Here is a 57,671-nt window from a genome sequence, read left to right as displayed (position 1 = left end):
TTAGCGGCACAAATTCTTGGAACACAATATCCTGAAATTGATGAACGCTTAGTAAATAGACGTGAAAAAACACGTGATGCTGTATTGGAAAGTAGTGATGTACTTGGCTAAGCAACGGATATTACCAGGGCAAACGATTGGAATTATCGGTGGTGGGCAATTAGGACGAATGATGGCCATCGCTGCAAAAGAGATGGGTTACCGAGTAGCTGTATTAGAGCCGACAAGAGATTCCCCTTGTGCCCAAGTATGCGATATCGAAATCGTGGCTCCTTACGATGATTTAGAAGCTGCTAAAAAGCTAGTAGAGGTAAGCGATGTGATTACGTATGAATTTGAAAATGTTGATCATGCTGTCCTAGGCTGGCTTGAAGAGAATGCAAATTTGCCGCAAGGCAGTGAACTTATTAAAATAACACAAGACCGTTCCAATGAAAAGAAAGCAATTGTCGAAAGTGGTGCAGAGGTTGCTCCATACTTTCTTGTTAATAATAAAGCTGATTTAGATGCTGGATTAAAAGAGCTTGGGATGCCAGCTGTATTAAAAACATGCCGTGGTGGTTATGACGGAAAAGGCCAAGCTGTCATTAGAAATTTGAGCGATACCACTGAAGCTGAACAACTTTTATCACGCGGTGCATGTGTGCTGGAAAAATGGCTTTCCTTCGAGAAGGAAATTTCCGTCATTGTAACAAGAAGTGTGTCAGGGGAAGTCAGTACATTTCCTGTTGCAGAAAATATTCATGTCGATAATATTCTTTCGCAAACAATTGTTCCAGCAAGAATAACGGATGATATTGCGAAAAAGGCAACTGAAAAAGCTGTTAATCTTGCAAAATCGATCAATATGGTTGGGACACTAGCGGTTGAAATGTTTTTAACCAAATCAGATGATATTTTTATTAACGAACTAGCACCAAGGCCGCACAACTCAGGACATTACACTCTTAATGCTTGTGAGACATCGCAATTTGAGCAGCATATTCGTGCTGTTTGTGGTTGGCCACTTGGAAAACCCGATTTATTAAAGCCAGTCGTTATGGCAAACATATTAGGGGAACATGTACAGCTAGTCTTAGATAAAATTGATCAATTTACCGATTGCAAACTTCATTTATATGGAAAGTCGGAAATTAAAGAAAAACGAAAAATGGGACATCTTAACATTTTAGCGAATACGGTTGAGGAGGCTTTGCAAAAATATGATGCGCTGATGATATGGAATCAGTCCTGTGAGGATAAGGTAGTGCGCAGATAGCAAGTGGATAGTATATCGATAGCAACTAGATAGCAAAGTAGACACCGTACTAATAAATGGAGGACATCGCAAAATGATTGAACGTTATACCCGCCCTGAAATGGGAGCGATTTGGACTGAGGAAAATAAGTATAAAGCATGGCTGGAAGTTGAAATATTAGCCTGTGAGGCATGGGCTGAGCTTGGTGAAATTCCGAAAGAGGATGTTAAAAAACTTCGCGAGAATGCATCATTTAACATCGAGCGCATTAATGAAATTGAACAAGAAACACGCCATGATGTTGTTGCCTTTACACGGGCTGTTTCCGAAACACTTGGGGAAGAAAGAAAATGGGTGCACTATGGCCTAACATCTACAGATGTAGTTGATACAGCATTATCATACTTAGTAAAACAGGCAAACGAAATTCTTGAAAAGGATATTGAGAATTTTATTGCTGTTTTGAAGGAAAAAGCCCAAGAACATAAAAAAACAGTGATGATGGGGCGTACACATGGTGTTCATGCGGAGCCAACAACATTTGGTTTAAAACTGGCATTATGGTATGAAGAAATGAAACGAAACCTTGAGCGCTTCAAACATGCTGCAAATGGGATTCGTGTAGGAAAGATTTCCGGCGCTGTCGGTACATACGCCAATATTGATCCATTTGTAGAACAATATGTATGTGAAAACCTAGGCTTAAAAGCATCACCTATTTCAACACAAACATTACAGCGTGATCGTCATGCTGACTACATGTCAACATTAGCACTAATCGCTACTTCGATTGAAAAATTCGCTGTTGAAATACGCGGCTTGCAAAAGAGTGAAACGAGAGAGGTTGAAGAGTTTTTTGCTAAAGGCCAAAAAGGTTCTTCAGCAATGCCACATAAACGCAACCCAATCGGTTCAGAGAATATGGCTGGTTTAGCACGTCTAATCCGCGGCTATATGGTAACTTCATATGAAAATGTACCATTATGGCATGAACGCGATATTTCACATTCATCAGCAGAGCGCGTTATTTTACCAGATGCAACGATTGCTTTGAATTATATGTTAAATCGTTTTGCAAATATCGTGAAAAACTTAACCGTCTTCCCAGAGAACATGAAGCGCAATATGGAAAGAACATTCGGCTTAATTTATTCACAACGTGTTTTATTGGCGCTAATTGATAAAGGCCTATCAAGAGAAGAAGCTTACGATACAGTGCAGCCCAAAGCAATGGAAGCATGGGAAAAACAAGTCCAATTTAAATCACTTATTGAAGCAGATGAAAAAATTACGAGCAAGTTAATCCCTGCTGAAATTGATGATTGTTTTGACTATAACTACCATCTTAAGCATGTTGATATGATTTTTGAACGCTTAGGATTGTAATCAAAAAATTTAATTAATTAGGGGGACCACCAATATGTTAAAGGTAAAAGTGTATGTAACGTTAAGAGAAAGTGTAATTGATCCGCAAGGAGCTGCCGTGAAAAACGCATTGCAAAGCATGTCTTATAACGAGGTAGCTGACGCGAAAGTCGGAAAATATATAGAGTTAACGCTTGATAAAGGAACAACAAATGTTGACGAAAAGGTAAAAGAAATGTGTGAACGTTTGTTGGTAAATGCAAATATTGAAAACTACCGTTACGACATTGAGGAGGTCGTTGCTCAGTGAGATTCGCTGTCATAGTATTTCCGGGTACGAGTTGTGAACTCGACATGTATCATGCGATTAAGGATGAATTAGGAGCGGAAGTAGAATACGTTCAGCACACAGAAACAGATTTAAGTCGTTTCGATGCGATTATGTTGCCCGGAGGAGCCTCTTATGGTAACTATCTACGTCCAGGCGCAATTGCGGCGAAGGCTACAAATATAATAAAAGCTATTATCGAAGCTGCTGAAGCAGGGAAACCAGTTGTTGGTGTTAGTAATGGATTTCAAATTTTGTTAGAGGCTGGTCTTTTACCTGGAGCGATGAAGAAAAATGAAAGTTTAAAATTCATCTGTCGTCAAGTGAAGGTAGAGGTTGTTAACAATAACACGATGTTTACAGATGGCTATACACAAGGTGAGATTATTACGATTCCTATCGCCCATGAAGATGGTAACTATGAGTGTGATGAGGCAACATTGAAGGAACTCGAAGAAAACAACCAAATTGTTCTACGTTACCATGGCGAAAATCCGAACGGATCAAAGGCTAATATTGCAGGAATAATGAATAAAAAAGGAAATGTACTAGGCTTAATGCCACATCCAGAGCGAGCTGTGGATGAGTTATTAGGCAGTGCAGATGGATTAAAGTTATTGCAATCAATGTTAAAAAATTGGAGGGAAACACATGTCGTTACTCCTTGAGCCAACAAGCGAGCAAATCAAACAAGAACGTATTTATCGAGAAATGGGTTTAAGTGATGAAGAATTTGCAATGATTGAAGAAAAACTTGGGCGTCTACCAAACTATACTGAAACTGGTTTGTTTTCAGTCATGTGGTCAGAACATTGTAGCTATAAAAACTCTAAACCTGTTTTAAGAAAATTCCCGACTAAAGGTGAACAAGTGCTGCAAGGACCAGGCGAAGGTGCTGGGGTCGTTGATATAGGTGATAACCAAGCCATCGTTTTTAAAATCGAAAGTCATAACCATCCATCAGCAGTTGAGCCTTATGAAGGAGCGGCAACAGGCGTAGGTGGTATTCTTCGTGATGTATTCTCAATGGGGGCACGTCCAATTGCGGTATTAAATTCACTTCGTTTTGGTGAATTAACATCACCTGAAGTTAAACATTTATTTGAAGAAGCTGTTCGCGGTATTGCAGGATATGGCAATACAATTGGCGTTCCAACAGTTGGTGGGGAGATTCAATTTGACCCTTCATATGATGGGAATCCACTTGTAAATGCAATGTGCGTTGGTTTGCTTAATCATGAAGATATTAAAAAAGGTCAAGCAAAAGGTGTCGGCAATACGGTTATGTATGTTGGAGCGCCAACAGGACGTGATGGTATTCATGGTGCTACCTTCGCTTCTGAGGAGTTTTCAGAAGGATCAGAAGTAAAGCCTCCTGATGTTCAAGCTGGTGACCCATTTTTAGAAAAACTTCTAATGGAGGCATGTCTAGAGATTGTAAAATCAGATGCCCTCGTTGGAATTCAAGATATGGGTGCAGCTGGTTTAACATCTTCATCTTGTGAAATGGCTAGTAAAGCTGGGTCAGGAATAGAAATGAATTTAGATTTAGTTCCGCAACGTGGGGAAGGATTGTCAGCATATGAAATGATGTTGTCTGAATCACAAGAGCGGATGCTTCTCGTCATCAAAAAAGGACGAGAGCAAGAGATTATAGATATTTGTAATAAATATGGGGTTGATGCGAAGATTATCGGTAAAGTTACAGATGATAAAATGCTACGCCTTTATCATAAAGGAGAAATCGTTGCAGAGGTGCTAGCAGATGCACTTGCTGAAGATGCACCAGTTTATTATAAGCCTTCGAAAGAACCAGCATATTATCAGGAGTTTCAAAATCAGCCTACTTATATGCCGGAAGTAACAGATTATAAGGATATGCTAGTAAAGTTATTAAGTCAGCCATCTATTGCAAGTAAAGAATATGCCTATAACCAGTATGATTCCATGGTTCGGACTGATACGGTAGTACCACCAGGATCGGATGCAGGTGTAGTTAGAGTCCGTGGAACACGAAAAGCACTTGCAATGACAACTGATTGTAATGCACGCTATATTTATCTTGATCCGGAAGTTGGTGGAAAAATTGCTGTAAGTGAAGCAGCACGAAACATCGTTTGTTCCGGGGGTGCACCACTTGCTGCTACAGATGGGTTGAATTTCGGAAGCCCTGAAAAGCCAGAGATTTTCTGGCAAATTGAAAAGTCGGCAGACGGAATTAGCGCCGCTTGTGAGGCGTTAGGCACTCCAATTATCGGTGGTAATGTTTCACTTTATAACGAGTCAAATGGCGAAGCTATTTATCCAACACCAATCATTGGGATGGTTGGAGTAATTGAAGATTTTGATCATATAACAACACAATATTTTAAACAAGCAGACGATTTCATTTATGTGATTGGTGAAGCTAGACAAGAGTTTGGCGGTAGTGAATTGCAACAACTGTTAGAAGGAAAAATTTTCGGAAAAGCACCTGAACTAGACCTTGAAGTTGAGGCTCTGCGTCAGCAACAATTGTTGGCAGCCATTAAGTCTGGTCTTGTTCAATCTGCCCATGATATTTCAGAAGGTGGCTTTGCTGTTGCGGTTGCTGAAAGCTTAATGAATAGTGATGAGTTAGGCGCTAATGTGCAAATTAAAGGCGATGTAGTGGCGGCCTTATTTAGTGAAACACAATCACGGTTTATTGTGACTGTAAAAAAAGAAAATCAAATGCAATTTGAAGCGATTGTTAAAGATGCACAGTTAATTGGCGAAGTTAACGTGTCAGGCAAATTAACAATCGTTGATGAAAAAGAAGATGTGTTGTTATCTGTACCAACAGAGCAACTACAAGAGGCTTGGAAGGGAGCTATACCATGCTTGCTGAAATCAAAGGCTTAAGGAGGAATGTAGTGTGTTTGGAGTTTGGGGACACCCTGATGCAGCGCGTTTAACTTATTACGGACTACACAGTCTTCAGCATCGTGGTCAAGAAGGTGCAGGGATTGTTGTGACAGATGGTGAAACCTTAAAAATATCCAAAAATGTAGGCTTAGTGACAGAAGTTTTTGGTATGGGCGAAATTGAAAGTTTAACAGGAAAGGCTGCCATCGGTCATGTGCGCTATTCGATGGGAGAAGATGGGGGCTGTGAAAATGTCCAGCCTCTTCTTTTTAACTCACAAACCGGCAGCTTAGCATTAGCTCATAATGGTAATTTGACAAATGCAAAAGCTTTAAAGCATCAATTAGAATGTCAAGGTTCTATTTTTCAAACGACATCAGATACCGAAGTGCTAGCCCATTTAATTAGACGTAGTGGTTTCCTAAACGTGGAGGAACAAGTAAAGAATGCCTTGCAAATGGTAAAAGGCGCTTATGCTTATTTAATCATGACAGAAACTAAATTAATGGCAGCCCTTGACCCAAATGGTTTTCGTCCGCTATCAATCGGACGTCTTGATGGTGCTTATGTTTTAGCATCTGAGACATGTGCGTTTGATGTTATTGGGGCAACATATGAGCGTGAAGTAATGCCAGGTGAGCTCATTATCATTGATGATACTGGCTTGCGTTCTGAACGATTTACAATGAATGTAAATCGTGCAGTTTGCAGCATGGAATATATTTATTTTGCTCGTCCAGACAGCGACTTTGACAACATTAATGTTCACAGTGCTCGCAAACGTTTAGGTAAACAAATGGTAGCGGAAGCACCAGTAGAAGCAGATGTTGTAACAGGTGTACCTGATTCTAGTATTTCAGCAGCGATTGGCTATGCGGAAGCTTCTGGTATTCCATATGAATTAGGACTCATAAAAAATCGTTATGTTGGCCGGACGTTCATTCAACCTACACAAGAAATGCGTGAACGTGGCGTGAAAATGAAACTTTCACCAGTACGTGGTGTTGTTGAAGGGAAACGCGTTGTTATGGTGGATGATTCGATTGTGCGCGGGACAACGAGTAGAAGAATCGTTCAACTGCTTCGTGATGCAGGTGCAACCGAAGTTCATGTAAGAATCAGCTCACCACCAATTGAGTTTCCATGTTTTTATGGTGTCGATACAACTTCAAAAGAAGAGTTAATTGCTGCATCGATGTCAATAGAAGAAATTCGTCAGGAAATTGGCGCGGATTCACTTGCATTTCTTTCCCAAGAAGGCCTGCTTACGGCAATCGGCAGAAGTGATGCCGAGGAAAACTGTGGACAATGTCTAGCGTGTTTTACAGGAAAATATCCGACTGAGATTTATCCTGAGCAAACTAGCGACAAAGCTACTACTTCTATTAGTGGTAGCTAATCGCTGTCAAGGCCCCCAATTGCTCACCTAACAAAAAGTGGGAATTAGGGGCCGTAACTATGTTATTTGAAGTTAGTGAAGAATTGAAGAAGAGGAGATTAAGAGACATGTCAAATGCTTACAAAAATGCCGGTGTTGATATTGAAGCAGGCTATGAAGCTGTTAATCGCATGAAAGCACATGTTCAAAGAACCGTCCGTCCTGAAGTGCTTGGTGGTTTAGGTGGTTTTGGCGGAATGTTTGATCTTTCAAAAATGAATGTGAAAGAGCCGGTGTTAATATCTGGAACTGACGGCGTTGGTACGAAGCTAATGCTCGCCTTTATGATGGACAAGCATGATACAATCGGCATTGACTGTGTGGCCATGTGTGTGAACGATATTGTCGTTCAAGGAGCAGAGCCGCTTTATTTCTTAGATTACATTGCTTGTGGCAAAGCCCTTCCTGAACGAATTGAAATGATTGTAAAAGGTGTTGCCGAAGGCTGTGTGCAAGCGGGCTGTGCCTTAATTGGTGGGGAAACGGCAGAGATGCCCGGTATGTATGATGTTGAGGAATATGATCTTGCCGGCTTTGCAGTAGGTGTTGCGGAAAAGTCAAAGCTCATTACTGGCGAAAGCATTGAAGCCGGGGATGTTCTAGTTGGCATTGCCTCAAGCGGCATTCATAGCAATGGTTATTCATTAGTACGGAAGGTACTTTTACAAGATGGTGGCCTTGACCTTCAAGCTACATATGAAGGGTTAAATCGCCCTTTAGGTGAGGAATTGTTGCAGCCAACAAAAATTTATGTGAAGCCTGTTTTAGAATTAATCAAAAAATATAACATCAAAGGCCTTTCACACATTACTGGCGGTGGCTTTATTGAAAATATTCCAAGAATGCTACCAGAAGGAATTGGTGCTGAAATCGATTATGGCACATGGCCAATTCTTCCGATTTTTGCATTGCTTGAAAAGACTGGAAACCTAAAACAAATCGAAATGTTTAATGTCTTTAACATGGGCATCGGTATGGTGGCTGTTGTCAAAGAAAGCGAAGCAGATGATGTGATTGCAACACTTGCGTCACTTGGGGAAAAAGCATATAAAATTGGCCGCGTTGAAAATGGCGAGGGCGTTTCCTTCAATGGAGGAAATTTAGAATGAAGAAAATAGCAGTTTTTGCATCAGGTAGCGGCACTAATTTTCAAGCAATTGTTGATGCAGTCAAGGCTGGTCAGCTTTCTTGTGAAATTGTCCTGCTTGTCTGTGATAAACCAGGCGCTTTTTGCATTGAACGGGCAGAAAAAGCGGGCGTACCTACAGCGGTTCTTTCACCAAAGGAATTTGCTTCAAAAGTAGAATATGAGCAAGAAATTTTACGAGAGTTATCAGCAAACAATGTGGAGTTAATCGTACTTGCAGGTTATATGCGCTTAATCGGTGAACCGTTGTTATCAGCTTATGAAGGGCGAATTATTAATATTCATCCGTCACTTTTGCCGTCTTTTCCTGGAAAAGATGCGATTGGACAAGCTTTTGATGCGAAAGTGAAAATTACTGGCGTGACGGTTCATTATGTTGATGAAGGAATGGATACGGGACCGATTATTTCTCAAGAAGCGGTAAAGATGGATGATAACGAGACTAGGGAAAGTCTTGAAGCAAAAATCCATCAAGTTGAGCACATTTTATATCCAAAAGTAATTCAAAAATTATGTTCGGGGGAGAAAAGGTAATGGCAATTAAACGTGCACTTGTTAGTGTTTCTGATAAAGAAGGGATTGTTCCTTTCGTAAAAGCACTAGTTGAAAACGGGGTTGAGGTTATTTCAACAGGTGGTACTAGTAAAACGCTTGAAGAAAATGGCGTAAATGTAATCGGAATTTCAGAAGTAACAGGATTCCCAGAAATTATGGATGGCCGTGTGAAAACGTTGCACCCAAATATTCACGGTGCATTGCTTGCGATTCGTGGCAATGAAGAACATCAAAAGGCTTTAAGTGAGCATAATATTACGCCAATCGATTTAGTTGTCGTGAACTTATATCCTTTTCAAGCAACGATTGCAAAGCCGAATGTTGAGTTCCAAGATGCGATTGAAAATATTGATATCGGTGGCCCAACAATGCTTCGTTCTGCCGCTAAAAACCATGCTGATGTTACAGTTGTTGTTGACCCAAGAGACTACGACCGTGTGTTGGCGGAAATTAAAGAAACAGGCGATGTAACGGCTGAAACAAAACGCAAGCTTGCTGCAAAAGTTTTCCGTCACACTGCTGCTTATGATGCGGTAATTTCTGAATACTTAACAAAACAAGCTGGCGAGGAAGATCCAGAATCATTAACAGTTACATTCGAAAAACGCCAAGATTTACGTTATGGGGAAAATCCACACCAAAAAGCAACATTCTATAAAAAACCATTAGGCTCTGAATCTTCGATTGCAGCAGCGAATCAGCTTCACGGTAAAGAGCTTTCATACAACAATATTAACGATGCTGACGCTGCTTTAGGTATTGTAAAAGAATTTACAGAGCCAGCCGCAGTTGCAGTAAAGCATATGAATCCATGCGGAGTTGGTGTTGGCGCAACGGTTGAAGAAGCGTTTGACAAAGCTTATGCAGCTGACCCAGTATCCATTTTTGGCGGCATCGTCGCAACTAATCGCGAGGTTGATGCGGCAACCGCTTTGAAAATGAAAGAAATTTTCTTGGAAATCATTATTGCCCCTTCCTTTAGTGAAGAAGCATTAGCAATTTTAACTGAAAAGAAAAACTTGCGTTTATTAACGCTTTCTTTTGCAGAAGATAAAAAAGCTGAGAAAAAATTGACATCGATTCATGGCGGTCTTCTTGTTCAGGACGAAGATACATTTGGATTAGATGAAGCAACGATTACAATCCCAACAAAACGCGAGCCTACTGAGCAAGAGTGGAAAGATCTTAAACTTGCTTGGAAGGTCGTTAAGCATGTGAAATCTAATGCAATTGTGCTAGCGAAAGATGATATGACCATCGGTGTTGGTGCAGGCCAAATGAATCGCGTTGGCTCAGCAAAGATTGCAATTGAACAAGCTGGTGACAATGCAAAAGGTTCAGCATTAGGCTCAGATGCGTTCTTCCCAATGCCTGATACTGTTGAAGAAGCAGCAAAAGCTGGCATCACAGCCATTATTCAACCAGGCGGCTCTATTCGTGATGAAGATTCAATTAAAAAATGTGATGAATACGGAATTGCAATGGTGTTTACAGGAGTGCGTCATTTTAAACACTAAAAAGGAGTTGTTATCTAAATGAAAATACTAGTAGTCGGGCGCGGTGGTCGTGAACATGCCCTTGCATGGAAATTTGCACAAAGTCCGAACGTTGAGAAAGTATTTGTAGCACCTGGTAATGATGGCATGACAGATGTTGCTGAACTTGTTGCCGTCGATGAGTCGAATCATGATGCCCTTGTGAAGTTTGCAAAAGATGAGGGGATCACTTTAACGTTTGTCGGACCTGAGGCACCTTTATCTGAGGGTATTGTCAACCGTTTCGAAGAAGCAGGGCTGCGTGCATTTGGGCCGCGCAAAGAAGCAGCGATTATTGAAGGTAGCAAGTCGTTTGCAAAAGATTTAATGAAAAAATACAATATTCCTACAGCTAAATATGAAACTTTTCATTCTTATGAAGAGGCTAAAGCCTATATCGAAGCTGAGGGTGCACCGATTGTAATAAAAGCAGATGGATTAGCAGCGGGAAAAGGTGTAGTCGTCGCAATGACACTAGAAGAAGCACTTGCCGCAATTGATGAAATGATGAATCAAGCGAAATTTGGGGAAGCAAGCAGCAAAGTTGTTATTGAAGAATTCCTTGAAGGTGAAGAGTTTTCATTCATGGCATTTGTTAAGGGCGATAAAGTTTATCCGATGGTTATTTCACAAGACCATAAGCGTGCCTATGACGGTGATCAAGGTCCGAATACAGGAGGCATGGGTGCTTACTCGCCTGTTCCACAAATTCCAAACGAAGTGCTAGAAGAAGCATTTGCAACAATTTTACAACCAACCGCAAACGCAATGATATCAGAAAATCGCTCATTCACTGGTATTTTGTATGCCGGCTTAATTTTAACAGCAGCTGGTCCAAAAGTAATCGAATTTAACGCACGCTTTGGTGACCCAGAAACACAGGTTATCTTGCCGCGCCTTGAAAATGACCTAGCTCAGCTTATTAATGATATTTTAGATGGTAAGCCTGTTGAATTAAATTGGTCAAACGATGCTGTCATCGGTGTTGTTCTTGCAGCGAAAGGCTATCCAAATGATTACGAAAAAGGACATGTAATTAATGGCCTTGGAGATATGTCGGACGATATTTTTGTATTCCATGCCGGTACGAAAAAAACTGAAGCTGGATTCACTACAAATGGTGGGCGGGTACTTTTAGCAGCAACAAGAGGAAGCGACCTTGCTCAAGCACAAAGCCGCCTTTATCAACAATTAGAAAAAGTCCATTCCGACGGTCTATTCTACCGCAAGGACATTGGATACCGTGCGATTGCACATTCGATTTCAAAATAGAGTTACTTACTTACGGGGCAAGGATTATCTTGCCCCTTTTCTTTTTACATAGACAAAGGATGCATCTAAATGGAAGTTGTGAACTAAATCATGTTGGATTAATAATATTTTCTACTAAAGCTAACGGTGTTTCTGGAGTTTGGCTTTTGTCGTCATCTTGCTGATTTTCCTTGTACTGTTCAAAAAGGGCGGTCACTGGACAAAATTTTGTAATTCCTTCTGCTATTTTCATTCCCGCCATCAATGCCACCCAGAAAAATGAATCTCGCCAAGGCTGTTTCACCATTTTGGCAGTTGCCCAAGCAAGCGTAGCAAAGCCGAAGGTCATCCGGATAAGCGCATTAACAGTTCCGATATTTGGTTTCATTATTTTTTTACCTCCTAAGATTACAAGTATTTTTAAAATAAAATTATAAAACGTCTTTAGTGCGTTAAATTAAGAAATATGGTACGATTAGAGTACGAATGTGTTAGCAGAATGGAGGATCACTATGCTTGATCGCTATCGATGGAGGACAAAGCTTATCCGCGAACAAATTGCTGTAATAAACGGGAAAAAGTCGCCATCAATACTTCTAAAAAATGCAACCTATTTAAACCAAGCGCTGCGTAAATGGCTGAAAGCTAATATTTGGATTTACGAAGATCGCATCGTTTATGTTGGAAGCAATCTTCCTGAAAAAATGAATAACACTGAAATTGTTGATTGTGAAGACTTCTATATTGTGCCTGGCTATATAGAACCACATGTCCATCCTTTTCAGTTATATAATCCCCATACATTTGCTGAGTATGCATCGCAATGTGGGACGACAACACTTATTAATGATAATTTAATGATTGCTTTGCATTTGCCAAAAAAGAAAGCGTTTTCTTTAATAGAGGAGCTTAATTCATTGCCAAGTTCGATGTATTGGTGGTGCAGGTATGATTCACAAACAGAAATCCCGAGCGAGGCCCAAATTTTTTCCCCTGAAAATATTCAAGATTGGCTTGAACATGATTTAGTCATGCAAGGTGGAGAACTGACTTCATGGCCAAGAGCTCTAGACGGCGATGATCTGCTACTGCACTGGATACAGGAAACGAAGCGCTTAAGAAAACCCATTGAAGGCCATTTTCCTGGTGCCTCTGAAAAAACATTGACAAAAATGCTCTTATTAGGTGTTGATTGTGACCATGAGGCGATGACTGGTGAAGACGTGTTACTAAGGCTTACGCAAGGATATACAACGTCTTTAAGGTATTCCTCGATTCGCCCTGACTTACCAAAGCTGTTAGATGAAATTCTTGGGCTAGGTGTCGACAATTTTGACCGCTTAATGTTTACAACCGATGGTTCACCACCTGCATTTTATAAAGATGGGGTCATCGATAAAACGATAAAAATTGCCCTTGAAAAAGGTATACCCGAAATTGATGCTTATAATATGGGCTCTTATAATGTGGCAAAGTATTATAATATTGACCATTTTCACGGTATGATTGGTCCAGGTAGAATTGCTCATTTAAATATTTTAGAAGATATACGGAATCCAAAGCCAGTTTCTGTCCTTGCGAAAGGCAAATGGGTGCGAAAAGATGGAATTCCGATTACTAAAGCAGAAACATTTTCATGGGAAGAGTTCGGGATTAAACCGCAAGCTTTTGATTGGGAATTAACGATGGATGATATGCAATTCTCAATGCCCTTCGGGGTGGAAATGATTAACTCTGTTATTATGCAGCCTTATTCGATTGGGTTTGATGTATCTGTTGATGAATTGCCAACAGACCATGATGAAAGCTTCTTAATGCTTGTTGATAAAAATGGAAAATGGAGAATCAATACGATTATTAAAGGGTTTTCAAGTAAAGTGACGGGCTTTGTAAGCTCTTATTCAAACACCGGTGACATCATTCTGATTGGAAAGAATAAAAAAGACATGTTAACAGCTTTTCAGAGGATGAAAGAGATTGGCGGCGGTATCGTTTTAGCAGAAAATGACAAAATTATTTATGAAATCGAATTGAAGTTAAATGGAATTATGTCAACGAAAAAACTTGAAGAATTAATGATTGAAGAAGTAGAGTTATTTCATTTATTGCAGGAAAGAGGCTATAAATTTATTGACCCGGTTTATACATTATTATTTTTATCATCAACACATTTGCCGTATATTCGCGTAACACCGCAAGGAATTTTTGATGTGATGAAAAAAACAGTACTTTTTCCTTCAATTATGCGTTAAACTAATAAAGTGTGAAAAGAACGTAGGGACTAGACTTCACAAAACTATATGGAGTCCTAGCCCCTTTTAAAAAGGATTGTGGGTTAGATGAAAAATCCGATAAAAACGTTATGCACTATAGGAATTTTAGCAACAATTCTAGTAACTGGATGTAATAAGAATGAGGAAGCATCCAGCACACCTAATGGACAACCTGCAATAAACGATGTTGACTTAGAGCTAAGAGGTGAAAATGGAAGGAAATCAAATATTCCGTTTTCTAACTTTTATCCTTTAACAGGTGTGGGAACGTATAAAGAGGCCAATCAGCGTATTTTTGCAGTGATGATTAATAATCATCCTAAGGCACGCCCACAATCGGGGCTTGAAAAAGCAGATCTTGTTTATGAAATATTAGCGGAAGGCTCGATAACGAGATTTCTAGCTGTTTATCAAAGTGAACTTCCTGATATAATCGGTCCTGTTCGTAGTGCAAGGGATTATTATATTTATTTAAGTAAAGGTTTAGGAGCTATTTATGTTGCCTATGGGGGAAGTCCTGAGTCCTTTCATTTGCTGCAAAATAGGGAGATTACTGACTATATTGGCGGGATTATCCGCAAGGGGTATGCAGATGATCAATTTTTTTATCGCGAAAAGTCTCGCACCGCCCCTCATAATGTCTATACAACGAATGAAAATTTAATCAAAGGTGCTGAAAAACGAAAATTCTCATTAACACAAAATGTTAAGCCGTTTACTTTTTTAACGGGAGAAGAAATCAAATCTATCAGCGGTGAAGAAGCGAAAGAAATAGTAGTCACGTATTCAAGTTCCTATAAGACAAGCTTTATATATAATGAGGATTTATTAAAATACGAACGCTATGTTAATGGAGTTAAGGATAAGAATCGTGAAACAAAAACACCAATTGCTGTCGATAATCTTTTAATTATCGAAGCTCCGCATAAAGTGATTGATGATGCGGGTCGTCTTAAAATCGACTTAAATGGCGGCGGAAATGGTTATTTAGTCCAAAGAGGGGTTGTCCGAGAAATTGAATGGAAAAATCATGATGGTCGGATTGTTCCATATGTAGATGGGAAGGACGCGGGATTCGTACCAGGCCATACATGGGTCAATGTCATTCCAACTCGTCCAGGTTTAGAAAAAATGATTTCTTTTCAGATAGAAGATAAGGAGTGATGGTAGATATGCAAATAGAAAAACTGAGAGGGAAATCACTAGATCAGCTTTTTGAAGCCATTCTTTCCTTGGAAAATATCGAAGAATGCTACCGCTTTTTTGATGATTTATGTACGGTGAATGAAATTCAGTCGTTAGCCCAAAGGTTAGAGGTTGCGAGGATGTTAAGAGAAGGATTTACATACCATCGCATTGAAACTGAAACAGGGGCAAGCACCGCTACTATTTCTAGAGTAAAACGCTGTTTGAATTTTGGAAATGATGCCTATATCATGGCTTTAGACCGCATTCAAAAGGAAACAAGCGATGCTGAAGTGGAAAAATAAATATTGAACGAAACTACTAAAGTCGATTTCTGCAATGAGTCGGCTTTTTCTATTGTAAGTAATCGGCAGCAAAGTTTTCTTGAAAAAAATTTGATATAATACGTTTTAGTTGAGTATAGCAGGAGGAACCCATTCATGTATGATATAAAACAATGGAAGCACATTTTTAAATTAGACCCGAATAAGGAAATTTCCGATAAAGAGTTAGAATTAATTTGTGAATCTGGTACAGATGCCGTCATGATTGGCGGAACAGATGGCATTACGCTTGATAATACTATTCATATGCTTTCAAGAGTGCGTAGATACACTGTTCCATGTGTTCTTGAAGTGTCCAATATTGATGCCATTACACCTGGATTTGATTTTTATTTTATTCCTACAGTATTAAATAGCGCAAATATAAAGTGGATCGTAGGTTTGCACCACAAGGCTATAAAAGAATATGGTGCGGTTATGAATTGGGATGAAATTGTTGTCGAAGGGTATTGCATCTTAAATGCTGAGGCAAAAGCTGCTGTACAAACAGAAGCAAACACGAATCTGGAAGTGGATGATGTTGTTGCTTATGCGAGAATGGCTGAGCGGATTTACCATCTTCCTGTGTTTTACTTAGAATATAGTGGTACATATGGTGATCCTGCAGTTGTCAAAAAGGTGAAAGCGGCATTACAGAGCACACAGCTTTTTTATGGCGGCGGGATTACAGACGAAGATAAGGCAGTAGAAATGGCACGATATGCTGATACCATTATCGTTGGAAACAGCATTTATGACGATTTGCCAAACGCTTTAAAAACCGTTAGTGCAGTGAAAACTTTAAGTTAGGAGTGTTCAGTTTGCAAACAAGTGAAACGCTTTTAAGCGGGTTAAACCCAGAACAGCAGGCGGCGGTGCGTGCTACAGAAGGGCCATTGCTCATCATGGCTGGAGCGGGCAGTGGAAAAACGAGAGTGTTGACGCATCGGATTGCTTATTTATTAAGTGAAAAGGATGTAGCCCCTTGGAATATTCTCGCGATTACATTTACAAATAAAGCCGCACGTGAAATGAAGGATCGCGTTGCAAGCATTGTTGGACCAACTGCAGAAGAAATTTGGATTTCAACTTTCCACTCGATGTGTGTAAGGATTTTACGGCGAGATATTGAACGGATTGGTTTTAATCGTAATTTCTCAATTCTTGATACAACAGACCAATTGTCAGTCATAAAGAAAATTTTGAAGGAAAAAAATATCGATCCAAAAAAATTTGACCCAAAATCGATACTAGGGTCAATTAGCAGTGCCAAAAATGAACTTATTACTCCCGAAGAGTATGCCAAAAGTGCCAGTGACTATTATAGGAAAATCGTTAGTGAAGTGTATGAAGTATACCAAGACAGGCTGAAAAAAAATCAATCATTGGATTTTGATGATCTCATCATGATGACAATCCAGCTCTTTGACCGTGTTCCGGAAGTACTTGAATTTTATCAGCGAAAGTTTCAATACATTCATGTTGATGAATACCAAGATACAAACAGAGCGCAATATATGCTTGTTAAAGCCTTAGCTACTCGCTTTAAAAATTTATGCGTTGTCGGCGACTCCGATCAATCAATTTATCGTTGGCGTGGCGCGGATATTGCCAACATTTTATCATTTGAAAAAGATTATCCAAATGCTAAAGTGATTTTCCTTGAACAAAACTACCGTTCTACAAAACGGATTCTTGAAGCAGCCAATATGGTGATTGAGAACAATACTAATCGAAAGCCGAAAAAGCTTTGGACGGAAAACGATGAAGGGAAACGATTAGTTTATTATCGCGGCGATTCTGAGAGAGATGAGGCTCATTTTGTCGCGGGAAAAATAAAAGAATTAGTGGACAGCGGTAAATTAAGCTATCAAGACGTTGCGATATTATACCGGACAAATGCCCAGTCACGGGTGATGGAGGAAGTTTTACTAAAATCAAATATCCATTACAATATTGTCGGTGGGATGAAGTTCTATGATCGCAAAGAAATTAAGGACTTACTAGCTTATTTGCGTCTAATTGCTAATCCTGATGATGACATAAGCCTTATGCGCATTATTAATATGCCAAAAAGAGGAATCGGTGCTTCAACAGTAGACAAGGTTGCTGAATATGCGGTGCAGAGTGGTATGTCAATCATTGACGCATTAAATGAAGTTGACTTTATCGGCCTTTCTTCAAGGTTTACAAATATACTACTGGATTTCCGCGACCAAATTCGGAATTGGAATCAAATGCAGGAATATTTATCAGTTACTGAATTAGTAGAAGAAGTGCTTGAAAAAACAGGCTACCGTGACATGCTAAAAGCTGAAAAAACATTAGAAGCTGAGGGCAGACTTGAAAATATTGAAGAGTTTTTATCGGTTACAAAAAACTTTGAAAAAACAAATGAAGATAAAAGCTTAGTGTCATTTTTAACTGACTTAGCGCTCATCTCTGATATTGACCAAGCTGATAAAGACACGGAAAATAGTCAAGATGCAGTTGTTTTAATGACGCTCCATTCCGCAAAAGGGTTGGAATTCCCGGTTGTTTTTTTAATGGGGGTAGAAGAAGGCATATTCCCGCACAGCCGTTCTTTAATGGATGATGAGGAAATGGAAGAGGAACGCCGTCTTGCCTATGTTGGCATCACAAGAGCTGAAAATCAATTATATATAACAAATGCGCGAATGAGAACATTATATGGGCGCATGCAAATGAATCCTGTTTCACGCTTTATCAATGAAATACCTGATGAGCTAATTGAAAATCTTGCAGAAGAAGCTACTAAAGAGGCTGCGAAAAAACAACTATCAGCAGTATCGCCGTTCGGTGGGATGCCAAGACCAACAATTCAGCAGTCAGTCGTTCGCCCAGTTGCTACGAAAACAGGTGGCGAGTTAGTAGGCTGGCGTGTCGGTGATAAGGTGGAACACAAAAAATGGGGAGTTGGTACGGTTGTAAGTGTGAAAGGCGAAGGCACGAATCAAGAACTTGATATTGCTTTTCCACAACCAACTGGTATAAAGAGACTTTTAGCACAATTTGCACCTATTACAAAGATTTAAGGGAAGGTATTACTATATGACTCTACAAGACGATAGAAAGCGAATCGATGAATTGAAAGATTTGTTAAATCAATATAGCTACGAGTATTATACGCTCGACAAACCGACAGTCCCTGATGCTGAATATGACAAGCTTATGCAGGAATTAATCATGCTTGAAGAAGAACACCCAGAGCTTGTAACACCTGATTCACCGACGCAACGTGTCGGTGGCAAACCATTAGAGTCTTTTGAAAAGGTTGAACACCGTGTGCCGATGCTTAGCCTCGGGAACGCCTTTAATGAAGGAGATTTGCGCGATTTTGACCGCCGCATTCGACAAGATGTTGGCGGAGAGTTTTCGTATGTATGTGAATTGAAAATAGATGGACTGGCAATCTCACTACGCTATGAAAATGGCTTGTTTGTCCAAGGAGCAACACGTGGGGATGGTTCGGTTGGTGAGGATATCACGACCAATCTCAGAACGATTAAAACGATTCCTTTGAGATTAAAGGAAAATATCGATATTGAGGTACGCGGGGAGGCGTACATGCCAAAGCGCTCTTTTGGAGCATTAAATAACGAGCGTGAGGCGAAGGGCGAGGAACTTTTTGCTAATCCGCGAAATGCAGCCGCAGGCTCCCTACGGCAGCTTGACCCGAAAATTGCCGCCAAAAGAAATTTAAATATTTTCGTCTATGGAATTGGATCAACTGAGGAACTACCAGTGGAATCCCATAGTGATGGTCTAGATTTTTTAGAACGTCTCGGCTTTAAAACGAATCCTGAACGAAGAAGATGTGCCAACATTGATGAGGTGATTCAGTTCATTGAAGGCTGGACCGAAAAGCGACCAGCTTTACCTTATGAAATTGATGGCATTGTGATTAAAGTGGACTCTTTCGACCAGCAACGCCGTCTTGGCAATACGGCAAAAAGTCCACGCTGGTCTGTGGCTTATAAATTTCCAGCAGAAGAAGTGATGACAAGGCTAATTGATATTGAGCTAAGCGTCGGCAGGACGGGTGTGATTACACCAACAGCAATTTTAGAGCCTGTCCGTGTTGCCGGAACAACGGTTAGAAGGGCATCTCTTCATAATGAGGACTTGATTCGTGAAAAAGACATTAAAATTGGCGATTACGTTATTATTAAAAAAGCTGGCGATATTATCCCTGAGGTAGTTACTGTTGTGGAAGAAAAGAGAACAGGGGAAGAACGGGATTTTAGCATGCCATCAGGCTGTCCAGAATGTGGCAGTGAGCTTGTCCGCTTTGATGATGAGGTTGCGCTCCGTTGTATTAATCCGAAATGCCATGCGCAAATTCGTGAGGGCCTTATTCACTTTGTTTCCCGCAATGCTATGAATATTGATGGTTTAGGGGAAAAAGTCATCACCCAATTATTTGCGGCGAATTTAATCGAGGATGTCGCTGATCTTTATAAATTGGAGCGGGATGAACTGTTAAAGCTTGAAAGAATGGGAGAAAAGTCAGTTGATAATTTGCTACATGCGATTGAAGCTTCAAAGCATAATTCATTGGAAAAATTATTGTTTGGTTTAGGGATTCGTCATGTTGGAGCAAAAGCAGCGAAAACATTGGCGCAACAGTTTGAAACGATGGATGCTCTCCAAAATGCAACAATGGAAACTTTAATTAATATTAATGAAATTGGCGATAAAATGGCTGATTCGATTGTCACTTATTTTAGTAAATCTGAAGTTAGTCAATTGCTTAACGAGCTTATATCATATGGCGTAAATATGACTTATAAAGGACCGAAAGCGGTAAATATCGATGAAATTGACTCGATTTTTGCCGGAAAAACAATTGTGTTGACTGGGAAGCTAGAGCAGATGGGTCGAAACGAAGCGAAAAAAGAGCTTGAAGCACTTGGGGCAAAGGTTACCGGAAGTGTCAGTAAAAACACTGATATTGTCATTGCTGGGGAAGATGCGGGCTCCAAGTTAGCAAAAGCACTTGAACTAGGAATTGAAGTATGGGATGAGGCGAGAATGCTTCAAGAATTAAAGAAATAAGGGGGCCTCAATAATGAAGAAAAGTGTATTACTAATGCTAGTTTTTTTACTAGTTTTAACGGCATGCACCCCTAAATTTGGGAAAGATGAGGAGATTGTTCAAGAAACAAAAGAAGCAACGGAGCAAGCGATTATTCCAAAATACAAAATCTCAGATGAATATTATCGCACCATTTTACCATTCAAGCAGGGGAAGGCAAGAGGTCTAGCTAATTATACGGTATACAATCGGTTAGATATTGATGAGATGGAAATAGGCTTGATGAGAATCGCGCAAGAGCATTTCGATCCGAATAATTTTTATTTTCAAGAAGGTCAATATGTCACAGCTAAAATGGCGGAAAGCTGGGTCGGGAGACAAAGCGAAAAAAATGCAGAGGGTATGAATCCACCGTTAAATGAAAAAACAGCAACAGCAGAAGAGTTTCGCAAAAACCCAAAATACTTGTCACATATAATGGAACAAAATTATTTGAAAAAAAATAATGAAAATAAAGTCGAGCTTGCTGGTGTCGTCATTGGGCTTGCTTTGAAATCAGTTTATAATTTTAATGAGCCGACAAATGGCTATCCAAGAGATGAACCTATAGATGCTGCGGAAATAGAGAAACAAGGAAAGGCACTTGCGGTCCAAGTTCTACAAAAACTGCAAAGCATAAAGGAGTTGGAAGGAGTTCCGATTGTTATTGCATTATTCCAGGAAAAGCCAAGGGACGCTGTTGTGCCAGGTAATTTTTTTACGAAAACATATATAGGTGGCAATAGCAATTCGATTTCCAAATGGGAAAAGATTAATGAAAAACACGTTTTATTCCCATCCCAGGAAGGCAAAGATTCATATTATGATGATTATATGCGAATGATGAACTTTAAAAGCGATATTGAACAATATTTTCCTAATTATGTTGGTGTAGTCGGCCGCGGCTACTACGTTAATGATCAGCTTCAGGAAATGACCATTGATATTCCGATTCAGTTCTATGGTAAAGCAGAAATAATCGGCTTTACAGAATATATTACGGGCTTGATGCTTGATCATTTCCCACCGTATATTTCTGTCCAAGTTTATATTACATCAATTGGTGGCCAAGAGGCTCTCATAAGCAGGAATGGTGGCGAGGAAAAACCGTTTGTCCATATTTTTAGATAAGGGCGCCAATATATGGCAATCGGACAATAAACAGCCTTGTCCGGACAATATATGACCCTATGCGGACAATAAGTTGCCCCGCTCGGACAATAACTAGTTTTTCTCGGACAATAAAAAGATTCTACAGGAAAAAAGGCAGGGGATTCGAAAAAATAGCAAGAGAACCATTTCCGTGTTTCCGATAAATGTCGACATATCTTGAACAATCGTATTCATTTTTGGTATTATCATTGTATTGTGTTAATTAATGAGCAAATTCCATGGCTTGAAGGCTCAGCTATAATCTAGGCATAAACAAGCCAGGGTGCATTTGACGATTATATATACAAAAAGATTGGGGGGAAACGGAATGTCACGAATTTCAATCGAACAAGTGAAGCATGTTGCGCATTTAGCACGTTTAGCGGTAACTGAAGAAGAAGCTGAACAATTCACAAGCCATTTAGATGCGATTATTGAATACGCTGAGCTTTTAAATGAACTTGATACGGAAAATGTTGAGGCAACAACTCATGTATTAGACATTAAAAATATTTTAAGAGAAGATACTGTACGCAATTGGCTATCACAAGAGGAAGCATTGAAAAATGCACCTGAGCAAAGAGATGGTCAATTTAGAGTACCATCGATTATTGAATAAGGAGAGGAGGGCACAGTATGTCATTATTTGAACATAAAATTTCTGATTTACATGGGATGCTCCATAAAAAGGAAATAACTGTTACTGAGCTTGTTAATGAATCTTACAAGCGCATTGGCAAGGTAGAAGATAAAGTAAAAGCATTTCTTACATTAAATGAAGAAGCGGCGAGAGAACAAGCTGCAAAGCTTGATCAAGAAATTAGCTCCAAAGATCAATTCGGCCTTCTTTTTGGGATGCCGATTGGTGTAAAGGATAATATCGTAACGAAAGGACTTCGGACAACTTGTGCTAGCAAAATTCTAGCAAACTTTGATCCTGTTTACGATGCAACTGTTACGGAAAAGTTACATAATGCAGAAGCAATCATTATCGGAAAATGTAATATGGATGAATTTGCGATGGGTTCATCAAATGAAAACTCAGGTTTTTACCCTACGAAAAATCCTTGGAATCTAGACTATGTACCAGGCGGTTCTAGCGGCGGTTCGGCGGCGGCAGTTGCAGCTGGTGAAGTGCCATTTGCTTTAGGCTCTGATACAGGTGGCTCCATCCGTCAGCCAGCTGCTTTTTGTGGTGTCGTTGGCTTGAAACCGACATACGGATTAGTATCACGTTTTGGCTTAGTTGCTTATGCATCGTCATTAGACCAAATTGGCCCAATCACTAGAAGTGTTGAAGATAATGCTTACATATTACAAGCAATTGCTGGACATGACAAAATGGACTCAACTTCTGCTAATGTCGAAGTTCCTGATTATTTATCTGCCTTAACAGGTGATGTTAAAGGGTTAAAAATCGCTGTACCAAAAGAATATATCGGTGAAGGTGTACGTGAAGATGTTAAAGCAGCTGTAATGAGTGCCCTGAAAGTGTTGGAATCTCAGGGTGCGGTTTGGGAAGAAGTATCACTTCCGCATTCAAAATATGCAGTGGCAACGTATTATTTACTTTCTTCATCGGAAGCATCTGCCAACCTTTCTCGTTTTGACGGTGTCCGCTATGGCGTCCGTTCAGACAATGCGAAAAATATTATCGATTTATTTAAAATGTCCCGCAGCGAAGGCTTTGGCGACGAAGTAAAACGCCGCATTATGCTCGGAACATTTGCTTTAAGTTCAGGTTATTATGATGCTTATTATAAGAAAGCGCAAAAAGTACGAACATTAATTAAAAATGATTTTGATGAAGTGTTTGAAAAATATGATGTCATTCTTGGGCCAACAAACCCAACACCAGCATTCAAAATTGGTGAAAAAGCAAATGACCCATTAACAATGTATGTCGAAGATATTTTAACAATTCCTGTTAACCTTGCTGGTGTTCCAGGTATTTCAGTTCCATGCGGATTTTCAAGTGATGGCCTGCCAATCGGCTTGCAAATCATTGGAAAGTATTTTGATGAAAGTACGGTCTATCGTGTAGCACATGCTTATGAGCAAGCAACAGATTTTACACGACAAAGACCGAATCTGTAAGGGGGAACGAGAAATGGCTTTTGAAACAGTCATCGGACTTGAAGTCCATGTTGAGCTAAAAACAAATACAAAAATCTTTTGTGATTGTTCAAATGAATTTGGAGTAGCCCCTAACAGCAATACTTGTCCGATTTGCCAAGGGCATCCAGGCGTATTGCCAGTTGTCAACCGCCAAGCTGTTGAATTTGCAATGAAGGCAGCAATGGCATTAAACTGTGAAATTGCGCCAATCACAACGTTTGACCGCAAAAACTATTTTTATCCAGATAATCCGAAAGCATACCAAATTTCGCAATTTGATAAGCCAATTGGGAAACGTGGCTGGATTGATATTGAAGTGGACGGTAAAAAGAAACGTATCGGAATTACGCAAATTCATATGGAAGAAGATGCTGGGAAACTGACGCATACAGGTGACGGTCATTCATTAGTGGATTTAAACCGTCAAGGTACACCGCTGATTGAAATCGTTTCTGAACCAGATATGCGTTCACCTGAAGAAGCGTATGCTTACTTGGAAAAATTAAAGTCAATCATTCAATATACAGGTGTTTCTGACTGTAAAATGGAAGAAGGCTCCTTGCGCTGTGATGCCAATATTTCCTTGCGTCCTGTGGGCCAAGAGAAATTCGGTACAAAAACAGAATTAAAGAATTTAAACTCATTTGCATTCGTGCGTGCCGGCTTAGAATATGAAGAAAGACGCCAAGAGCAAGTGCTTATAGCTGGCGGTGTCATTCAGCAGGAAACGCGCCGTTATGATGATGCGAAAAAGAAAACAATTTTAATGCGTGTCAAGGAAGGCTCTGACGATTATCGTTATTTCCCAGAGCCGGACTTAGTTGATATTGTGATTGATGAAGCATGGATGAGCCGTGTTCGAGCGGAAATTCCTGAGTTGCCGGATGCACGCCGTGAGCGCTATATTGGTGAACTTGGTTTACCAGCTTATGATGCAGCGGTTTTAACAGTTTCAAAGGAGACTTCCGATTTTTTCGAAGCTTCCGTTGCGGTAGGTGCAGACGCTAAACAAGCATCAAACTGGATTATGGGTGAACTTTCAGCTTATCTTAACGCTAATAACGTTGAGTTAGCTGAAGTGAAGCTTACTCCTGAGGCATTGGGAAAAATGATTGAACTTATTCAAAAAGGTACAATTTCTTCTAAAATTGCTAAAGATGTTTTCAAAGAATTAGTTGAGAATGGCGGCGACCCAGAGAGAGTTGTCGAAGAAAAAGGTCTAGTACAAATTTCCGATGAAGGCGAACTTCGTGCGATTGTAGCGGAAGTTGTTAGCAGTAATCCGAAGGTAATCGAAGACTATAAGAGCGGTAACAAAAAAGCAGCTGGCTTCTTCGTCGGCCAAATTATGAAAGCAACAAAAGGAAAAGCAAATCCACAAATGGTGAACCAGTTAATCGTGGAAGAGCTTGATAAGCTTTAATAAATATAAGTACCAAAACCAATGCTTTATGTTGCATTGGTTTTGGTACTTTATTTGTGTGGCAATCAGTCAAATGTGGAAAAACGCTTTAGTTTCGTGGATATAACAGCGAGTTTCGTGGATAAAACAAAAATTTCGTGGATATAGCAATAAAATTCGTCGAATTTATGTGGACAATCCCCGAAATTCGCACCAATCCTTGTCTGAATTCCGGGGCAATGATAAAAAATGCTTTATTAATCGTTCATAAACAGTTTTTTTGCCCTAAAGATAAAAATAAGCGCTGCAACTCCAAACAATGCGATGATTAATTCAGTAGTCCAAATAGATTTCAGTACACCAGCTTGATACATCGCGGGTGCAACATCCATTAATGCGTGCAACCCAATCGCATATAAAAAGTATACAAATTTACTTTCTCGAACAGCTAATAACACAACAAGCGAAAGGGCAATATGAATCAAAATAGCTGGAACTCTCTCTAATCCACCAACTACATATATGCCAAAGCCTGTATTCAAGTATTGATTTTTAATTAAAGCAAGCTGGTCAGCAGGCATTGCAGCACCAATCGTCTGGTCAAACATTCCTGTGTTAATGAGATTTGCAAAAATAAGTGCAGTAACCCCGCCGATGACCCCAATCAATATTGCCTCAATGCCGCCGTGCCCTAACCCAAATGACAACCCATCATTATATGAACGATTTTTCTTAAGCAAAAATTTAAAGCCAACATATCGCCCAATCTCTTCAAAAACACCTGCCGCCAATGCTCCATAAGCAACGAATGCAACCGTACTATCAGTCCATTTTAGCGAAGGCCCAGCGGGATCAATTACAGCAATATGGAGAATCTTCTCTAATACTTGCGAAAAGACAATAAAAATTAGAACTCCAATCAAGAGTGATTTCCACGACAAAGACTTTTTCCGAATAAGAAAAATAAGAATGATAATTGGAAATAATAATGAAATTAGAAGCTGTGTAACCATACCAGCCATTTGTATTTGCGTTATCATATGAAAAGGCCTCCTTAAAAATATATTATTATCAAAAATGATAGTAATTACCCAGACAAAGGAATTTCATGGCAGAATCATGACGAAGTTCCTATTAAATTAAGACCTTTTTTCACTTATTTATTAATCCAACTTCATTCATAATGAGGAAGGTTACAATAAAGGTGGTTTGTCTATTACTTAAAGCTCCACCACCTTTTTATAAGATGGAGGAGTAAAAATGCGTTTATATATAAGCAAAATTATAACAAAAATGGCTTTAAACATAGTAGCTTTACTCAAGTGGTAGTTACATCTGCTAGTTTTTCCATTTTTATTATTTTTCATTATAATTTCAGGCCTGTCTGCAATTGTTATGCCCATTTTCGGAGTAGCAGCAAATGCTGTAGCAAACTTGCAAGTATTTACAACTTTAAATCCTCTAGTGGCCATCTTCCTTGTCATTCTCTTCGCGGTACTCACATGGATAAGCGTTCGCCTTCTTTTGAAATATTTTGAATTTGTTTTTGGGGGGGAGGTAAGAAATATTTGAGGTTTTTCTTTTATCGCAAAATAAATTGTTTTTTGCTTAATCGACTCCAGAAACAGTTACTAAATAGCATTAGAGTCATTGTTCACTAAAGTTATTAGTCGTGATGGTTTTACTGGGTATTGCCAAACAATTTCTGAAGTCAATCAAGCTATCCTTTAGTTTCCATGGATATTTCATTCAACATGCTAAAAATAGAAAGCAGTGTGTCGAGCTCCTCCGTATATTTAATACGAGCGACGCTATTGTTCATACATATAATGGTATAGATGTTTTCAATATGCAATTTTCGAAAGTACCCTTATTAATAGATTTTATCATGATTTCCTGCTCGCCTTTGAGTCTAGTGTCTTTCATTTTCAAAAGAGTTCTATGGATTTGAGGGTCTAGCTTCATTTTAAGTAGTTGATCTACTTTTTGAATATCAAGAGGAGCCATCTTTTTATGAACAGGAAGACTTTCGAAGTCGTTTTCAAGAAAACCATACAAGAATATTCTTAGATTAGAATACGGAGCAAATTTATCTGCGATATTTTTTGCAATTTCAAACCCATAAGGGTCTAGGTCTGGCCAAATAAAAATATTTCTGAGTTGGTATTTGCTAGCCCTTGCTATCATCATTTCCTCGCCAGATGACAGAAAACCATAGCTAAGTAATACACCCCAATCGTTTCGATTTAACAATTGTTCTTTTACTATATTATAAAATAGCTCTTGATTTTCGACGATTAATAAATGGGGTGCATTCCATGAGAGTAATGCAATGTCGTAAATCATTTCTCTTGGTATGGGAATATACTCTTTGAAGGCATTGCTATTTCCGATGTTTCCGCAAAATTCCCACAAAAAATTTGCAGAAACGAGTATTTCTTCAAAATTACTTCTTAATATAGAGGAAACAATAGTATCACCAAGAAGGTTTTTCAACTTTTTAATATCGTTTTTTGTTAGAACTTTTGTATCTGAAAAGATTTGTTGGGAAAATGTTTTTACACTTTCTGTTTTGCTTTTTTCAATTAAATCAATGAGGCCATATAGGCACTTAATTAATCTGAAGTAAGCGAGACCTGAATCAATTGAACTAACTATTTTTTGTCCGGCATCATTTTCTAATACAGCAATATTATCAGATTCATATAAATGTTTCTGTGTAGTAAGAATTTTATATATTTGGATACTTTCGGGTTTTGTTGGGACCATTTTAATTTTTGGAAATGGGTCTTTTGCCCAAAATGGCAATACAGGTTCAGCAACATTAATAAAGGTTTTAATTTCTCTTGTGTATTCCTCGTTATAATAAAGGTGTATTATATCATGGTGCTCAATCCGTGTATTATTTTTTCGATAGCGAATGATTAATATTCCTAGTTCATTTAGTGTAGTTATTGTATGGTAAATGGATTCATAATTAAATGTTTTCAATAAACTAGTTTTCCAGCTACTCCACCTTTTATTATTATTAGATTTAAGTAAGTCCACTAGTATTTTTTTTGCTATTTTTTCGTGCTTATCCTTGAAGAAATCGGATAAAGAATTGTTGAAGGACTTTAGACCAAATGTTTCCCAATCACCAGTAAATAATCTTTTTTCATAGTTACACTCATTACAACGTTTAACATTAAATTTTTCACGAATATAGGAACCATCTCTTTTTAGAAATGGCCCCCATATGATTGTATATGAATAGCTATGTTTATGGTTTGAAATATGCATTTTGCTTGATATATTCATCATTAATCACTCCGTAGGTAATAGAAGGTGCAACCTCTTCATTCGGTTCTTTCGGTTTTAGCTGTATTGACATGTTAACAAATGGATAGGCGACCTTTAAATTTTCGGAATATGGCATTGCTATAATGTATTGGGCATTTGTGTTTTTCAGGAAGGTTCCAACTAGTTCCATATTTTGTTGGTCAAGATGTGCAAATGGTTCATCTAGTATCATAAAACTTAGAATACCGTCTGCTTTTATTGTCGCTAACGTTAGTAATAACGAAGCTACTACCTTTTGTCCGCCACTTAGTTTGGAATTTGAGCGGTAACTCATAGGTTTCTTACCATGGAAGCCAATTTTGTAATCAGCTCGCCATCTTTCTTCACCGTAAGGGAAAAAATTAATACTTGCCTGAATGTTTCCTTCTTTAGCCATATTTTCAAGTGACAATTTTACATTTTTAAAAGCCTCTTGTACCATCAACATATATTCTTCTCGTGCTTCAGAATGTTTTATTTGAAGTTTTTCGAGCTGCACTTCGCTGTTAGTGATTTCGTTTAAGTTGTTTTGGAGCAAAACTGCACGAGCTCTGTATTCTTCTTCTAATATAAGAATATTTTCAATCTCAGGCTCAATTGGCTCTCCTAATGAAAATAATTGTTGTATTAAAGAATTAATTTTTTCTAATTCGATTTTGTAATATTCATATGGAAATAATGCTCTACAATAGTCTTCATCGTGCAACATTTCTTGTTGCTCCTTTGTTAACTGTTGTTGGTTTTGGTTTATAACCTTTATTTTGTTTTCCTTTTTGGTATTTAGTTCATCTTTTTTATCCGACATGTCTGCTAAATTATTTTTATTTTGTACCAACTGTTCTTTTAGTTTTGCTATTGCCGCAAATATTTCTTGTGAATCAATAATTAAGGTTTGTTGGTGTTCTTTTTTCTGTGAAGCCTTTTGATTCAATTCCAATAATTCCCGTTTATGTTTTTCCTTATTTGTTAATAGCTCTAGGAAGGTTGCTTGTTTTTCGGGAAGAAGTAAGCGATTTTCTTGATCATTAATTTGCATGTTTATTTCTTGCATGTTGTTTTCGAGAGTTTCTTCCTCTTTTTTTAAGCTCACAAAAGTAGTATCAAGTTTGGTAAGCTGGGCGTAAAGTTCATGTAGTTGTGCTTCATAAGCTTTTTTTCCACAGTATAAATTATTTGCTTTAATTGATTTACCGCCTCTATTAGTAACGAGATATGGATATGGTTTATTTAAGATGCTGCTGTGACCATCATTTGACCATTTCCAAGCTTCATCTATAGTTGCTGCCATTTTATATTTAGAATATTTATTTAAATAGCCAGAAATGCGATCGTCTAGTACCGTTATTTTTGATAAGATAGACTGCTTATCAATATGTAGTACAGACTGAAAATGAGGTGAAATCCAAAATGGATATTCAATTTGCTGGGCCATTTTCATTACTTTGACTATCTGTTTTGGATCAACTACAATGGTAAATCGTTCATTGCCTAATAATGCTTCTACAGTGCCTCTCCACTCGTGATCAGATATCTCTATATATTCTGCCAATAATAAAAATTGGATTTTTTGAGATTCTAATAATTTGGTGATTTTTTGAACGGCTGGTGGATAGATTACATTTTTATTCTTTTCAATTTGTGAGATGCTAGTTTTGATTATTTCAAGTTCATTTGCAACATTTGTTACTGCAGTAATTTGTTTTCTGTGTTGAATATTAATTTGGTCTCTCTTTTCTTTTAACAGGAAAAGATCTTTAACTTCAATTTTTTCGTATTTTGAAATAAATTCTTCCATTTCTCCAATGCTATTATTTATTTCATTAAGATTGATGTGAATAGGCGTAATTTCAGCTTGAAGCTGTTCAATTTCCATATTGATATTTTGTAATTGTATTAGGATATCTTTCTTGCTCTGTTCTATTTCATCGTATTGTTGCTGTTTTCGAAATATTTTTTGTTCCAAAGATGCTATGTTTTTCTCTAGTTGTTCTAGTTGATCATTGATTACATTCAGCTCTTCATTTAGCGTTTTAAGTAAGCTCAATGGTTGATTAAATGATAGTATATTTTTTGTTTCTTCATGCTGTTTGATTTCTTTTAATCGTGAAATTTTTTTCAAGAGGGTATTCATGGTCATTTCTTCTTGTTGTTTTTGAAGACATAGTCTATGAAACTGTTCTTTTTGTTCCTTTAAGTCAATTTTTATTTTATTAAATTGCTCGATTCTTTCTTGTTCACCGCAAATTTGTAGAATGTATTGAGCAAGTTCTTCTTCTGATGACTCAAGTATTTTTTCAGTTTTTCCTTGTGACAAGCTAAATGCATTGGAAAGAGACCGCGGCATACCAACCTCACTCATTTGGTGTAAGTATTGTCCTATGTCAAGCCAATTCAGCTTTTCGTTTAGATGTGTCTCCAAATCAAAAACACCGTCAAAGATTAAATATTCTCTGATGAATGGTTTTTCATTAACGAGATGACAAACGATTGTTACATCGTCCTCCCATTTACCGATTTCTTGAAAAGGACGACGCCCATGATTGACAGTATTAGAAAACTTGCCCACTATATAAATTTCATGAATACTATCACGCTCAAAAAATGTTTTTAGAGTGTGTCCATTATCAAATTTTCTAGCTCCAAAAAGGACACGAAACATGTTTAATAATGTCGTTTTTCCTGCGCCATTTTCTCCGTTTAACATCGTAATCATATCGTGTATTAATATTTCCTGACGTGGAAAATACGAAAAACCTTCTGTTTCAATGCTTTTCAATTTTAATGGCAAGTATTTTTTAGGCATTTTTATACTGCTCATTTGCTTCATCCTCCTTAAGCGCTAGGGCATAATTTTGGAAGCTTGTGTTTAATGCAGTTCGCTGTTTTTCTTGTTCAGTTACTAAAAAGTGAATCATATGAGTTTTGACCCGTTCATACATAATGTTTGAATCAATAGCTGTAAATAACCTTGGACCAGCTATATAAGCTTTCATTTTTGAAGAATATTCAAGAAATTGTTGCTTGCGGAGTATTGTTATAATCCTTTTAAGATTTTTCTTTGCACCGATATGTTGTTTGAAATTTTCATATAATTGATCTTCGGCAACCGTCAAAGGCTTCCTTAATTCTTTCCGAATCATAGGGTCAATACGTGGTAAAACTAAAAGACACCATAAAATTACAATAACTGCTTTATGGCTGACATTAAGTTGGTTACCGCTCAATTTTTGATCCATGATAGGCCTTGTTGAACGAATTTCTTTTTTCAATCTAGCATCATAGTAACCTGCCAGAGAATCATCAATAAATTCATAGCCTGTTTCACTAAGTGAATGAATCACTTTTTGTCTCAAAAGGTCGTCATAATCAAGTTGTGGTAAAATATGTTTCGGTACGGGTTGGATTGTTAATACAGCGCACACTTCTTCTGGTGTTATATCATAAAAATTATTCACTTGAATCTCTCCTCCTAATTGATGCAATAGAGACTGTTGTAAGTAGTCTATTCTCAACTGTTTTTGCTTTTTTTGTTGTTTGCAGTTGATATATTGATAATTTTTTTGAATCTAAAAAACATAAAGCTGCAAAATGCATAAATATATCAACTTTGTTATCGAATTGGAGTAAATACTGCTCTAATGAAATTTCCTCTTGACCTAGGAATATCTTCTGCAAAACTATGTTTGTTTTATCCAAATAAGATTGAGAAAACATTTTTGGCTCCTCATGAGAACCAAATACTCGCTTGCTAATTCTTCTTTTTGAATTTAATGGTTTTAGGTTGGATAAAAATTGGTCTAAGGAATCCATAAGCTCATCTTCATCAATCCATTGTGTTTGCGATGGCATATATATTATGTCATTTAAAAATATAGATAAATCTTTAAAAGAAGATTGATAAATAAAGCGGTCGATATCTTTTTTAGTGAAAATTCCATTGCCAATGGATATCGAATTAAGTAATGATTGGCGACGGTAATCAAGTAACTCATTAATTTTTAATTCAAGTGAGAGTAAGAATTCTATTGGTTTTTTGTCACTCTCTGTGATAGTCATATTATTTAGCCGTTTGAAATCATTAATTTGCTTAAATCTTTTTAAGAAATCATCAATATTTTCAAGGAATGTATCAAGCTTCTGTCTAGCTTCATAGATTTTTTCCTCGTTTTTTGAAATTAAAGCTCCTTTTATTTCTTCAATATTTCTCTGTACGGAATGAATGGCTTGGTCTCTCATGAATTCAAGTGATGTAAGACTTAAGTTCATTTTTTCAGCGGCATTCATCATTTCTTTCAAAGCTGATTGAAAGGCTTGATCATCCAATTGATCTCCTTGATATAAAAATGGCAGAAAACGTGTAATCAATAGCCCAGGTTTAGTAAATTGGTAGCTTACTGTTCCTTCTTCCCGCTTAAGCCAGCCGCCATCAATCATGCTTTGAACAATAGATTCAAGGTCTCGGGAAGGATACTGCGGAAGCATGGACTCAATATCTACCTTTGAAAATGTTGAACTAGTAGAACTTCGTGATAATTCCATAATTAAATGAATCTTGTGTTCAAACATGCTTTTAGAACTTGTCAAGTGACTTAATAGATGAAATAAATACGAAAAGCCTTTCGTATATTCGATTTCTGGGATTTTATTAATTTGTTGTACTTCCAATAGAAAATCACCTCCGTGAAAGCTGTTATTAGGGTTTACTAGAGTGAGGGGTTTTATACATGGAATTTTTAGAAAGGTAGAAACGCCTTTATAAAAAAGAGGTATAATTTAGAAGTAATGTGTTTTTAGTTTCAAGTGATTGAATCTGGAATTATTACAAAGCTAATTTTCATGAAACAAATACTTAATAAACACTTTAAATCCAATTAATTACCCAGTAAATAATTAATTTATAATAGTATGTATTTTATATATAGATTAAGGATATAACTAATCGTGTAGGAGGTGAATTAGATGAAACAAAATAATAATGGGGGAAATATTGCTTTAGATTTTTCCTTTAAGTTTGATTATCATCGAGGGAGTCCAAAACAAAACAAAAAAAGGCGCTAAGATAGTTTTTTATCTTAGCGCAGGAAGAACACTCCAGAAAGAAGAGGTTAAATCTCTTCTTTCTAAACTTAATTATTGCCATTTTGATTGTGTAATACTCATCTTGAGAATTGAAAAAGTAATTAATTCTTTTTGAATATCAATGTTTTTTGCCCCGTTTTAGGGGATTAAGAAAAGGAGGAGTTAGATGGAATCTTTATTTAAACAAATAACTGGTCATTATCCTTATCCATTCCAGCTACGAGCTATTAATGAAATCTTAGATAATGAAAAACAATTAATTACAGCCCCGACAGGCTCTGGAAAGACATGGATGAGCGTTGTTCCATTTGTTTATGCAAAAGAAAATAATATACAGTTTGCGGATCGTATGTTTTATGTATTGCCGCAACGAACTTTAGTAACAGCCATAGCAAATACAATAAAACCTATATTGGAAAAAAGAGATTTGAAAGTAACTGTTCAAATGGGTGGACAAAATGAGGACCCATACTTTGAGGGAGACGTCATTGTTACAACCATTGATCAAATATTAGCAGCCTATCTTGGCCTTTCTTATGGAACATCTAGAAATGCCAGTAACATCGCACCTGGTGCTTTTTTAGGATCTTATATTGTTTTAGATGAGTTCCATTTACTTGATGTAGATAAATCGTTAGCAACCTATATAGATATGATAGCATTTCTATCTCCTTTTGTTCGAACTTGTATGATGACTGCAACAGCAACAGAAAAATATCTAAGTGCTATCTCTAGTAAAATTAAAGGTAAGTATCAAGTTGTACCAGGCCAGGAAATCGTTCATTTACAAACATCTATGAATGCAGTAAGGAAAAGGGAAGTTAATTGGGATGAACGGCTAATAAATGCTGAGGTAATTTTACAGCAACATAAAGATCGAACATTAGTTGTTGTGAACACTGTTAAGAAAGTTCAAGAGTTATACAATGAATTGGTAGTAAAGTTAAAAGAAGGGAAATGCAACGTAGAAATAATTTGCCTACATGCTCGATTTCTTAAAGAAGATAGGGAGACTTTAGAGCTCGAAATAAAGGATGCTCTAAAACGTAGCTCAAACAAAGAAATAATTGTAATAGCAAATCAAGTTGTAGAGGTCGGATTGGATATCTCAGCCTCCGTTTTAATTTCTGAACTATGTCCTGCAAATGCACTTATTCAAAGAATAGGCAGATGTGAAAGATATGGAGAATTCATCGGTAAGGTATTTGTTCATAAAATAGAAAATCCTTTGCCATATAATCAAGATTTAGTAAATAAAACTAGTGTTTATTTAAAAGAAAGTACTCCGTTATTAATGACGGCTGTTGAGGAAGCAAAAATGGTAGAAACTATTCACTCAAATCGTGAAGAGGAGTTATTAAACAGCTTATCTTTTAGTAAAGTTCGAGAGATGGTTACAACGACACAAAATGAAGGTCATCGTTCATCCATTAAAGATTTAATTAGGGATGTAGATAACATTCAAGTTATTATTCATCCAGAGCCATGGAAGCTTGATCTGTATAAAAAACCAGAGTACTTTTCAATTCCCTATAGTACTTTGCTAAATTATTTAAGAAAAGTTGAAGACATGAGTAAGTCCATTTTTTATCTAGAATTTCCTGGTGATTCTGAAAGAAAGTATTCTAAAGAAGTACAATGGAAACCATTAGAAGATATAAAAAATATACATAATCATTTACTTGTTGCAATATCATCTAGATTAGCCAGCTATAGTAAAAAAATAGGCTTCTCTTTAGATGAAGGAGATTTTATTTCAAAGGAAACTATTACAGAAATTGAGAAAAAAGAAAGATTCTCATATAAAAAGGAAACGTATGTGGAACATGCTTTAGATGTTAGGAAAAAAATACGTAGTTTTGATGAAAAATATAATGTTATAAATAGCCAATTTGAAAAAATATTAAATAGCAGTTCAACATCACTAAATATACTAGCTGAATTAGTTGGAGCTTTGCATGATGCTGGAAAACTAATTCATAAAAATGTCATAGCTTATCAAAAATGGCAGCAGGAAATTATTGGTGATAAAACGAAAGAGTATTTAGTACATACTGATTTTGACTCATCAAACCCTTATCACTTACTAAAAGAGAAAGAATATAAAAGAGTTCCACATGCGGCTGAAGGGGCATATGCAGTTCTTCCAATTTTAGAATTGCAGATAAAAAAATTACAAGTAGATAAAGAAATTGCCCCACAAATAATCCTATCAATGTATACAGCCATAAAAAGACATCATGGAGCTTACACTAAAAAGATGGAAGAGTATTGTATGGTAGATGATGCACCAAAAGTAATTGAAAAAAGTTTAAAAGGGCTTATTGATGATGAAGTGCATTTGATTACGGAGGAGGGGCCAGCTAGAGCAACTAGATGTGAAAAGTTTGCAGTAACTCCTTCAGAGAATCTGAAATTAGGTTGGCAATTGTACTGGTATTTTAGTAGAAGGCTAAGACTGGCTGATCAATTATCCCAACAAGAAAAAATCTAGGAGGTGATTCAATGGGTGAAACGGTATTTTATATTCAAAAAAAATTCGGAAGTTATGGTGATGCGTTGGCGGCTGTAGGACTAGCAAAGCTGTTATCCATACTCTTTTATAGAAATGATATTCAAATTAAAGAGCAGTCTGGTTACTTTAAATGTTTTTTGCCTGAGGAAATTGACTACGAGCAAATGGATATTGGAGAATTAAAGCTAAATCCTGGGTTTGAATATATTCAATTTGCAGAAAATGAAGAAGGAGCACCAGTTCAAAATTTTAAATATTATAGAGAACAAGAATTATATAAGGCTGAAAGGGAGAGAAAAAAATCTAAAGTTAACTTAAGTGATGATGCTGAAGAAGCACCTCTACCACCAGCTCCTATTTACTTGTTAATGCAAAGTTTAAGGGTTTTGCAGGCACTTGGCACAAGCAATAAATTATATAAAGAGATTCAATCTGTCTCACAAAGTGATTTGAAACAAACGATAATTGAAAGATTAAATGTTTATTCCTCTCTTGAACAACAAGCTATTGATAAAGAGGTATTTAAACCATCTGTATCAGCTGTTCAAGCATATAACCCGATTATTGGTAAAGGCGTTAACAAAGCAAAAGCACAGTCAATTTCTGTTAGTTCGATACCTTCTAAATTAGTTGATTGGTTTGAGGAATGGCTTCGATTTATTGGTTCAAATTTAGTATTGAATGCGTATCCAATGAAGGATGACCTGAAATTTTTAACGTTAGTTCCTAATAATGTGACAGTTGATGGTTTAAAAAGTATGCATGAATCTTTTTTAAAACAAAGAGATTATACATCAGCTAGAAATGATATTTTAGTCATTTTTAATATGGTTGAGTTTTTAGTAAAAAATTCAGCGATGTTCATTGATGCAACAACTAGCAATGATTTTTTATTTTCCATGATGGATATGACACCTAAAACGATTATTTCGGGTATATCAGGCGCTTATTTTAAAAGTTTAGGTTCTGGAAGGGTACTAATCAACAATTCATTTATTAGTTTCCCAGATTGGTTTCCTATTAACAATGAAAAAGATGCTGATTTATGGTTGAATGTAACTCAAGATCATAAAAATGTTTTGGAAAGGCTGGATGAAACTAAAAATGAAGAGATGCAATTATTAAATACTTACAGAGACTTTTTATCAAGCTCGGAATGGAAAAAATTTTTCGAATATTTGGCATCCTATGCAGGGCTCTATTTAAACCAGAAAGAACGAAAGAAGTATTTTGCCCAACACAATTTTGAAATTTTGAAGGGAGTGTGTCAAAGAGTGGGTCAAATGTATAAAGAAATCATTACTAATAAGGGCTTTCAAGAAATTGCGAAAGCAATGCGAGAAGCAACAGTAAATGAACAATATCGAAAATCACAGGGGAAACAACAGTATGAAATTCACTATGGATTATTTCAAGAAATAAAAAGAAAAGCTAAATTTGAAGATCAAGTTATCAGTGTAATCAATGATTTTATTTCAGAATATAACCGTGAAACGGCACGGAAAATGGAACAAAAAGGAGCAAACTACAAGGGAAGGTTGTTAGTTTCATTAGATTCATTTAATGATTTTGTTAGCTTATTTGGCCAATTCCCAAAAAGGCATGAAACAATTGCCCTTATGTTAGTTGCGGCTGCATCCTGTTATGATGGAAAATCTAAAAAAAGTGAGGGAGGAAATGAGGAATGATAAATAATTTAACGATTTCAGGTTTGTTAACACTTGATATGCATGCTTTAAATAATGAGGGTGGCGAAGGTAATCAATTACAAACGAGAATGGTTCATATTGTAGATGGAGAAGGCGAACTTCAAGTTGTAAATGCAATTAGTGGTGATATGTTAAAACACATTCAAGCAGAACATTTAGCAAATGTGTCAATCGATAAAGAATTATCTTTATGTGATGGTTGTAAAAAGCTTGATGCTAATCGAATCAATAGAGACGATGCTTTTTTTGAAAGACTTGATGGAGAAAAAAATAGCACAAAAATTATTGATCAATTATTACCGTATTGTACAGTAGATGATTTAGAAGGAATTATGATTACAAGGGACAATAGGTCTGTATCAAGAAAATCTGTCGTAGAGTTTGGGTGGTTAGTAGGCTCGCCGGAGTCTACTCGAACAGAATCATATTTCCATGTGAAATTTGATAATAATCGTGCGGCTGGTTCGGGCGATGAATCTGGAGCTAATTTAGGGCAAAATATTTTTTATCGGCCAGCAAGTTCAGGGAAATATGCTGTTGTTGTAAATTTAGAATTAAGCAGAATAGGTTTTAATGATATTACTAGGGAATATGTATTAACTGAAGAAGAAAGGATAAACAGAGCTAAAGCTTTACTTGAAAGTGTTATGTTTACGTTTATTAAACCATTAGGTGCACATCGAAATACTCAAAATCCGCATATTCTAGGTTTTGAAGGTGTTCTTAGTTATTCAAATTCCACAGTACCCGCACCATCAATTAGTGCACTTAATCGTAACTATCGGGATGAAATCTCAGGCATTGTTGGGCAGCTAAATCGTATTTATGAGGGTAAGATCGAGGCTAAGAAATTTGATAGTCAGGTTGAATTTACTCAATTTATAACTGATCTCATTCAAGAATTGGGTTAGAAGGTGATGGAATGAAATGGCTAATAGCCGAATACACTTTTACATCTCCATTTTCCTTGAAAAGTTCATTAGCAACAAGTTCGGGTGGAAAAACAAATTTATTGCCGACGATGTTTGCATTTAAGATGGCTTTAATTAATGTCGCTTATCATATTGGTCTAGATGGGGAAGTAGAGTTTAAATGGATTAAAGAACTTGATATTCGTTTTAAGCCGCCCAAAAAAGCAACTGTTCAAAATGCATTTGTAAAGATTCTTAAAGAGTCAAGAAAAGAAGTTTTAACGGAGGATCCTAGTCAAGTATTTACCTCATCCGTTGCACTGCGAGAGTATGTTTTATTCAACGGCTCGCTATATGTAGCCATTAACATTGAGAAATTGGAGAATGATAATGTTCAAAAATTAAAACAATTACTTATACATATTAATCAGCTTGGCAAGCGAGGTTGTTTTGTTCAATTTTTGGATGTTAAAGATTCAATGTTATTAGATGACACATTTACATTTTTTCTCGAAGATAAAAAAATAAATATGCCAAAATCTTTAATGATTCAACACTTAGATGATATGGGTAAAAAGGCTAAATTTGAGTCTATTAATAGTTATAGTTCAAAATCTGTGACATTGGGAAAGGATAGAATATTTAGACAGGTTGGAGTTCCGTATAAATTAATAAAATCAAGCAGAGGTTTTTCTCATTATGAGAGAATCGATTAGAGGTATTTTTTAATGAAAACTGATTATGATATTATTCATTATCTATCAAAATTAAAACTAGTTAAATTCACAGCCATTTATGAAGCTGGCCCAGACGGCCTTGACCTACCACCTTTCAAGGGGGCAACTTTCCGCGGTAGTTTTGGCCATATTTTCCGTGAAATTGCTTGTATGTGCTCGCATAATGAAAATGGTTTTGCTTCGAAGCATTTCGATTATTGTGCCTATGCTTATATTTTTGAAACAACTTCCCCAGATGGTGCTGAAGTGTTAGTCAATAATGAAAGTATTCCGAGACCGTTTTTGCTCGACCCGCCGAATGATATGAGAACATACTATGCCCCAGGTGAGCGGTTTACTTTAGGTTTTACTTTGTTCGGAAAAGGAATAGAATATTTGCCTTATTTTATATATGTGTTAAATGCCATGGGTAATCAAGGGTTTGGCAAGGGGCAAAAACAAGCTAGTCTAAGGCAGGTTTTTACTGTTGATAAGCATGGAGATTTGATTAATTCAATCTATCAAGCCGAGGATCGATTGATTAGAAATGATTTCCCCCCCATTACTGGGGAGGATATTTTAGCCTCAAATATTAATTTAGATTCACTAGCTCAAACTTGTCATATTCATTTCATCTCCCCTGCTCGTTTAAAATATGGTGGTGAATTTGTATCTGCCCCTGAATTTCATATGGTATTACGGTCTGCTATTCGTCGGATAACAGCCTTATTGTATTTTCATCACGATGAGCCAAAGCTAGGCTTTGATTTTCAGGAGCTTTTTCAACGTGCTGAAAATGAAATTACTTGTATAGAGTCTAATGTAGAATGGACTAGTTGGGAGCGGTACTCCAATCGGCAAAAGCAGCGTTTGAAAATGGGAGGAATTGTTGGACATGCTGTTTATAAAGGAGACTTTACCCCATATGTACCTTGGTTACAATTAGCGGAGTGGAGTAACATTGGGAAAAATCCAGTTTTTGGTTTGGGGCGGGTTAAAATAATTTTTAGCAAGTAGATAAGTATACTATAAAATTTTCCTTGGACAAGTATCGTCAAGGTATTCGTATTATCTTGATGGTACTTTTTATTCATTATTATAACTCCAAACAACACGATACTTTTCACCCCTCATATTCAACCTCTTCAATAAACTTCAAAAATTCTTCTTCAGTTTCGATATATTGCTCTTCATCTTCAACAGCTGAATTACTTAATTGTTCAAGAATTTCTTCATTTTGAAAAATAGCTTTTGTTAACCTATCCTTTCTTTTTTGGATAAAGCTTTTGTCAACATGAGTAATTTGATAATAATCTCCTTCAATTTCAAAAATCATAATACCGTCATTAATGAAACCTTTTAAAACCTCAGCTTCTTTTCCATCTAACTTTTTCAATGTTATCCCTCCTTTGTGTTTTAGTATAACATGAATTGTTAGCCGATTTTACTATTTATACATTGCTTAAGATTTTTTCGAAAAAAGCATTTTGAATGTCTAATTACCCCTAATAATGGAAATAAATAGACTAATAGAAATAAAACAGAAAGTGGGGTTAGGACAAATGTTAAAAGAACTAATTGTTGACGATTATGGTGTTAATTTATCAAAAAAGAGTGAGCGTCTAATTTTGAAGAAAGAGGGAAAGGTTATTCAAGAAATTGCTATTAAGGAGTTAGAGGACCTCATCATTACCAGTAAATGCGGTGTTGTGTCAATCGCATTGTTAGAAGAACTTATTTCAAACGGAACACAAATACATTTTGTAGATTATAAAGAAGAGCCCTTTATTAGTGCTTATACGCCAGCTTTGCATGGATCAGTTCAAGCACGAAGGGAGCAATTGTTAAGTTATTACGATGAACGAGGTGTTATTTTTGTAAAAGAGTGCATTTCAGCCAAAATTCAAAATCAAATTAATGTAATAAAGTATTTTTTGAAAAGTCGGAAAGAACTAGATATGGCTGAGATATTAAAGGAAGAAATAGAAGGAATGAAAAAAAGCATTGAGGCAATAGAACGGCTGTATGCATTAAATATTGATGATATTCGTCTTTCTATTAGCGCATATGAAGGACAAGCGGCTAAAAGATATTGGAAATGTGTACGATTGATTTTAGCTGAAAAAGTAGATTTTCCTTCAAGAAAACCGCGTTCAAAAGATACCGTAAATATGATGTTAGATTATGGATATGCCATATTAAGATCAAGAGTAACTTCTTCGATTATTCGGGCTGGTTTGGAACCTTATGGTGGTTTTCTTCATGTTGACCGTTCAGGAAGACCATCACTAGTACTAGATGTGATGGAGATTTATAGACCCGCAGTTGTAGACAGGGCTGTTATTTCAATTTTAACTCGTGGGTATCAGGCTAAGACTGAGGAAAAAGAAGATGGTCAAATATTTTTGAATAGACCTACTTTAGCAACAATAAGAGAATACATAGATAAAAGACTAAATAGCCGCGAGGAATTTCAAGGGAAAAATTATATGGTAAAAACAATTATGCAAAAGCAAACACGAATGCTTTCGTCCTTTTTTAAAAGAGAAAGTGGTTTTAAAGGGCATACCTCAAGGTGGTAGCGATGAATATTTTATTAATATATGACATTTCGGAAGATCGACTTCGTACTAAAGCTTCGGAAATGTGTAAGGATTATGGTTTAGTACGAGTGCAATATAGTGCGTTTTTTGGTCAATTGAATACTAATTTACGGGGTGAGTTACAAAGACGATTAAAATCGTTGTTAAAGGATAGCTCAAGGAGTAGTGTTATTATTTTTCCGTTAAGCCAAGATAGTTTAGATAAAGTTATTCATATTGATATTCATTATTCGGAGGATACCGTATAAAAAGGGGAGTCGATTTTTTGATGCTAACGATTACAGATTTGAAGCAGTTTGTATATTGTCCTCGTGTTATATACTATACTTATGTTCAACCAGTGCCTAAAAAGCCGACATTTAAAATGGTGTATGGCCGTGAGCAACATGCTGAATTGAATAAGAAAGAAAAAAGAAGAGGGTTAAAGCAGTATAATTTAATAGAAGGAGAACGAATTTTTGGTTATCCTATTCGTTCGCTTGAAATGGGATTAACAGGGAAATTGGATATTCTTATTGATACGAAAGATGAGAACGGGCAACGGTATTTTCCTGTAGAGTGTAAAGATACCGATCGAGGAATTTATAATAATATAAAATATCAACTGGTTGCGTATGCTATGTGCTTAGAGGAAATGACTAACAGCATAGTATCAGAGGGATTCATATATATTATTCCAGAGGGAAAAGCTCATAAAATTGAAATTACTAGTGAGCAAAAAGAATTTGTCCGTAAGATGATTTCAATGATTAACAAAATAATAAAGGATGAGTATTATCCTGAGCCGCGGGCTAGAAAAAGATGTTGGGATTGCGAATATATTCGTTATTGCAATGATCATGATATTTCATCGCAGGAAGAGCAAAAAGAGAAGAATTTGGAGTTAGTAAAGCGCTTGTTTAATATGGAAGAAAGAATCTAAGTAAAAGATTTATGACAACATTCATTTGCTAAAAATGAGTGTTTTTTCTTTGGTAAATCTTTATTTTTTGGGTATTTTAAAAGTATAAATCTTTATTTTTTAATAACTCAACTTTCCCAGAGTGAAATCGGCAAATAAGCCCTGATATAACTAGGGAGGCCTGTGATCCACTGCTCAAGTTGACTTTGAATTAACTTTTTGATTTTTTTATTCGTCTGTTTTAGTGCGTCTTGAAGAAGCTCGATTAACTGCTGTAAAGCAACAGCCCAATCAAGTTCATTTACTTCATCACATAATTCGTAAAAGAGACCGCCTGTTGTGCGCTGATTAGTATTACAGCGATTTTGCCAAGATAATACGATAAAACGGGCAAACACAATAGTTGTATGACTAATAAGCGCATCGTATGAACGGCTTTGGAACTCTTTTTCGAGTTTTAAAAGAGATTTGGCCGTCTTAAAAAAGACCTCAATATCCCAACACATACCATAAATCCGAACTATATCTTGTTCAGTAAGCGTGCAATCAGTACTGAGGATGGCGAGCCAATTACTTTTCTTGTTTCTGTTTTGAATGAATACAACTTTTATAGGTGTTCCACTGGCCATAATGGCATGGATGGAACGAAGAATTCCTTTCTTTGATTGAATGGGTTGAGCTAGGCGGTAAAGTTGTTTTAAAGATACCTTCTTGCTATTTACGAGATAACGTTGTTTTGTTTCCTTAACCATACCAATAACATCTAAGCCTTGTTCAACAATTGCCTTAATAAGTGGAGGTAACGTAAACCAATAATCCATTAAAACATAATCGGCATTTATTTCACTAGCTAGAGCACGTTTGATCATGGTTGGAATCTGTTCTGGTACCGATTTTAATGCGTCTTTACGACGATGATAGCCACAAGTGCGTTTGTCAATGTGTTCAGAAATACCATTGATTTGAGCCTTCATAGAACTAAGTAGAGAAAAATCAACGGGCATAAATGTGTAACCATCAGACCAGCCTAAAGTCAGCATACGAAAGCCTTTCTAGAAACGCATTTTAAGCGAAGCATAATCAAAACAACGTGCAAGTAATTCAACTTTTTTACTGTGATTTCGATCATAAGCGGAATTGTCTATAATTAACACCTTTGGGCGATTTTTACCCGTAAGGCTATCAACTTTTTGGATAGCAGCGGTGCTTAGAAATAGTAAAAAACCGGCGCCAATTAAACGTTGATTCATTTAGGAAACGATACACAGCATCCTTGGCAGGATATTTATCTGCTTTGTTTGAATCAAGAAGGGAAAACCAATTTTTATGTTGGAAAATCAAACAGAAAACAAGCTGAAATAAGTAAGAACAACTGAAACCAAAGGATTTTTTAATTCCTGCTTGGCGCAGATGTTTATTCATTTCAAGCTCAGAAAAAACAGAATCAAGTTCTTTTGGTAGTTGATTGTATTGGCTATTTTGGTCTATCATATAGGGGACACCTCTTCTATGTGGTAGTGATTTCTCGTCAATTTCACTATACCAAAGAATGAGGTGTTATTTCATTTTTTATCAAGGTTGTCAAGCAATATATTGAATAGACTTTAAGCACAATAAATATAACGACTGGCACTTATTTTATTGGTGCGAAAGTTGAGTTAATAACAAAATGAAGTTTTCGAAGGAGAGGAGGTATTTATTGCAAAAGTAGGATATTCGTAATAAAATTATTATTAATATAATGTAAGATTCTTGAAACCTTTGATACGCAAGCTTTTTGCCGCTATTAGAAAATGCGGTATCAACGCAAAAGCCTCGGTTAGAGGATTGAAACATATCAATGCCATCCTGAACGTATGAAAGAATTTCAGTATCAACGCAAAAGCCTCGGTTAGAGGATTGAAACTTAAATTCTCCCTTCTAATTTAATGAGGCCCCTAATGTATCAACGCAAAAGCCTCGGTTAGAGGATTGAAACTACACACGCAGGGAACCCACCCTCCCGGGTCCCGCCCGTATCAACGCAAAAGCCTCGGTTAGAGGATTGAAACTCCGAAGAAGTACGGGCAGAATTAAAGTCATTAGGTTGTATCAACGCAAAAGCCTCGGTTAGAGGATTGAAACTTAAGTGAAAAGGTATTCGGAATAAAGTTTTTTGCAAGTATCAACGCAAAAGCCTCGGTTAGAGGATTGAAACACAATTAGTTCTGACGTATTGCCATTTACTATAAAGTATCAACGCAAAAGCCTCGGTTAGAGGATTGAAACCGTTTCGGAGGTTCTGGCTCTGGCGCCTCTACCACAGTATCAACGCAAAAGCCTCGGTTAGAGGATTGAAACTAGCTTTAGTAGGTGCCTTTTTTTGAGATGTTTCTTGTATCAACGCAAAAGCCTCGGTTAGAGGATTGAAACTAGCATTCGGGTTTATCGTTGCAGCATTCGGATTGCGTATCAACGCAAAAGCCTCGGTTAGAGGATTGAAACCAAGCCAAGACCAATCCTCAATATGGTATAGGCGCAGTATCAACGCAAAAGCCTCGGTTAGAGGATTGAAACTAAAAATGATTTCAATCATTTCGGGTGTGCTTGTTTGTATCAACGCAAAAGCCTCGGTTAGAGGATTGAAACTAAAAATCATCTATGGCTATATCTAATCTAGTAACAGTATCAACGCAAAAGCCTCGGTTAGAGGATTGAAACTGCCAAGTCTCATATCGAGAAAGGTGTAACGACTAAGTATCAACGCAAAAGCCTCGGTTAGAGGATTGAAACTAAAAATGGAAGATGGCAAACGTGCCGATATGAAGGGGTATCAACGCAAAAGCCTCGGTTAGAGGATTGAAACGCTGAACTTGTTGCATCGCTGTTACTGCCGACGTTATTGTATCAACGCAAAAGCCTCGGTTAGAGGATTGAAACTGTATTGTAGTGTATGTTTTAGGAATCAAAGCTCAGGTATCAACGCAAAAGCCTCGGTTAGAGGATTGAAACTTGTGAGATAATAACCCTTTGACATTCTCAAGCACCGTATCAACGCAAAAGCCTCGGTTAGATGTAGTCGATATCTAAAACCCCATCAATAATTTTTCTCAAGCACCGTATCAACGCAAAAGCCTCGGTTAGAGGATTGAAACATGTTCCGTTGTTGTTAAAAATACAATCTGAGGGAGTATCAACGCAAAAGCCTCGGTTAGAGGATTGAAACTTCTGGCAAATGGAAAGCTTGTCTAGCAGATGATTTCGTATCAACGCAAAAGCCTCGGTTAGAGGATTGAAACTTAGCGAGAAGCCGCAGAAATAACGGTAATTCAACAAGTATCAACGCAAAAGCCTCGGTTAGAGGATTGAAACTATACTAAGGCGGTGTTAATCGCTGAACGTTTTGGATTGTATCAACGCAAAAGCCTCGGTTAGAGGATTGAAACTTTGCAAAAGATACACAATATTTATATTTTATCATGCAGTATCAACGCAAAAGCCTCGGTTAGAGGATTGAAACATCTTTTTTAATCCTAGCTTCTGAACACGTTTTTGGCGTAAACATACCAAAACTAGTGTTCATGCGGACGTTCTTATTTTCCTAGCTCTAAAACTATGATGCTATTCATTGAAGTAATAAGGTGCGAAACTCAAGTTATTCCTATCAGTATTAAGGGAAAACCTCGAATTTTGAAAATGGCAACTTCCAACCTAAGCACAATGTTTTGGGATTTTCACATGAATTGAGTGGAATTTCTAAAATAATAGTGCTAATTTTTTGATTAAATTTGTAAAAAAGTAATTAAATGAGTAGAAAAATAAAGGGTTTTGTAAATTTGTGGAGAAGTTAGATAAATTAACTGGAAAGGGAGATGATTACTATTAATATTTTATTACTCAATATCGGTTCTAATCCATTACCTAATTATGTTGTTACAAAATACCTATTAACTGAAAACCGTGAAGATATTCAACATATGCCAATTCCAAATCAATTTATTTTTCTTCATTCATCAAAAACAGAAAGATATGCGAAAAAAATTAGAGCGATGCTAAAGTTGTTCTCTAACTCTGTTAAACTTCATAATTTGGGAGAAAGTGAAAGAAACAGTGAGCATATTACTAAATCTATTCTGTCAATTCTAGCTGAATTACAAAAGAAGCAAACAATTACATCTATTCATTTAAATTATACGGGCGGCACAAAGCCAATGGCTGTTCATTCTTTTCAAGCAGTCAGTTCATATGCTAAAGGGCACGAAATAAAAGTTGTGTTTAGTGACCTAAATCATAGTTCATTTAAAATTGTACTTGATAAAGGAGACTATAGTTTTCCAACGTCAGGAGATCTACGAGAGTATGTAAAGTTAACTATTAAAGAAATGTTTGAAATGCACTTAATGGATTATAAAGATGACAAGTACACTCCGTTTTTTAAAGATCCAAATGATTTTGCAGAATTTATTCTAAAAGGTTTTGAGGAGAAGCAGGACCTACTTGAACCACGTTATCATGTTCGATATATTAAGGAAGCCATTGATGATAATAGTAAAAAATTTGATAAAAAAGATTACAAAAACCAATTTGAAAATAATATTTATAAATATCTCTCTTCATTCTTAAAACGATTCGATGAATATTCACTAAATGAATTTAAGGGATTAATAGAATGGCTTCATGGAAAATGGCTTGAAGAGTATGTCTTTTTGACCATTCAACAATTAGCAGAACCATTAAAGCTAACAGAAGTACAAATGTCAGTATATGCTAAATATAATAATAGAGATTGTGAAATAGATGTTGTTGTCATGAAGGGCTATCAATTATATGTAATTAGCTGCACAACTTCCAAAAAACTTTCAAGAATAAAAAACAAAGCATTTGAAGCGATGTATCGAGCAGAACAGTTAGGTGGAGGACATGCTAATGTTATTGTTGTAACGACAATAAGAGAAAAGAAAAAACAAAGTAGACAACCATATCAAAAACTGTACTCGCTTGAAGATATTAAAAATGATTTGTCATCATTCGATGCCATGGAAAATAAAAAAGTTGAGCTAATAGGTTTGGAGACGGTAAAGCATCCAGATTTTTTAAAAGTAGAATTAGAGAAATTATTAAGCTACTAAAAAAAGGGAGGGTCTATATGTACTTCGCACTATATGATGTAACTGGAATTCAAAAGTATATTTTTCAGTCTTCGAAATTAAAGGAAAATATGGGAGCATCAACAATTGTCGCAAATATTACAAAACAATATTTATATGAAACGATTGAAGAAAAGTGCCAACATTATCATATTGATTGGGAAAAAGATACGAACTTTAAAATGCTATCTAATCCAACACTTGAGGCAGAGGTTATTTATAGCGGTGGGGGAAAGGCTGTTGTTGCCTATCAACAAATTGAAGTTGCTAAAAAGGTAAATCAAGCATTATCTGAAAAAATACTATTGAAAACAGGTGTTAATTTACTAATATGTGTGATTGAAAAAGTGGAAGGAATTGATTTTCAAAAAGATTTAGATCAACTTTATGCAAAGATCCATAAGAAAAAAAACGAATACCCTCCTGCAAAACCGATGTTAGGTTTATCTATTACTGAACTTTGCACAAGAAGCCAGCGACCTGTTAGTAATATAGACACAACGGAATCTATTAAAAAGTATGTTCCATTTGAATTGTACAGTAAACAGAAAGCAGCATATGAATTCCAAAAAGAAGCGAAAAATAATTGTCTGTATTTTGATTGCTCCAAATACGAAATGCCTCTTGATTTAGACGATTTAGGGCGTAGAGATGGAGAAAGTCATATTGCAATTATTCATATTGATGGCAATTCACTAGGAAAGACATTACAAAAATATTTAGAACAGTACAAAGATTATCAGGAAGCAGTTGCTTTTATACGAACATTTTCAGCTTTTATAGCAGAAACATATCGTGAAGTGTTTAAAAAGATGACTAGGAAATTAATTCATGCCATTGAGAATCAATCATTAGAAAGGCTTAAACTAAAACAAAAAAGTGAGAAAATTATGTTGCCACTTCGTGATATTGTCCTTAATGGAGATGATGTTACGTTTGTTTGTGACGCACGGATTGCTTTGTCACTTACAAAGAAATTTTTAGAGGAAATTCAAAAATATTCAATACCAAATAGCGATGAAAAGCTATCTGCTTGTGCAGGAATCGCCATTGTTAAACCACATTTTCCATTTCAACAGGCTTATGAAATAGCTGAACATTGCTGTTCCTATGCAAAAGCAAAAGCTAAAGCAATACATTCAGATACTCCGAAAAGCTGGTTAGACTTCCACATTGTTCAAGGTGGTATATCAGAAGAACTCCATCAGATACGACAAAAATATTACACATACCCAGAACACAAATTGGATAAAGGTTATCATACCTATCATTTATTATGGCGACCATGGATCGTTGGTGAAGACGATTCAGAAACTGAATTGTATAACATCAAAAAATTTCATCAAATTTATACCGAATTCATAAAAAAGTGGCCACGTCACCGTTTGAAACAATTTAGAAATGCACTAATTCAAGGGGAAAATGAAACTGCGTTATTTTTGAAAGAAGCAAAAAGTAGAAAACTAGGATTGCCTAAATGTTTTGATGCTACTACTTTGACTGGTGATTTAGAAGTGTATACAAGCGAATATATAACCCCATTTTTTGATGTACTAGAAATGTTAGATTTATATATTCCTGTTGGAGAGGAGGAGCCAGTGAAATGTTCGTTGAAATAAAACTAGAATCTGATTTATGTACTGCTTCTGGAGAATCTGTACCAGGTGTAATAGATATTGATATTGCTACGGACGAACTTGGTTTTCCGATTATTCCTGCACGTCGAATTAAAGGATGCCTAAAAGAAGCGGCATTGGAAATAAGAGATGCGTTACAAGAAGATTTTAATGAGATAGCATTTGCGCTGTTATTTGGTATAAGTGGCGAACAGGAAGGTTCACTTAAAGTAGATAATGGTGTGTTACAAAACTATGAAGTCCTTAGAAAAGAAGTCGAGAATCTTAAAAGTGATAAGAGGTATCAAACCTTTTATCAAAAAGAAAATATAACGGATTACTATACGTATGTTCGCTCACAAACAAGTATTAATAAAAATACAGGGGCAGCACTTAAGGATTCACTACGTTCCTTAAGAGTGATCAAGAAAGGGCAAGTATTTCATATTCCAATAGAATTGGAAACGGATGATCAAGAAGTGATTTTGTTATTAAAAAATTGTTGTAAAGCATTGCGTCATATTGGATTGAATAGAACAAGAGGATTAGGGGAAGTATCATGTGAGTTGAAGGAAGAATTAGCGCTGAAACAATTCTCCCATCCTATTCATGTGCATGCTAGTGACGATAATCTATGTCAATTGACCTATCAATTGACACTGCAAACACAGTTAATTTTATCCCAACAAATTCATTCAGCTTCGCAAACAGATACATATTTATCCGGAAGTGCTCTATTAGGAGTTTTCGCGACGGAATATATTAAACAACATCGGCTTGAAAATGATGCACATTATAATGAGGAGTTTTATCGTTTGTTTTTAAGCGATCATGTTAAATTTCTTAATGCTTATCCATATGATGGAGAGATTGTATATTATCCGACGCCATTAAGTTTCGTACAAAAAAAAGATAAAACGGAATGCTATGATTTAGCGTTTAATGAGGATCAACAAACGGTAGAAGAGGAAAAAATACAAACGAAAAAACTTAGCGGGTATGTTGCATTTACAGTGGGTGGTTTTCAAAAATATGTTCCTGAAGTGGAGATTGAATACCATCATCAACGCCCTAAAAATAGAATGATTGGTCATGCTACAAAGGATGAAGGAGCCTTTTTTCAATATGTTGTGCTCAAGAAAGGACAATCATTTTGTGGCAGTATTATAGGTGAAAAGCATGATTTAGAACGACTAGCTTTATTGATGGAAAATAAGGATACGATTCGAATTGGTCGGTCAAAAACGGCGCAATATGCAAAAGTAAACATTCAATTAGATAGTATTTCTGATTATGAAACAACATTTTTTGACTATGATGAGCGATGTGTCATTACGCTGGCTTCACCATGTATTGTAAGAAATCCTAATACAGGAATGATAGAAGCTAATCCAACTCATTTAATTAATGAAATTCATGACAAATATCCAATGCTGTCGACTAAACAATATTTTGTTAGTACTACGGAAATAGGTGGTTTTAATGGGAAGTGGGGGTTACCTAAAATCCAATGTCAAGCATTAGCAGCTGGCAGTGTGTTTGTCTTTGAAATAAAAGAGTGTGAAGTTGATATTGATTTTGAACAGCTTGAAAAGGATAGCTATGGATTAAGATCAAATGAAGGTTTTGGCAGAATCTTAGTTAATCAGCATGGATTTAACTCTATTTACTATAGACCAGAAATCGAACAAAAAGATGAAAGGTCGCTTGCAAAACCTATTCATACACAATTGCTTTTAACGGCAATCCAAAAACGAAAAATGCACGAGCAAGTTATAGAACGTGCATTAAATGCTGCGAACGTATCTCTTCATAATTCACTTATTTCTAAATTAATAGGAATGCTAGATGCAGCAAATTCAATCGAAAAATTTGAAGAAGATACTTATTATAAAAAACAGAAAATATTATCAGAAAGCAAGAGAAAGAAGCTCCAGCCGTTTTGGGATTTTTACAAAAAGAATCAATTTGCAGAAGAAAAGAAACAAATTTCTATTTATTCTAAAGATTATCGACTGTTAACTGAGGAAAGTAAGGCGTATGTTGACTCTTGGGAACTAGCGAAGTTGTATTATAAAACTATTTTTCTACAGATGAAATTTATGAACAGGGAAATAGAAAAAAAGAAGCAGGTGGTAAAAAATGAGCAATGATCGCGTAATAGGACGTATTTATATTTCGAGCATTTTTAAATTTTTATCACCAGTAATAATCGGCTCTGGTCTGAACAATGAAACGGATCACGACTTCCTTTTAAATGGTAATGGCATTCCGTTTATTCCAGGAACTTCAATTGCAGGCATTCTCCGAAGTGCCCTTGCAAATGTAGAACATGGTCAAGAAGAGGAAGATATTATTCAACAGCTCTTTGGAAAAAGAGGTAATGGAAATAGTGAAGCGGATTCTTCGCAAATCAGTCGTTTATACGTATATGATGCGCATCTACTTGATGAGCAGTCATATTCAATGTCTGTACGTGATGGAATAAGAATTGAAGAACAGACAAAAGTAGTTAAAGAAGGTTCTAAATTTGATTATCAAGTTTTGGAACCTGGATGTGAGTTTGAATTTCGCTTTGAAGTTATTGTTCGCCAAGGTGATGACGACCTTGCGCTGAAAGGTCTACTATTTGAGATGCTGGACAAGCTTATAAATGGTTCGGTTCGTTTTGGTGCTAAAACGAATCGTGGCTTTGGTTATGGAAAGTTGAGTCGCCAATCTATTAAAATCCTAGATTTATCATTAGCTGGGAACAATGCAAGGGCTGCATTTAATCAATGGCTTGAATTTAACTGGAACTCGTTTTGTTCCAATACAATCATCGAAGAATGGGCATCTTTACGGAAAAGAGTAAAACAAGACGACTGGATTACATTCATCATACCATTTGCAATTCAGTCTTCTATCTTAATCAGACAATATACAAATATGGTGGATTCACCAGATTATCATCATTTAATGTCTAATAATGAGGCTATTATTCCTGGAACAACTTGGAATGGAGTCATTCGTCATCAAGTATATCGTATTCTCAGGGAATTAGGAGAAAGAGATAATCGCATAAGTGAACTGATTCATTATCTATTCGGTTTTGTTGATGAAGCGATGAATAAGGCCAAAGCCTCAAGAATTCGGTTTTATGAAACAAAAATTGAGGGTAGTCGTGAAATTAAACAAACGAGAGTGAGGATTGACCGATTTACAGGTGGTGCAGCTACTTCTGCTTTATTTGATTCTACACCTTGCTTTAAAGGGAAAACTCAACTAACAATAGAAATTAAAAAACCGCAGAAATATGAAATTGGCATTTTACTATTAGTTTTAAAGGATTTACAAGAAGGCTATTTAGCCGTAGGCGGTGAGACAAGTATTGGGCGAGGAATATTAACGGGTACACATATATTTTATATAAAAGATGGAGAAAAAAGAGAAGTTGATTCAGTGTTTATTGAGGATCATTACAATTCCTTAGCTGATTATTTAATAGGGGAGCGAAGGGAGCGAAGGGAGGAAGTGTACAGATGATTTTTCCTTCTATCACAAACAACATCAAATCAGAAATTGAAAAATTTGCTGTTCAATCTGAAAAGATTAAGGCAGAAATGATTTATTTTAGTAAAAATAAAACGAGTTATATTCTTGCGCATTTTGTTGACCAAGTACAGTTGGGGTGGATTTATGATGGAGAAATTCAGTTTTATAAGCATAATCAGTTTCATGAAAAGTATTTGTTAGAAGCAAGAATATTTCACGAAGATGGCGAGCTTTATTTATGGAAAAATGGAGATGAATTTCAAGGAAGGAAACGGATTGATTATAAGGAGCCAGGAGACAGTCAATGTTGTGATATGAAATATGCGATTTGGGGACGAAAAAAAGAAGCTGACGAAAATAATTGGATTATATTAGAAGAGAAAGAACGTGGTTTAAAAGTTTTTGTTCCTAGCACAAGGAAAATTGAAAACAGTTCAAAAATATTTTACAAGGTTAGAAATTATTATTCTTACGATGAGGATGGAATGATTCAATTTAAAGATGCAAGACTATGTAGCTTATTAGATGAACAAGGGAATCCGTTATAGGGGGTGTTAACATGGGTTGGCAAGAAGATAAAAATAAACTGTTTGTAAATCCTTACACATTTATTCCGTTAATAGATGAATGTGTACGACAAAATTATTCTGAGTTAAAATTGAAAGAAAAGTTTACAGGGTACATTGAATGTGAACTAGAAACGAAAACACCAATCTTTATTCCAAATACAACATCAGATAAAGCTCTTGATTTTGCAGCAAAAGGAAGGGGGAAGTCATATGACTTTTATTCCTATACTGATTTGAATAATGGTCAGTCCAAAAAAGAACCTGAACCAATTATACCTGGGAGTGAAATCCGCGGCGTCATTCGGTCGATGTACGAGGCATTAACACAATCTTGTCTGTCATCAATTAATGAGGACGAATCTTTCCATAAAAGATCATCAGTACCAGGGGAGCCTGCAATATTTTATAAGCATAGTGATGGTAAATGGTATCTTGAAAAAGCGGATAGATATCGAGTAAATACTGGACTTCCTAAATCTAAATGTAAAAAGGTAAATAATTTTGATGACTTTGAAGAAGGTCAAGAAGTATATTTTAGCCATAAAGGAACATGTGTATTAGAAATTAATGCAGATAAAATGAGTGGCGAAAATGTAAAAAAAGGATACATCCATAAAACTAATAAATTCAATAAAAAACATGAGGCGATTTTTTCTCCACAAAAAGAAAGAAATATTATTGAGAAATTTAATAATGAAGAAGCCTTGAAAATGATTGATTCTTTAAAACAAGTTATTAGTGTCTACGATAATAATATTAAAAAAGATGATAATGGGCAGCAAAAAGAACCCTCAATCTATGCAAAAATGAGATTAGGAGAAAATGATAAAATATTGATTTATTATAATAAAAGAAATGTCAATGGCCAAACAATATATTATCTTACTCCTGCTTCAATCTCTCAAGAAGTATTTATTACAAAATTAAGTGATATTTTATTATATCAAGGAAATTATGCACCATGTCAAAAGAAAGATTGCATATGCTCAGCATGCTCTTTATTTGGAATGGTTTCACGTCGAGATGCACTTTCATCGAGGCTTCGTTTTACGGATGCAGTTCTTGAACAAAAAAGAAATGATTATACTGCGCTTTATAATAAACCTAGTGTATTAAATGAACTTTCTTCTCCAAAGCCTTCAGCAACAGAATTCTATTTAGAAAGACCAAATGGAGCAGAATTATGGAACTATGATTATGCAGGAAAATGGATAAAAATAAATAAACAAAATGTGTTAAAGACAAGCGAAGACTATATTCCTAAAGTCAAGGGTCGAAAGTTTTATTGGCATAATCAAGATTGGAGAAAAAATGTTCACCCATTAGGCTGTCAAAAGTTAAATAAATTAAATGCGATGGTAAGACCATTAAACGGAGGAATCATATTTTCATTTAAAATATTCTTTGACGGTATAACGGAGGATGAATTAAAGAATTTAACATGGACTCTAAATTTAGGTAGCAATGATAATGATTTATGTCATAAAATTGGCATGGGAAAACCGTTAGGCTTAGGAAGTATTAAATTAAGAGTTAAAGAAATTAAGGAAAGAAAAGTTTGTTTAACTGGTGGAAAAATCAAACGCGATGTTCTACCGCTAAACAACATTATAAATGAGAATGAGATTCCCTCAATGATTTCAACAACAGCCTATGACTATGTAAAAAAAGTATCATCTTTTAATCAAGCACCTAAAAATATTTCTTATCCAGTTGGGAAAGATGGAAAAAATAGGGAAAAAGTTTTCTTATGGTTTGTTGGGAACCGCGGAGGAGTAGGGACTCCTAAAATTAAATATTCACTACCTCACATATCGGATGAGAATCAATCTTTGCCAAGTTTTTAGTATATAAAAGATGAAAAAAACAATCGATCAAATTATAAGAAGAGGCAGAATTACAATAGAGGGGAATTTTAGGTGATACTGGTAATGGCACATAGTGATAGGCGCAGTAAGAGAAGTGATTGGTATTGTGGTAATGCCTTTGCAGAAAATGAAAAATTTGGAAACCTATTTAAAAAATACTAATTTTAAAACTTTTTTGTGTAAGGAACTATTGCATTAAGAAGGTGATTCAATGAAAGTGTTATTTGTTACTGTTGGTGGAACCGATAAACCGATTGTAACATCTATTATTAAAAATAAACCGGATCTTGTATATTTTTTTGCAACTGAGACAACAGTATCAAATAAAGGAAGTAAAGAAAGTGTAGATGGAGATGGTTTTGTGTGTGAAGATAATAATACTGGGGAAAAACGTGTCAGTATAGTAGCTCAAACAAGACTTCTTCCTGAAAAATATAAGATTATTATTGTAGAAAGCGATAATCCTTATAATACTTATACTTTGGCAGTTGAAAAGATTATTAAGCATCTCCATCAAAATGATTATGTGATTGTTGACTATACTGGTGGAACAAAATCAATGTCAGTTGGATTGGCAATAGCTGGGATGGAGTTTCCTGAATGTGATATAACAATTGTAGCAGGAATACGTAAAGATTTAGTTAAAATTAGGAATGGAATGGAGCGTATTGAGAAACTTCCTACTAACTCTGTATTCATTCAAAGACAGTTAAGGCAGAGTGAGAATCTTATTTCAAAAAGAAGTTACAATGCAGCATATCATATTTTAGATGAATTGAGTGCCAATAATCATATAGCTCAGAAACAACAATTTAACCGATTATATTATTTAGCAAAAGCTTTTGACGAATGGGATAAATTCAATTATCATTCAGCAGTGGATTATATTGAAATGTTTAAAAAAGATGATGAATTTATAAATTCCTATAATTCACTTGTAAAAAAATTAGCAAAGACAGTCGAATGGTTTGAAGATTGGAAACCTGAATCTAAAAATCCACCAGGACTAGGATTTATACTTGTTTATGATCTTTTAAATAATGCAGAAAGAAAAGCAGAACATCGACAATATGATGATGCCATCGCCCGAGTTTACCGGGCAGTGGAAATGTATGAACAATTTTCTTTAATGACAGGGGAAATAAAGCTTAACACATCTGATATTGATGTATCATTACTTCCAGAGCAGTACGTTGATTATTACGAAAAAAAAAGAAGTGACCGAAATAAAAAAATACAAATTGGTTTGGAAGAAGGCTATAGGCTTTTAAGTTACTTAAACCACCCAGTAGGAGAAGTTTGGAAAAACTGGGAAGCAAAATTAAGAAATGTCCTGCAAAAACGAAACTATAGCTATCTAGCTCATGGAAATAAACCACTTTATGAATCAGACTATAATGAAATGAAGAATGTGATTTGGCCATTTATTAATGAATGTGATCAAGCATTAAATTTTAAACAAGGATTTAAAGATTATCAGCAGCTCCCAACAAAATTTCACTAAAAGTTCCTGTTTTTATTTTTCGTGATTAAGATGATTTTTTGTATTTCAATAAAATAATTTTGATTAGTTTCTACCAAAGGAATACTATTACTTGCATTCAAAGGGCGTTAGGTTGTAACATATTAAATTGGAAAAACATTCATTTTATTTGATTTAATGGATGTTTTTTCAATCTATAATTGTTAGCACAAAGGGAAAAATAATAATATCTAAATGAGAAAAATGTAGTTTTCGAAGGAGAGGGAATAATTATTGCAATATTTGGATATTCGTACTAAAATCTCATCTTTGACACTCAAAACCGCCAAAACCATTGGTAAATCAATATTTTTGGCGGTTTTTTAATGGATAAAAAAGCGTACTATTTCCCCTTTTTTGTTTGTTTTAAAATTTTTTTCATCTCTT

Annotated in this window: 44 protein-coding genes, 1 pseudogene and 1 CRISPR repeat array (1 of these 46 running past the window's edge); of the genes and pseudogenes, 36 read left to right on the top strand and 9 right to left on the bottom strand. The window is 36.2% G+C overall.

The genetic code is table 11. From position 1 onward, the window contains the following. From purE to purD, 11 genes are all read left to right on the top strand, one after another. On the top strand, positions 1-111 hold the 3' end of the coding sequence (purE, locus tag GX497_11095; protein HHY73743.1) for a 5-(carboxyamino)imidazole ribonucleotide mutase. It extends 381 nt beyond the left edge of the window; only the last 111 of its 492 coding nucleotides appear in the window; its start codon lies off the left edge, out of view; it ends in the stop codon at positions 109-111. After that, positions 98-1,258 carry a 5-(carboxyamino)imidazole ribonucleotide synthase gene (gene purK / locus GX497_11090; protein HHY73742.1) on the top strand — a complete coding sequence of 387 codons (1,161 nt, stop codon included), beginning with the start codon at positions 98-100 and terminating at the stop codon, positions 1,256-1,258. Before purE ends, purK begins: the two co-directional genes overlap by 14 nt. 73 nt (positions 1,259-1,331) lie before the next feature. After that, complete coding sequence (gene purB, locus GX497_11085; GenBank protein ID HHY73741.1) at positions 1,332-2,624, top strand: adenylosuccinate lyase; 1,293 nt, start codon at positions 1,332-1,334, stop codon at positions 2,622-2,624. 34 nt (positions 2,625-2,658) lie between these two features. After that, positions 2,659-2,913, top strand: a complete 255-nt coding sequence (gene purS, locus GX497_11080) for a phosphoribosylformylglycinamidine synthase subunit PurS (GenBank protein HHY73740.1) — start codon at positions 2,659-2,661, stop codon at positions 2,911-2,913. Continuing rightward, complete coding sequence (gene purQ, locus GX497_11075; GenBank protein ID HHY73739.1) at positions 2,910-3,599, top strand: phosphoribosylformylglycinamidine synthase subunit PurQ; 690 nt, start codon at positions 2,910-2,912, stop codon at positions 3,597-3,599. The genes purS and purQ overlap by 4 nt, the downstream gene beginning before the upstream one ends. Next, a complete protein-coding gene (gene purL, locus GX497_11070) occupies positions 3,583-5,814 on the top strand; it encodes a phosphoribosylformylglycinamidine synthase subunit PurL (protein ID HHY73738.1) in 2,232 nt (743 codons plus the stop codon). Before purQ ends, purL begins: the two co-directional genes overlap by 17 nt. 13 nt (positions 5,815-5,827) lie before the next feature. Beyond that, positions 5,828-7,216 carry an amidophosphoribosyltransferase gene (locus GX497_11065; protein ID HHY73737.1) on the top strand — a complete coding sequence of 463 codons (1,389 nt, stop codon included), beginning with the start codon at positions 5,828-5,830 and terminating at the stop codon, positions 7,214-7,216. 107 nt (positions 7,217-7,323) lie between these two features. Further along, complete coding sequence (locus GX497_11060; GenBank protein ID HHY73736.1) at positions 7,324-8,364, top strand: phosphoribosylformylglycinamidine cyclo-ligase; 1,041 nt, start codon at positions 7,324-7,326, stop codon at positions 8,362-8,364. Continuing rightward, entirely contained in the window at positions 8,361-8,936 is a 576-nt protein-coding gene (purN, locus tag GX497_11055) for a phosphoribosylglycinamide formyltransferase (GenBank protein HHY73735.1), read from the top strand. The genes GX497_11060 and purN overlap by 4 nt, the downstream gene beginning before the upstream one ends. Then, a complete protein-coding gene (gene purH / locus GX497_11050) occupies positions 8,936-10,474 on the top strand; it encodes a bifunctional phosphoribosylaminoimidazolecarboxamide formyltransferase/IMP cyclohydrolase (protein HHY73734.1) in 1,539 nt (512 codons plus the stop codon). Before purN ends, purH begins: the two co-directional genes overlap by 1 nt. 18 nt (positions 10,475-10,492) lie before the next feature. Beyond that, entirely contained in the window at positions 10,493-11,764 is a 1,272-nt protein-coding gene (gene purD / locus GX497_11045; GenBank protein HHY73733.1) for a phosphoribosylamine--glycine ligase, read from the top strand. 88 nt (positions 11,765-11,852) lie between these two features. On the opposite strand, the gene GX497_11040 is transcribed toward purD, so the two are convergent. Beyond that, positions 11,853-12,131: a DUF2892 domain-containing protein gene (locus GX497_11040; GenBank protein ID HHY73732.1), complete on the bottom strand. Its 279-nt coding sequence runs from the start codon at positions 12,129-12,131 to the stop codon at positions 11,853-11,855. A 118-nt stretch (positions 12,132-12,249) separates the two neighbouring features. Between GX497_11040 and GX497_11035 the strand changes: the two genes are divergently transcribed. The 10 genes from GX497_11035 (at position 12,250) to gatB (ending at position 25,315) form a co-directional block, all read left to right on the top strand. Next, the gene (locus GX497_11035; GenBank protein ID HHY73731.1) at positions 12,250-13,995 is read left to right on the top strand and encodes an adenine deaminase; all 1,746 of its coding nucleotides are present in this window, start codon (positions 12,250-12,252) and stop codon (positions 13,993-13,995) included. 87 nt (positions 13,996-14,082) lie between these two features. Continuing rightward, on the top strand, positions 14,083-15,180 hold the full coding sequence (locus GX497_11030; GenBank protein HHY73730.1) for a DUF3048 domain-containing protein: 1,098 nt from the start codon (positions 14,083-14,085) through the stop codon (positions 15,178-15,180). A gap of 8 nt (positions 15,181-15,188) precedes the next feature. Beyond that, complete coding sequence (locus GX497_11025; GenBank protein HHY73729.1) at positions 15,189-15,506, top strand: hypothetical protein; 318 nt, start codon at positions 15,189-15,191, stop codon at positions 15,504-15,506. A 135-nt stretch (positions 15,507-15,641) separates the two neighbouring features. Further along, a complete protein-coding gene (locus GX497_11020; protein HHY73728.1) occupies positions 15,642-16,334 on the top strand; it encodes a heptaprenylglyceryl phosphate synthase in 693 nt (230 codons plus the stop codon). Between the two features lie 11 nt (positions 16,335-16,345). Beyond that, positions 16,346-18,580, top strand: coding sequence for a DNA helicase PcrA (pcrA, locus tag GX497_11015; protein HHY73727.1), 2,235 nt, complete (start codon positions 16,346-16,348; stop codon positions 18,578-18,580). A gap of 16 nt (positions 18,581-18,596) precedes the next feature. Beyond that, on the top strand, positions 18,597-20,603 hold the full coding sequence (gene ligA, locus GX497_11010) for an NAD-dependent DNA ligase LigA (GenBank protein ID HHY73726.1): 2,007 nt from the start codon (positions 18,597-18,599) through the stop codon (positions 20,601-20,603). A 13-nt stretch (positions 20,604-20,616) separates the two neighbouring features. Next, entirely contained in the window at positions 20,617-21,753 is a 1,137-nt protein-coding gene (locus tag GX497_11005) for a CamS family sex pheromone protein (GenBank protein HHY73725.1), read from the top strand. 349 nt (positions 21,754-22,102) lie between these two features. After that, entirely contained in the window at positions 22,103-22,393 is a 291-nt protein-coding gene (gene gatC / locus GX497_11000; protein ID HHY73724.1) for an Asp-tRNA(Asn)/Glu-tRNA(Gln) amidotransferase subunit GatC, read from the top strand. A gap of 17 nt (positions 22,394-22,410) precedes the next feature. Then, positions 22,411-23,871 (top strand): Asp-tRNA(Asn)/Glu-tRNA(Gln) amidotransferase subunit GatA, encoded by a 1,461-nt coding sequence (gatA, locus tag GX497_10995; GenBank protein HHY73723.1) that lies wholly within the window; start codon positions 22,411-22,413, stop codon positions 23,869-23,871. 13 nt (positions 23,872-23,884) lie between these two features. After that, on the top strand, positions 23,885-25,315 hold the full coding sequence (gatB, locus tag GX497_10990) for an Asp-tRNA(Asn)/Glu-tRNA(Gln) amidotransferase subunit GatB (protein ID HHY73722.1): 1,431 nt from the start codon (positions 23,885-23,887) through the stop codon (positions 25,313-25,315). A 236-nt stretch (positions 25,316-25,551) separates the two neighbouring features. Here gatB and GX497_10985 read toward each other — a convergent pair whose 3' ends face one another. The 6 genes from GX497_10985 to GX497_10960 form a co-directional block, all read right to left on the bottom strand. Next, the gene (locus tag GX497_10985) at positions 25,552-26,334 is read right to left on the bottom strand and encodes a YhfC family intramembrane metalloprotease (GenBank protein HHY73721.1); all 783 of its coding nucleotides are present in this window, start codon (positions 26,332-26,334) and stop codon (positions 25,552-25,554) included. Positions 26,335-26,514: 180 nt separating this feature from the next. After that, the gene (locus GX497_10980) at positions 26,515-26,766 is read right to left on the bottom strand and encodes a hypothetical protein (GenBank protein HHY73720.1); all 252 of its coding nucleotides are present in this window, start codon (positions 26,764-26,766) and stop codon (positions 26,515-26,517) included. 346 nt (positions 26,767-27,112) lie between these two features. Further along, positions 27,113-28,597 (bottom strand): hypothetical protein, encoded by a 1,485-nt coding sequence (locus tag GX497_10975; GenBank protein ID HHY73719.1) that lies wholly within the window; start codon positions 28,595-28,597, stop codon positions 27,113-27,115. Next, positions 28,557-31,433: an AAA family ATPase gene (locus GX497_10970; protein ID HHY73718.1), complete on the bottom strand. Its 2,877-nt coding sequence runs from the start codon at positions 31,431-31,433 to the stop codon at positions 28,557-28,559. Before GX497_10970 ends, GX497_10975 begins: the two co-directional genes overlap by 41 nt. Further along, on the bottom strand, positions 31,411-32,070 hold the full coding sequence (locus GX497_10965) for a hypothetical protein (GenBank protein HHY73717.1): 660 nt from the start codon (positions 32,068-32,070) through the stop codon (positions 31,411-31,413). The genes GX497_10970 and GX497_10965 overlap by 23 nt, the downstream gene beginning before the upstream one ends. Continuing rightward, positions 32,063-33,280 (bottom strand): hypothetical protein, encoded by a 1,218-nt coding sequence (locus GX497_10960; protein ID HHY73716.1) that lies wholly within the window; start codon positions 33,278-33,280, stop codon positions 32,063-32,065. The genes GX497_10965 and GX497_10960 overlap by 8 nt, the downstream gene beginning before the upstream one ends. 580 nt (positions 33,281-33,860) lie before the next feature. On the opposite strand from GX497_10960, the gene cas3 reads away from it, so the two are divergent. Genes cas3 through GX497_10935 form a run of 5 tightly spaced genes read left to right on the top strand, consistent with a single transcriptional unit; the run spans position 33,861 to position 40,562 of the window. Further along, the gene (gene cas3, locus GX497_10955; GenBank protein HHY73715.1) at positions 33,861-36,188 is read left to right on the top strand and encodes a CRISPR-associated helicase Cas3'; all 2,328 of its coding nucleotides are present in this window, start codon (positions 33,861-33,863) and stop codon (positions 36,186-36,188) included. 11 nt (positions 36,189-36,199) lie between these two features. Beyond that, positions 36,200-37,897 carry a hypothetical protein gene (locus GX497_10950; GenBank protein HHY73714.1) on the top strand — a complete coding sequence of 566 codons (1,698 nt, stop codon included), beginning with the start codon at positions 36,200-36,202 and terminating at the stop codon, positions 37,895-37,897. Beyond that, complete coding sequence (locus tag GX497_10945) at positions 37,894-38,829, top strand: DevR family CRISPR-associated autoregulator (GenBank protein ID HHY73713.1); 936 nt, start codon at positions 37,894-37,896, stop codon at positions 38,827-38,829. The genes GX497_10950 and GX497_10945 overlap by 4 nt, the downstream gene beginning before the upstream one ends. A gap of 11 nt (positions 38,830-38,840) precedes the next feature. Then, on the top strand, positions 38,841-39,545 hold the full coding sequence (locus GX497_10940) for a type I-A CRISPR-associated protein Cas5 (protein HHY73712.1): 705 nt from the start codon (positions 38,841-38,843) through the stop codon (positions 39,543-39,545). Positions 39,546-39,557: 12 nt separating this feature from the next. Next, positions 39,558-40,562: a CRISPR system precrRNA processing endoribonuclease RAMP protein Cas6 gene (locus GX497_10935; GenBank protein HHY73711.1), complete on the top strand. Its 1,005-nt coding sequence runs from the start codon at positions 39,558-39,560 to the stop codon at positions 40,560-40,562. 106 nt (positions 40,563-40,668) lie between these two features. Here GX497_10935 and GX497_10930 read toward each other — a convergent pair whose 3' ends face one another. Then, positions 40,669-40,941: a hypothetical protein gene (locus GX497_10930; protein HHY73710.1), complete on the bottom strand. Its 273-nt coding sequence runs from the start codon at positions 40,939-40,941 to the stop codon at positions 40,669-40,671. 166 nt (positions 40,942-41,107) lie between these two features. On the opposite strand from GX497_10930, the gene cas1 reads away from it, so the two are divergent. Genes cas1 through cas4 form a run of 3 tightly spaced genes read left to right on the top strand, consistent with a single transcriptional unit; the run spans position 41,108 to position 43,070 of the window. Continuing rightward, complete coding sequence (gene cas1 / locus GX497_10925; GenBank protein ID HHY73709.1) at positions 41,108-42,127, top strand: CRISPR-associated endonuclease Cas1; 1,020 nt, start codon at positions 41,108-41,110, stop codon at positions 42,125-42,127. Between the two features lie 2 nt (positions 42,128-42,129). Then, positions 42,130-42,396: a CRISPR-associated endonuclease Cas2 gene (gene cas2, locus GX497_10920; GenBank protein HHY73708.1), complete on the top strand. Its 267-nt coding sequence runs from the start codon at positions 42,130-42,132 to the stop codon at positions 42,394-42,396. A gap of 20 nt (positions 42,397-42,416) precedes the next feature. Continuing rightward, on the top strand, positions 42,417-43,070 hold the full coding sequence (gene cas4, locus GX497_10915; protein HHY73707.1) for a CRISPR-associated protein Cas4: 654 nt from the start codon (positions 42,417-42,419) through the stop codon (positions 43,068-43,070). Between the two features lie 107 nt (positions 43,071-43,177). Here the strand turns inward: cas4 and GX497_10910 are convergent. Next, positions 43,178-44,540, bottom strand: a pseudogene (locus GX497_10910) (transposase). A 307-nt stretch (positions 44,541-44,847) separates the two neighbouring features. Continuing rightward, a CRISPR array of direct repeats spans positions 44,848-46,548; the repeat unit is 36 nt; unit sequence GTATCAACGCAAAAGCCTCGGTTAGAGGATTGAAAC. 352 nt (positions 46,549-46,900) lie between these two features. Between GX497_10910 and GX497_10905 the strand changes: the two are divergent. The 7 genes from GX497_10905 (at position 46,901) to GX497_10875 (ending at position 57,266) form a co-directional block, all read left to right on the top strand. Continuing rightward, the gene (locus GX497_10905; GenBank protein ID HHY73706.1) at positions 46,901-48,157 is read left to right on the top strand and encodes a DUF1887 family protein; all 1,257 of its coding nucleotides are present in this window, start codon (positions 46,901-46,903) and stop codon (positions 48,155-48,157) included. Positions 48,158-48,174: 17 nt separating this feature from the next. Further along, on the top strand, positions 48,175-49,794 hold the full coding sequence (locus tag GX497_10900) for a hypothetical protein (protein HHY73705.1): 1,620 nt from the start codon (positions 48,175-48,177) through the stop codon (positions 49,792-49,794). Then, positions 49,779-51,944: a hypothetical protein gene (locus tag GX497_10895; protein ID HHY73704.1), complete on the top strand. Its 2,166-nt coding sequence runs from the start codon at positions 49,779-49,781 to the stop codon at positions 51,942-51,944. Before GX497_10900 ends, GX497_10895 begins: the two co-directional genes overlap by 16 nt. Continuing rightward, on the top strand, positions 51,934-53,316 hold the full coding sequence (locus tag GX497_10890; protein HHY73703.1) for a hypothetical protein: 1,383 nt from the start codon (positions 51,934-51,936) through the stop codon (positions 53,314-53,316). Before GX497_10895 ends, GX497_10890 begins: the two co-directional genes overlap by 11 nt. Next, positions 53,313-53,873 (top strand): TIGR03984 family CRISPR-associated protein, encoded by a 561-nt coding sequence (locus GX497_10885; protein HHY73702.1) that lies wholly within the window; start codon positions 53,313-53,315, stop codon positions 53,871-53,873. Before GX497_10890 ends, GX497_10885 begins: the two co-directional genes overlap by 4 nt. Positions 53,874-53,884: 11 nt before the next feature. Beyond that, positions 53,885-55,741: a TIGR03986 family CRISPR-associated RAMP protein gene (locus GX497_10880; protein ID HHY73701.1), complete on the top strand. Its 1,857-nt coding sequence runs from the start codon at positions 53,885-53,887 to the stop codon at positions 55,739-55,741. A gap of 232 nt (positions 55,742-55,973) precedes the next feature. Further along, a complete protein-coding gene (locus tag GX497_10875; protein ID HHY73700.1) occupies positions 55,974-57,266 on the top strand; it encodes a TIGR02710 family CRISPR-associated protein in 1,293 nt (430 codons plus the stop codon). Positions 57,267-57,671: the final 405 nt, after the last annotated feature.

Origin of the sequence: Bacillus sp. (in: firmicutes) (assembly GCA_012842745.1) — a bacterium.
GTDB lineage: Bacteria > Bacillota > Bacilli > Bacillales > Bacillaceae_J > Schinkia.
The sequence above is the reverse complement of the archived record's forward strand: the minus strand, read 5'-3'. Positions and strand labels throughout refer to the sequence as shown.

Bases quoted from the DNA above. Each gene is read 5' to 3' on its own strand.
- purK (HHY73742.1), top strand. From the start codon at position 98: ATGTACTTGGCTAAGCAACGGATATTACCAGGGCAAACGATTGGAATT.
- purB (HHY73741.1), top strand. From the start codon at position 1,332: ATGATTGAACGTTATACCCGCCCTGAAATGGGAGCGATTTGGACTGAG.
- purS (HHY73740.1), top strand. From the start codon at position 2,659: ATGTTAAAGGTAAAAGTGTATGTAACGTTAAGAGAAAGTGTAATTGAT.
- purL (HHY73738.1), top strand. From the start codon at position 3,583: ATGTCGTTACTCCTTGAGCCAACAAGCGAGCAAATCAAACAAGAACGT.
- GX497_11060 (HHY73736.1), top strand. From the start codon at position 7,324: ATGTCAAATGCTTACAAAAATGCCGGTGTTGATATTGAAGCAGGCTAT.
- purN (HHY73735.1), top strand. From the start codon at position 8,361: ATGAAGAAAATAGCAGTTTTTGCATCAGGTAGCGGCACTAATTTTCAA.
- purH (HHY73734.1), top strand. From the start codon at position 8,936: ATGGCAATTAAACGTGCACTTGTTAGTGTTTCTGATAAAGAAGGGATT.
- purD (HHY73733.1), top strand. From the start codon at position 10,493: ATGAAAATACTAGTAGTCGGGCGCGGTGGTCGTGAACATGCCCTTGCA.
- GX497_11040 (HHY73732.1), bottom strand. From the start codon at position 12,131: ATGAAACCAAATATCGGAACTGTTAATGCGCTTATCCGGATGACCTTC.
- GX497_11030 (HHY73730.1), top strand. From the start codon at position 14,083: ATGAAAAATCCGATAAAAACGTTATGCACTATAGGAATTTTAGCAACA.
- GX497_11025 (HHY73729.1), top strand. From the start codon at position 15,189: ATGCAAATAGAAAAACTGAGAGGGAAATCACTAGATCAGCTTTTTGAA.
- GX497_11020 (HHY73728.1), top strand. From the start codon at position 15,642: ATGTATGATATAAAACAATGGAAGCACATTTTTAAATTAGACCCGAAT.
- ligA (HHY73726.1), top strand. From the start codon at position 18,597: ATGACTCTACAAGACGATAGAAAGCGAATCGATGAATTGAAAGATTTG.
- GX497_11005 (HHY73725.1), top strand. From the start codon at position 20,617: ATGAAGAAAAGTGTATTACTAATGCTAGTTTTTTTACTAGTTTTAACG.
- gatC (HHY73724.1), top strand. From the start codon at position 22,103: ATGTCACGAATTTCAATCGAACAAGTGAAGCATGTTGCGCATTTAGCA.
- gatA (HHY73723.1), top strand. From the start codon at position 22,411: ATGTCATTATTTGAACATAAAATTTCTGATTTACATGGGATGCTCCAT.
- gatB (HHY73722.1), top strand. From the start codon at position 23,885: ATGGCTTTTGAAACAGTCATCGGACTTGAAGTCCATGTTGAGCTAAAA.
- GX497_10985 (HHY73721.1), bottom strand. From the start codon at position 26,334: ATGATAACGCAAATACAAATGGCTGGTATGGTTACACAGCTTCTAATT.
- GX497_10980 (HHY73720.1), bottom strand. From the start codon at position 26,766: ATGGCCACTAGAGGATTTAAAGTTGTAAATACTTGCAAGTTTGCTACA.
- GX497_10975 (HHY73719.1), bottom strand. From the start codon at position 28,597: ATGATGAATATATCAAGCAAAATGCATATTTCAAACCATAAACATAGC.
- GX497_10970 (HHY73718.1), bottom strand. From the start codon at position 31,433: ATGAGCAGTATAAAAATGCCTAAAAAATACTTGCCATTAAAATTGAAA.
- cas3 (HHY73715.1), top strand. From the start codon at position 33,861: ATGGAATCTTTATTTAAACAAATAACTGGTCATTATCCTTATCCATTC.
- GX497_10950 (HHY73714.1), top strand. From the start codon at position 36,200: ATGGGTGAAACGGTATTTTATATTCAAAAAAAATTCGGAAGTTATGGT.
- GX497_10945 (HHY73713.1), top strand. From the start codon at position 37,894: ATGATAAATAATTTAACGATTTCAGGTTTGTTAACACTTGATATGCAT.
- GX497_10940 (HHY73712.1), top strand. From the start codon at position 38,841: ATGAAATGGCTAATAGCCGAATACACTTTTACATCTCCATTTTCCTTG.
- GX497_10935 (HHY73711.1), top strand. From the start codon at position 39,558: ATGAAAACTGATTATGATATTATTCATTATCTATCAAAATTAAAACTA.
- cas1 (HHY73709.1), top strand. From the start codon at position 41,108: ATGTTAAAAGAACTAATTGTTGACGATTATGGTGTTAATTTATCAAAA.
- cas2 (HHY73708.1), top strand. From the start codon at position 42,130: ATGAATATTTTATTAATATATGACATTTCGGAAGATCGACTTCGTACT.
- cas4 (HHY73707.1), top strand. From the start codon at position 42,417: ATGCTAACGATTACAGATTTGAAGCAGTTTGTATATTGTCCTCGTGTT.
- GX497_10905 (HHY73706.1), top strand. From the start codon at position 46,901: ATGATTACTATTAATATTTTATTACTCAATATCGGTTCTAATCCATTA.
- GX497_10900 (HHY73705.1), top strand. From the start codon at position 48,175: ATGTACTTCGCACTATATGATGTAACTGGAATTCAAAAGTATATTTTT.
- GX497_10895 (HHY73704.1), top strand. From the start codon at position 49,779: ATGTTCGTTGAAATAAAACTAGAATCTGATTTATGTACTGCTTCTGGA.
- GX497_10890 (HHY73703.1), top strand. From the start codon at position 51,934: ATGAGCAATGATCGCGTAATAGGACGTATTTATATTTCGAGCATTTTT.
- GX497_10885 (HHY73702.1), top strand. From the start codon at position 53,313: ATGATTTTTCCTTCTATCACAAACAACATCAAATCAGAAATTGAAAAA.
- GX497_10880 (HHY73701.1), top strand. From the start codon at position 53,885: ATGGGTTGGCAAGAAGATAAAAATAAACTGTTTGTAAATCCTTACACA.
- GX497_10875 (HHY73700.1), top strand. From the start codon at position 55,974: ATGAAAGTGTTATTTGTTACTGTTGGTGGAACCGATAAACCGATTGTA.